At 66.7% G+C, this 53,307-nt stretch carries 64 protein-coding genes and 1 riboswitch (1 of these 65 running past the window's edge); of the genes, 25 read left to right on the top strand and 39 right to left on the bottom strand.

Annotated elements, in window-relative coordinates; genetic code table 11:
* From EGD98_RS12605 to EGD98_RS12585, 5 genes are all read right to left on the bottom strand, one after another.
* Positions 1-289, bottom strand: partial view of an SHOCT domain-containing protein gene (locus EGD98_RS12605; protein ID WP_220588728.1) — the 5' portion only. 86 nt of this gene lie to the left of the window's left edge; the window shows 289 of its 375 coding nt (coding positions 1-289); its start codon is at positions 287-289; its stop codon lies beyond the left edge, outside the window.
* Positions 290-386: 97 nt separating this feature from the next.
* Entirely contained in the window at positions 387-1,397 is a 1,011-nt protein-coding gene (locus EGD98_RS12600; protein WP_220588727.1) for a lysylphosphatidylglycerol synthase transmembrane domain-containing protein, read from the bottom strand.
* Position 1,398: 1 nt separating this feature from the next.
* Positions 1,399-2,277 (bottom strand): polysaccharide deacetylase family protein, encoded by an 879-nt coding sequence (locus EGD98_RS12595; protein WP_220588726.1) that lies wholly within the window; start codon positions 2,275-2,277, stop codon positions 1,399-1,401.
* Positions 2,270-2,626: a DUF2304 domain-containing protein gene (locus EGD98_RS12590; protein WP_220588725.1), complete on the bottom strand. Its 357-nt coding sequence runs from the start codon at positions 2,624-2,626 to the stop codon at positions 2,270-2,272. The genes EGD98_RS12595 and EGD98_RS12590 overlap by 8 nt, the downstream gene beginning before the upstream one ends.
* Before the next feature lie 2 nt (positions 2,627-2,628).
* Positions 2,629-3,306, bottom strand: coding sequence for a glycosyltransferase family 2 protein (locus tag EGD98_RS12585; RefSeq protein ID WP_220588724.1), 678 nt, complete (start codon positions 3,304-3,306; stop codon positions 2,629-2,631).
* A 96-nt stretch (positions 3,307-3,402) separates the two neighbouring features.
* Here EGD98_RS12585 and EGD98_RS12580 point away from each other — a divergent pair, with 96 nt between their 5' ends.
* The 3 genes from EGD98_RS12580 (at position 3,403) to EGD98_RS12570 (ending at position 5,760) form a co-directional block, all read left to right on the top strand.
* Positions 3,403-4,941, top strand: coding sequence for an alkaline phosphatase family protein (locus EGD98_RS12580; protein ID WP_220588723.1), 1,539 nt, complete (start codon positions 3,403-3,405; stop codon positions 4,939-4,941).
* A 267-nt stretch (positions 4,942-5,208) separates the two neighbouring features.
* Positions 5,209-5,394 carry a hypothetical protein gene (locus EGD98_RS12575; RefSeq protein ID WP_220588722.1) on the top strand — a complete coding sequence of 62 codons (186 nt, stop codon included), beginning with the start codon at positions 5,209-5,211 and terminating at the stop codon, positions 5,392-5,394.
* 66 nt (positions 5,395-5,460) lie between these two features.
* Positions 5,461-5,760, top strand: a complete 300-nt coding sequence (locus tag EGD98_RS12570; RefSeq protein WP_220588721.1) for a hypothetical protein — start codon at positions 5,461-5,463, stop codon at positions 5,758-5,760.
* On the opposite strand, the gene EGD98_RS12565 is transcribed toward EGD98_RS12570, so the two are convergent.
* Both EGD98_RS12565 and EGD98_RS12560 read right to left on the bottom strand, forming a co-directional pair.
* Positions 5,688-6,083: a PIN domain-containing protein gene (locus EGD98_RS12565; protein WP_220588720.1), complete on the bottom strand. Its 396-nt coding sequence runs from the start codon at positions 6,081-6,083 to the stop codon at positions 5,688-5,690. The genes EGD98_RS12570 and EGD98_RS12565 overlap by 73 nt on opposite strands.
* Positions 6,080-6,313 (bottom strand): antitoxin VapB family protein, encoded by a 234-nt coding sequence (locus EGD98_RS12560; protein ID WP_220588719.1) that lies wholly within the window; start codon positions 6,311-6,313, stop codon positions 6,080-6,082. Before EGD98_RS12560 ends, EGD98_RS12565 begins: the two co-directional genes overlap by 4 nt.
* Positions 6,314-6,405: 92 nt before the next feature.
* Here EGD98_RS12560 and EGD98_RS12555 point away from each other — a divergent pair, with 92 nt between their 5' ends.
* Positions 6,406-7,017 carry a DUF309 domain-containing protein gene (locus tag EGD98_RS12555; protein ID WP_220588718.1) on the top strand — a complete coding sequence of 204 codons (612 nt, stop codon included), beginning with the start codon at positions 6,406-6,408 and terminating at the stop codon, positions 7,015-7,017.
* A 73-nt stretch (positions 7,018-7,090) separates the two neighbouring features.
* On the opposite strand, the gene EGD98_RS12550 is transcribed toward EGD98_RS12555, so the two are convergent.
* Positions 7,091-8,161, bottom strand: a complete 1,071-nt coding sequence (locus EGD98_RS12550) for a type II glyceraldehyde-3-phosphate dehydrogenase (RefSeq protein WP_220588717.1) — start codon at positions 8,159-8,161, stop codon at positions 7,091-7,093.
* A gap of 156 nt (positions 8,162-8,317) precedes the next feature.
* On the opposite strand from EGD98_RS12550, the gene EGD98_RS12545 reads away from it, so the two are divergent.
* Positions 8,318-9,271, top strand: coding sequence for an aminopeptidase (locus EGD98_RS12545; protein WP_220588716.1), 954 nt, complete (start codon positions 8,318-8,320; stop codon positions 9,269-9,271).
* 107 nt (positions 9,272-9,378) lie between these two features.
* Here EGD98_RS12545 and EGD98_RS12540 read toward each other — a convergent pair whose 3' ends face one another.
* Complete coding sequence (locus EGD98_RS12540; RefSeq protein WP_220588715.1) at positions 9,379-9,798, bottom strand: DUF1648 domain-containing protein; 420 nt, start codon at positions 9,796-9,798, stop codon at positions 9,379-9,381.
* Positions 9,799-9,912: 114 nt separating this feature from the next.
* On the opposite strand from EGD98_RS12540, the gene EGD98_RS12535 reads away from it, so the two are divergent.
* Both EGD98_RS12535 and EGD98_RS12530 read left to right on the top strand, forming a co-directional pair.
* Entirely contained in the window at positions 9,913-10,566 is a 654-nt protein-coding gene (locus EGD98_RS12535) for an HVO_0476 family zinc finger protein (protein WP_220588714.1), read from the top strand.
* A gap of 76 nt (positions 10,567-10,642) precedes the next feature.
* Positions 10,643-11,371 carry a protein-L-isoaspartate O-methyltransferase family protein gene (locus EGD98_RS12530; protein WP_220588713.1) on the top strand — a complete coding sequence of 243 codons (729 nt, stop codon included), beginning with the start codon at positions 10,643-10,645 and terminating at the stop codon, positions 11,369-11,371.
* On the opposite strand, the gene EGD98_RS12525 is transcribed toward EGD98_RS12530, so the two are convergent.
* The 6 genes from EGD98_RS12525 to EGD98_RS12500 form a co-directional block, all read right to left on the bottom strand.
* Entirely contained in the window at positions 11,368-11,814 is a 447-nt protein-coding gene (locus EGD98_RS12525; protein ID WP_220588712.1) for a DUF7382 domain-containing protein, read from the bottom strand. The genes EGD98_RS12530 and EGD98_RS12525 overlap by 4 nt on opposite strands.
* A 91-nt stretch (positions 11,815-11,905) precedes the next feature.
* Complete coding sequence (crcB, locus tag EGD98_RS12520; RefSeq protein WP_220588711.1) at positions 11,906-12,271, bottom strand: fluoride efflux transporter CrcB; 366 nt, start codon at positions 12,269-12,271, stop codon at positions 11,906-11,908.
* On the bottom strand, positions 12,265-12,654 hold the full coding sequence (locus EGD98_RS12515; protein WP_220588710.1) for a CrcB family protein: 390 nt from the start codon (positions 12,652-12,654) through the stop codon (positions 12,265-12,267). Before EGD98_RS12515 ends, crcB begins: the two co-directional genes overlap by 7 nt.
* A gap of 5 nt (positions 12,655-12,659) precedes the next feature.
* A riboswitch (Fluoride riboswitch) is annotated at positions 12,660-12,732 on the bottom strand.
* Between the two features lie 49 nt (positions 12,733-12,781).
* Complete coding sequence (locus EGD98_RS12510; protein WP_220588709.1) at positions 12,782-13,813, bottom strand: metal ABC transporter permease; 1,032 nt, start codon at positions 13,811-13,813, stop codon at positions 12,782-12,784.
* Positions 13,810-14,562, bottom strand: coding sequence for a metal ABC transporter ATP-binding protein (locus tag EGD98_RS12505; protein ID WP_220588708.1), 753 nt, complete (start codon positions 14,560-14,562; stop codon positions 13,810-13,812). The genes EGD98_RS12510 and EGD98_RS12505 overlap by 4 nt, the downstream gene beginning before the upstream one ends.
* Positions 14,559-15,608 (bottom strand): metal ABC transporter substrate-binding protein, encoded by a 1,050-nt coding sequence (locus EGD98_RS12500; RefSeq protein WP_220588707.1) that lies wholly within the window; start codon positions 15,606-15,608, stop codon positions 14,559-14,561. The genes EGD98_RS12505 and EGD98_RS12500 overlap by 4 nt, the downstream gene beginning before the upstream one ends.
* 128 nt (positions 15,609-15,736) lie before the next feature.
* Between EGD98_RS12500 and EGD98_RS12495 the strand changes: the two genes are divergently transcribed.
* Together EGD98_RS12495 and EGD98_RS12490 are read left to right on the top strand one after the other, a co-directional pair.
* On the top strand, positions 15,737-16,843 hold the full coding sequence (locus EGD98_RS12495; protein WP_220588706.1) for an aminotransferase class V-fold PLP-dependent enzyme: 1,107 nt from the start codon (positions 15,737-15,739) through the stop codon (positions 16,841-16,843).
* Positions 16,844-16,868: 25 nt separating this feature from the next.
* A complete protein-coding gene (locus EGD98_RS12490; RefSeq protein WP_220588705.1) occupies positions 16,869-18,209 on the top strand; it encodes an eIF2B alpha/beta/delta subunit family protein in 1,341 nt (446 codons plus the stop codon).
* 43 nt (positions 18,210-18,252) lie between these two features.
* Here EGD98_RS12490 and EGD98_RS21190 read toward each other — a convergent pair whose 3' ends face one another.
* The 3 genes from EGD98_RS21190 to EGD98_RS12475 form a co-directional block, all read right to left on the bottom strand.
* Positions 18,253-18,570 (bottom strand): PGF-CTERM sorting domain-containing protein, encoded by a 318-nt coding sequence (locus EGD98_RS21190; RefSeq protein WP_220588704.1) that lies wholly within the window; start codon positions 18,568-18,570, stop codon positions 18,253-18,255.
* 301 nt (positions 18,571-18,871) lie between these two features.
* A complete protein-coding gene (locus EGD98_RS12480; RefSeq protein ID WP_220588703.1) occupies positions 18,872-19,576 on the bottom strand; it encodes a cyclase family protein in 705 nt (234 codons plus the stop codon).
* 37 nt (positions 19,577-19,613) lie between these two features.
* The gene (locus tag EGD98_RS12475) at positions 19,614-20,360 is read right to left on the bottom strand and encodes an MBL fold metallo-hydrolase (RefSeq protein ID WP_220588702.1); all 747 of its coding nucleotides are present in this window, start codon (positions 20,358-20,360) and stop codon (positions 19,614-19,616) included.
* Positions 20,361-20,557: 197 nt separating this feature from the next.
* Here EGD98_RS12475 and EGD98_RS12470 point away from each other — a divergent pair, with 197 nt between their 5' ends.
* Both EGD98_RS12470 and otsB read left to right on the top strand, forming a co-directional pair.
* The gene (locus tag EGD98_RS12470) at positions 20,558-22,105 is read left to right on the top strand and encodes an alpha,alpha-trehalose-phosphate synthase (UDP-forming) (RefSeq protein ID WP_220588701.1); all 1,548 of its coding nucleotides are present in this window, start codon (positions 20,558-20,560) and stop codon (positions 22,103-22,105) included.
* Positions 22,102-22,917 (top strand): trehalose-phosphatase, encoded by an 816-nt coding sequence (gene otsB / locus EGD98_RS12465; RefSeq protein WP_220588700.1) that lies wholly within the window; start codon positions 22,102-22,104, stop codon positions 22,915-22,917. The genes EGD98_RS12470 and otsB overlap by 4 nt, the downstream gene beginning before the upstream one ends.
* Before the next feature lie 70 nt (positions 22,918-22,987).
* On the opposite strand, the gene EGD98_RS12460 is transcribed toward otsB, so the two are convergent.
* From EGD98_RS12460 to EGD98_RS21185, 10 genes are all read right to left on the bottom strand, one after another.
* Complete coding sequence (locus EGD98_RS12460; protein ID WP_220588699.1) at positions 22,988-24,013, bottom strand: AbrB/MazE/SpoVT family DNA-binding domain-containing protein; 1,026 nt, start codon at positions 24,011-24,013, stop codon at positions 22,988-22,990.
* 5 nt (positions 24,014-24,018) lie between these two features.
* A complete protein-coding gene (pstB, locus tag EGD98_RS12455; protein ID WP_220588698.1) occupies positions 24,019-24,921 on the bottom strand; it encodes a phosphate ABC transporter ATP-binding protein PstB in 903 nt (300 codons plus the stop codon).
* Positions 24,918-26,468 (bottom strand): phosphate ABC transporter permease PstA, encoded by a 1,551-nt coding sequence (gene pstA, locus EGD98_RS12450; RefSeq protein ID WP_220588697.1) that lies wholly within the window; start codon positions 26,466-26,468, stop codon positions 24,918-24,920. The genes pstB and pstA overlap by 4 nt, the downstream gene beginning before the upstream one ends.
* Entirely contained in the window at positions 26,465-27,577 is a 1,113-nt protein-coding gene (gene pstC, locus EGD98_RS12445; protein ID WP_220588696.1) for a phosphate ABC transporter permease subunit PstC, read from the bottom strand. Before pstC ends, pstA begins: the two co-directional genes overlap by 4 nt.
* A 53-nt stretch (positions 27,578-27,630) precedes the next feature.
* Positions 27,631-28,698 (bottom strand): PstS family phosphate ABC transporter substrate-binding protein, encoded by a 1,068-nt coding sequence (locus EGD98_RS12440; protein ID WP_220588695.1) that lies wholly within the window; start codon positions 28,696-28,698, stop codon positions 27,631-27,633.
* A gap of 169 nt (positions 28,699-28,867) precedes the next feature.
* A complete protein-coding gene (locus EGD98_RS12435; RefSeq protein ID WP_220588694.1) occupies positions 28,868-29,788 on the bottom strand; it encodes a metal ABC transporter permease in 921 nt (306 codons plus the stop codon).
* Positions 29,789-29,790: 2 nt separating this feature from the next.
* Positions 29,791-30,528, bottom strand: a complete 738-nt coding sequence (locus tag EGD98_RS12430) for a metal ABC transporter ATP-binding protein (RefSeq protein ID WP_220588693.1) — start codon at positions 30,526-30,528, stop codon at positions 29,791-29,793.
* Positions 30,525-31,553 (bottom strand): metal ABC transporter substrate-binding protein, encoded by a 1,029-nt coding sequence (locus EGD98_RS12425; protein WP_236039469.1) that lies wholly within the window; start codon positions 31,551-31,553, stop codon positions 30,525-30,527. The genes EGD98_RS12430 and EGD98_RS12425 overlap by 4 nt, the downstream gene beginning before the upstream one ends.
* A 264-nt stretch (positions 31,554-31,817) precedes the next feature.
* On the bottom strand, positions 31,818-32,306 hold the full coding sequence (locus tag EGD98_RS12420; RefSeq protein WP_220588692.1) for a DUF8154 family protein: 489 nt from the start codon (positions 32,304-32,306) through the stop codon (positions 31,818-31,820).
* Positions 32,299-32,982 (bottom strand): nucleotidyltransferase domain-containing protein, encoded by a 684-nt coding sequence (locus EGD98_RS21185; protein WP_413229586.1) that lies wholly within the window; start codon positions 32,980-32,982, stop codon positions 32,299-32,301. Before EGD98_RS21185 ends, EGD98_RS12420 begins: the two co-directional genes overlap by 8 nt.
* A 455-nt stretch (positions 32,983-33,437) precedes the next feature.
* Here EGD98_RS21185 and EGD98_RS12410 point away from each other — a divergent pair, with 455 nt between their 5' ends.
* The 6 genes from EGD98_RS12410 to pyk all read left to right on the top strand — a co-directional run bounded on the left by EGD98_RS12410 (position 33,438) and on the right by pyk (position 38,953).
* Positions 33,438-33,734 (top strand): toxin-antitoxin system TumE family protein, encoded by a 297-nt coding sequence (locus tag EGD98_RS12410; protein ID WP_220588690.1) that lies wholly within the window; start codon positions 33,438-33,440, stop codon positions 33,732-33,734.
* 23 nt (positions 33,735-33,757) lie between these two features.
* Complete coding sequence (locus EGD98_RS12405) at positions 33,758-34,165, top strand: HVO_A0114 family putative DNA-binding protein (RefSeq protein ID WP_220589411.1); 408 nt, start codon at positions 33,758-33,760, stop codon at positions 34,163-34,165.
* Between the two features lie 272 nt (positions 34,166-34,437).
* On the top strand, positions 34,438-35,673 hold the full coding sequence (locus EGD98_RS12400; protein ID WP_220588689.1) for an FAD-dependent oxidoreductase: 1,236 nt from the start codon (positions 34,438-34,440) through the stop codon (positions 35,671-35,673).
* A gap of 53 nt (positions 35,674-35,726) precedes the next feature.
* Positions 35,727-35,873 carry a hypothetical protein gene (locus tag EGD98_RS12395; RefSeq protein ID WP_220588688.1) on the top strand — a complete coding sequence of 49 codons (147 nt, stop codon included), beginning with the start codon at positions 35,727-35,729 and terminating at the stop codon, positions 35,871-35,873.
* A gap of 124 nt (positions 35,874-35,997) precedes the next feature.
* Positions 35,998-37,194: a phosphopyruvate hydratase gene (gene eno, locus EGD98_RS12390; RefSeq protein WP_220588687.1), complete on the top strand. Its 1,197-nt coding sequence runs from the start codon at positions 35,998-36,000 to the stop codon at positions 37,192-37,194.
* Between the two features lies 1 nt (position 37,195).
* Positions 37,196-38,953 (top strand): pyruvate kinase, encoded by a 1,758-nt coding sequence (pyk, locus tag EGD98_RS12385; RefSeq protein WP_220588686.1) that lies wholly within the window; start codon positions 37,196-37,198, stop codon positions 38,951-38,953.
* A 66-nt stretch (positions 38,954-39,019) separates the two neighbouring features.
* Here the strand turns inward: pyk and gap are convergent, their stop codons facing one another.
* The gene (gap, locus tag EGD98_RS12380) at positions 39,020-40,039 is read right to left on the bottom strand and encodes a type I glyceraldehyde-3-phosphate dehydrogenase (protein WP_220588685.1); all 1,020 of its coding nucleotides are present in this window, start codon (positions 40,037-40,039) and stop codon (positions 39,020-39,022) included.
* 114 nt (positions 40,040-40,153) lie between these two features.
* On the bottom strand, positions 40,154-41,569 hold the full coding sequence (gene lpdA, locus EGD98_RS12375; protein WP_220588684.1) for a dihydrolipoyl dehydrogenase: 1,416 nt from the start codon (positions 41,567-41,569) through the stop codon (positions 40,154-40,156).
* Between the two features lie 252 nt (positions 41,570-41,821).
* Here lpdA and EGD98_RS12370 point away from each other — a divergent pair, with 252 nt between their 5' ends.
* Positions 41,822-42,604, top strand: a complete 783-nt coding sequence (locus EGD98_RS12370; protein ID WP_220588683.1) for an HpcH/HpaI aldolase family protein — start codon at positions 41,822-41,824, stop codon at positions 42,602-42,604.
* Positions 42,605-42,739: 135 nt separating this feature from the next.
* Here the strand turns inward: EGD98_RS12370 and EGD98_RS12365 are convergent, their stop codons facing one another.
* The 7 genes from EGD98_RS12365 to EGD98_RS12335 form a co-directional block, all read right to left on the bottom strand.
* Positions 42,740-43,132 (bottom strand): rhodanese-like domain-containing protein, encoded by a 393-nt coding sequence (locus EGD98_RS12365; RefSeq protein WP_220588682.1) that lies wholly within the window; start codon positions 43,130-43,132, stop codon positions 42,740-42,742.
* A 112-nt stretch (positions 43,133-43,244) separates the two neighbouring features.
* On the bottom strand, positions 43,245-43,787 hold the full coding sequence (locus EGD98_RS12360) for an NUDIX hydrolase (RefSeq protein ID WP_220588681.1): 543 nt from the start codon (positions 43,785-43,787) through the stop codon (positions 43,245-43,247).
* Positions 43,784-44,254, bottom strand: a complete 471-nt coding sequence (locus EGD98_RS12355; protein ID WP_220588680.1) for a hypothetical protein — start codon at positions 44,252-44,254, stop codon at positions 43,784-43,786. Before EGD98_RS12355 ends, EGD98_RS12360 begins: the two co-directional genes overlap by 4 nt.
* On the bottom strand, positions 44,254-44,667 hold the full coding sequence (locus EGD98_RS12350) for a DUF5809 family protein (protein WP_220588679.1): 414 nt from the start codon (positions 44,665-44,667) through the stop codon (positions 44,254-44,256). The genes EGD98_RS12355 and EGD98_RS12350 overlap by 1 nt, the downstream gene beginning before the upstream one ends.
* Before the next feature lie 24 nt (positions 44,668-44,691).
* Entirely contained in the window at positions 44,692-45,075 is a 384-nt protein-coding gene (locus EGD98_RS12345; RefSeq protein WP_220588678.1) for a DUF5810 domain-containing protein, read from the bottom strand.
* A gap of 88 nt (positions 45,076-45,163) precedes the next feature.
* Positions 45,164-45,652: a ribosomal protein S18-alanine N-acetyltransferase gene (gene rimI, locus EGD98_RS12340; protein ID WP_328762844.1), complete on the bottom strand. Its 489-nt coding sequence runs from the start codon at positions 45,650-45,652 to the stop codon at positions 45,164-45,166.
* Positions 45,653-45,943: 291 nt separating this feature from the next.
* A complete protein-coding gene (locus EGD98_RS12335) occupies positions 45,944-47,026 on the bottom strand; it encodes an aminopeptidase (RefSeq protein ID WP_220588676.1) in 1,083 nt (360 codons plus the stop codon).
* A gap of 157 nt (positions 47,027-47,183) precedes the next feature.
* Between EGD98_RS12335 and EGD98_RS12330 the strand changes: the two genes are divergently transcribed.
* Together EGD98_RS12330 and gnd are read left to right on the top strand one after the other, a co-directional pair.
* Positions 47,184-47,594: a DsrE family protein gene (locus EGD98_RS12330; RefSeq protein ID WP_220588675.1), complete on the top strand. Its 411-nt coding sequence runs from the start codon at positions 47,184-47,186 to the stop codon at positions 47,592-47,594.
* Positions 47,595-47,653: 59 nt separating this feature from the next.
* Positions 47,654-48,553, top strand: a complete 900-nt coding sequence (gene gnd / locus EGD98_RS12325) for a phosphogluconate dehydrogenase (NAD(+)-dependent, decarboxylating) (RefSeq protein WP_220588674.1) — start codon at positions 47,654-47,656, stop codon at positions 48,551-48,553.
* 227 nt (positions 48,554-48,780) lie between these two features.
* On the opposite strand, the gene EGD98_RS12320 is transcribed toward gnd, so the two are convergent.
* Positions 48,781-49,209: a type IV pilin N-terminal domain-containing protein gene (locus EGD98_RS12320; RefSeq protein ID WP_220588673.1), complete on the bottom strand. Its 429-nt coding sequence runs from the start codon at positions 49,207-49,209 to the stop codon at positions 48,781-48,783.
* A 117-nt stretch (positions 49,210-49,326) separates the two neighbouring features.
* On the opposite strand from EGD98_RS12320, the gene EGD98_RS12315 reads away from it, so the two are divergent.
* The 3 genes from EGD98_RS12315 (at position 49,327) to EGD98_RS12305 (ending at position 51,268) form a co-directional block, all read left to right on the top strand.
* A complete protein-coding gene (locus EGD98_RS12315) occupies positions 49,327-49,908 on the top strand; it encodes a 2Fe-2S iron-sulfur cluster-binding protein (protein ID WP_220588672.1) in 582 nt (193 codons plus the stop codon).
* Between the two features lie 257 nt (positions 49,909-50,165).
* Complete coding sequence (locus EGD98_RS12310) at positions 50,166-50,564, top strand: ArsR/SmtB family transcription factor (RefSeq protein WP_220588671.1); 399 nt, start codon at positions 50,166-50,168, stop codon at positions 50,562-50,564.
* The gene (locus EGD98_RS12305; protein ID WP_220588670.1) at positions 50,564-51,268 is read left to right on the top strand and encodes a DICT sensory domain-containing protein; all 705 of its coding nucleotides are present in this window, start codon (positions 50,564-50,566) and stop codon (positions 51,266-51,268) included. Before EGD98_RS12310 ends, EGD98_RS12305 begins: the two co-directional genes overlap by 1 nt.
* Positions 51,269-51,278: 10 nt before the next feature.
* Here the strand turns inward: EGD98_RS12305 and EGD98_RS12300 are convergent, their stop codons facing one another.
* Positions 51,279-51,971 carry a hypothetical protein gene (locus tag EGD98_RS12300; RefSeq protein WP_220588669.1) on the bottom strand — a complete coding sequence of 231 codons (693 nt, stop codon included), beginning with the start codon at positions 51,969-51,971 and terminating at the stop codon, positions 51,279-51,281.
* Between the two features lie 98 nt (positions 51,972-52,069).
* Here EGD98_RS12300 and EGD98_RS12295 point away from each other — a divergent pair, with 98 nt between their 5' ends.
* Positions 52,070-52,519, top strand: a complete 450-nt coding sequence (locus EGD98_RS12295; RefSeq protein ID WP_220588668.1) for a 6-pyruvoyl trahydropterin synthase family protein — start codon at positions 52,070-52,072, stop codon at positions 52,517-52,519.
* The gene (locus EGD98_RS12290; protein ID WP_220588667.1) at positions 52,519-53,292 is read left to right on the top strand and encodes a 7-carboxy-7-deazaguanine synthase QueE; all 774 of its coding nucleotides are present in this window, start codon (positions 52,519-52,521) and stop codon (positions 53,290-53,292) included. Before EGD98_RS12295 ends, EGD98_RS12290 begins: the two co-directional genes overlap by 1 nt.
* The last annotated feature ends 15 nt before the right edge of the window (positions 53,293-53,307 follow it).

Raw genomic sequence — 53,307 nt, 5'->3', positions numbered from 1 at the left:
CCTGTCGCTCGAACTCCGCCTCGGTGAGCTCGCCACGGGCGTAGCGCTCCCGAAGCGTCGCCAGCGCGTCGTCCTCGTCGGTCGTTGGCCGGCTGTCGGCGGGGTGTCGGCGCTGGTAGAGCCGCGTCGCGCCCAGCGCCGTCGGGAGCACCCCGCCGAAGCCGACGGGGAAGGCCACCCAGAACCAGGGGACGCCCGCGAACATGAGCACGAAGGCGACGGCGAGGGTGAGCGTCGTGACCCTGGCGGCGACGACAATTTCGAGGTCTTCGTCTTCGTCCTCGACCATATCGGGTTGTGAAAGCCCTGGTCGTTAGGTCTTTGCCCAACATCTCTGGTGGCTGTCGGCGTGCACACCGATGCCAACAGCCCCCAGACGTGTCAGACTACAGCACGGACAGGTCCATGTCGAGCGTGGGGTACCAGCCGACGACGGCGGGGATGTAGACGCCGAGGAACCGGTCGAGGAAGATGACGGGGATGACCACGGCCTCGGGGACGCCGAGACCGACGAATACGGCGGTGGCGGTCGCCTCCGTGACCCCGATGCCGCCTGGCGTGAGCGGGAGCAGCGTGATGCTGTAAGCTGTCACCAGATAGAGCGGGAGCAACAGTGGGTCGACCGCCGCGCCGAAGGAGAGAAAGAGTAGCCAGACCCGGATACCAGGGGCGACGACCAGCGCGAGGGCCCACCCGGCACCGTAGCGCAGCCAGATACGCGGGTCCGTGGATATCTCCCCGAAGGCGTCGGCGGAGCTCTCGGTGATATCGGGGATAGCGAGGATGCGGTCGGCGAGCGCGCTCCCGATTCGGGGCACACGTTCGGCCAGCGAAGCCAGCAATCCGACCAGCCGGTCCAGCACGGTGAGGTTCATGCCGGCCAGCAGGACGACGACGCCGGCGACGAGATACAGCGCCGTCGACAGTGCCAGCAGGAGCAGGATGCCGGTAGAGACGCGGCCGACGATAGCGACCAGACCGACAGCCGAGACGAGACCGTAGAAGACGGCGTAGATGCCGGTGTGGGCGCCCGCGGCGGCGGTCGCGTCGCCGTAGTCGATACCGGTCTCGGCTCTCAGGATGAAGGGGGCGGCGAGCCGACCGGAGAGCCGCGAGGGGAGAAGCTGGTTGACGAAGTTCACCGCCAGGTCGACGCGACCGGCGGTCAGCAACGGCACACTGGCGAAGGGCGCCAGAACCGCTCGCCACGTGTCGAAGCGGGCGACGACGCCGCCGACGGTGACGAGCACGAGCGCGACGAGGACGCTGGGCTCGGTCGCCCGGAGTCGCGTGCTGACGGCGGCGATATCGACCTGCGAGAGGAGGTACGCGAGCGCGGCGATACCGACGCCGTACTGCAGGACGGAAATCGCGATATCGCGGCGGCTCGCCGTCACGTCACTCCTCCTGTGGCCCGTCCGCGGGCCGGTTCTGGTCGGTCCAGCCGGGAACGGCGTCCTCCAGCACGGACCGGGCAGTGACGAAGTCGAACGGCTGGTCGAGGATGTAGGTCAGCGCCTCGCGCATCCACTCGCCGGTGTGGTAGTAGACCCGCGCGGGGACCCCCTCGACCTGTGGCAGCCCGACCAGTTCCCACGGGTGGACGTAGAGCACCGGCGTAATTCCCCGCCGGGCGAGCAGGCGCATACCCAGCGCGGTGTAGCGCGGGCCGAAAAAGCGCAGCCACGTCCCGGTCAGGGGGAGGCGCAGTCCGGGCATCACGCTGGCGGGCAGTTCGGCGAGACCGGCGGGTGCGTCGGGGTCGACGGCCGTCGCCAGTGCGGGGGTTTCGAGGTCGTACTCGCCGCCGTACCAGCCCGGGATGGCGCGGCTCGCGACGACACTGGAGTCGTACTCATAGCCCGTCTCGGCGAGCAGGTCGAAGTGGTCGTCGGTGATGTCGAAGGCGGGGGCCCGAAAGCCGGTGACGGATTGCCCCGTGAGCGATTCGAGCCGTTCTTTCGACGTCGCCAGTTCCTCGCGGCGCTCGTCGGCGGAGCGGTCCGAAAGCAGTTCGTGGGAGTGGGTATGGGAGGCAATCTCGAAGCCCGCGTCGGCCAGCGCCTCGATGGCCTCGGGGTAGCGGTCGACCAGCGAGGAGACGACGAAACACGTGGTACTCGCGCCGCGGTCGCCCAGCGTCTCCCTGAACCACGCCAGTCCATTCAGGCCGATACCCTGCTGGTCCGTGATGCCCGAGGCCGACCGGTAGGCGGGCGTCTGGTCGAACAGCTCGACGTCGATGGAAAGTACTGCGCGGCCGACGGTGTCACTCATCGCGGAGTTCCTCGACCTCGCTGCGCAGCAGGCTGACCTCCTCGTTGAGCCGCGAGAGGCGGTCGTACAGCTTCCCGATGCGGTTGAACAGGTAGGTCGCGACGACGAAAAGCGTCAGATTGGAGATGACCAGGATGGCGCGGGCCTTCAGCTCCAGGCCCAGCACCGTCGCGAAGACCTGGAAGACGTTGGGGAAGACGGCGACGAAGATGAGCCCGCCGCCGATGGCCAGCGAGACGACAAAGAGGGCGATGGCCTCCCGACCCTGCTTGACCAGCATGTAGCCGTTGACGAGGAAGGCGATACCGACGACCAGCGAGATGAGGTTGACGAGGGTGTACTCGACCATAGTTATCGAAAGAGCAGGACACGGAGGATAGTATCGGTCATCCGAATCGGGTACAGCGCGAAGGTGTCGATGGTGAACTGTGACTCGCCCTCCTCCCGGGTGGGCATCTTCGTGGACACCTCTGTAATGGAGTAGCCGCCCTTGGCGGCCTCCAGGGTCTGTTCGATGGCCCAGTGTTTGTCCCCGCGGTGGAGTATCGATTCGAGCATCGACACCCGGTAAACACGGAACCCGCTGGTCACGTCCGTAATCTCGATGTCACCGAGCGCGTTGACCAGCCGGGTGAAAAACTGGATACCGACGTTGCGCGTCGCCGAGTAGTCCTGGTAGCTCTCGTTGAGATAGCGACTGGCGATGACCATGTCGTGGCCGTCGGTCGCGACGTCCAGGAGTTCGGGAATCTTCGCCGGGTCGTGCTGGCCGTCCGCGTCGACCTGGACGACCCAGTCGTAGTCGTGTTTGATCGCGTACTGGTAGCCGGTCCTGACTGCGCCGCCGACGCCCGTGTTGAAGACGTGCTCTACGACCACGGCGCCGTGGTCGCGGGCGATTGCGGCAGTGTCGTCGCTGGAACCGTCGTCGACGACGACGACCTGATCGACGTACTCTCCGGTCTCCTCGATGACCGGCCCGATGGTCTCGGATTCGTTGTACGCGGGAATGACGGCGACGGTACGCACTGTTTGCCCGGTATTCAGCAACCGTATATATGCGTTGTGTCATACCGCCGCGACGAGACGGAAAGACCTATTGGCGCGCTCGCGGGGAGTTGGGGTATGACGCGGACGTTCGTCGTCGGGCTCGACGGCGCGAGCTGGCGGCTGCTCGACCCGTGGCTCGAGGCCGGCGACCTGCCGAACCTGGCCGCGCTCCGGGACGACCACACCTGGGCAGAGACCGAGAGCTGTCTCCCGCCCGTGACCTTCCCGAACTGGAAGTGTTACTCCGCGGGGAAGGACCCCGGCGGCCTGGGCGTGTTCTGGTTCGAGCACATCGACCTCGCCGAGGAGCGCATCGACGTCGCCAAGGGCGGCGATTTCAAGACGGCCGAACTGTGGGACTATCTGGCCGAAGACGGCCAGACCCCCGGCGTCGTCAACATGCCGACGATGTACCCGCCCCGTGACATCGGCGGGCCCGTCGTCGCCGGCGGCCCCGACGCCGTCCAGGGCGAATACCGAAGCATCGACAGCGGCTACGCCGCGCCCGAGGGGCTGGAAGCGGAACTGGAGGAGCTGTTCGACTATCGCGTCCATCCCGACCCGCTGCTCTCGAGCAACGAGGAACGAGGCGCTGAAGTCGACGCCATCCTCGACGTGATGGAACGGCGCTTCGAGGTGGCGCTGCATCTGCTCGAGGAGAAAGAGCTCGACTTCGTCCACGTGACGCTGTTCTATCTGAACGTCCTCCAGCACTTCTTCTGGAACGACGAGCCGACCAAGCGCGCCTGGGAGATGGTCGACGAACAGCTGGGCGAACTGGCCGCGATGGACGACCTCAACCTCGTCCTGATGTCCGACCACGGCTGTGGTCCCACCACGACGGAGTTCTACATCAACGAGTGGCTCGAACAGAACGGCTATCAGGCCCACGAGCGGACCGTCGAGGACTTCTTCCGACCGCTCGGGCTGACCCGCGAGAACGTGCTGGGCGTCGCGAAGAAGGCCGGCGTCGTCGACCTGCTCGCGAAGACCGTGCCGGAGTCCATCCAGCAGCTGGTCCCCCAGAGCGCGGGCGCCAAACGCGCCCGCAAGCTCGAAGCTATCGACCTCTCCGGGACCCAGGCCGTCGCCAGCGGCCAGGGGCCCATCTACCTGATGCCCGGCACGCCCGAGTCCGTGCGTGACCAGCTCGTCGAAGACCTCCGGGCCGTCGAGGACAGCGAGGGGAAGATGTTCGACGGCGTCTACCGCGGCGAAGAGGTCTACAGCGGCGAGTACGTCGACGAGGGTCCCGAAGTCGTCGTGGATATGCGCGACGGCGTCCACGTCAACGACGGCATCGGCGGCGGCGAGGTGACGACCGCGCCGGACCGCTGGGCCGCCGAGAACACCCGCAACGGCATCTTCCTCGCAAGCGGGCCCGACTTCGCCAGCGAGGGCGAAATCGACCAGATTTCGATTACGGATATGGCGCCGACCATCCTGGCCGCCCACGGCGTCGACATCCCCACCGACATGGTCGGCGAGGTGTTGCCGATTCACAGCGAGGAGCGGTCCGTCGGCGAGCGCGACCCCATCGACATCGGCGCGCGAGGCGAGGGGACCAGCGAGGAGGTCGCGGACCGATTGCAGCAGCTCGGATATATGGAGTAGGAACGGAATTTCTTGTCTTGAGTCTCATATGCAAAAAAGATATGTGGGCGTCGCCTGTGAGCCACTACCAGGGTACACTGTCCGGAGTGTGAGCGGACCCTCGCGAACCCCCCAAAATCTCGCCTTCGCAGAGATGGGTTCGGAGGATCAGGAGTTGTTCAGTATGTCGATGATGGCGAAGCGATTCTACGTGATTAGCTGCCGGAACTGCGACCACGTCATCGGAAGCGGCGTCGCTGGCGCGTCCGGCGGTAGGAGGATTCAGGGATGTCAACTACACAGCGCTTTTCGGAGTGTGACGCGAGAATCGCATCGACGGCCGACGTCGAGTTCGTCGAGTGGGAGACGGCCGACATCGACGCTTTGAGCTTCAAAGCACCGAAGATAATGTATCTCGCCGCCTGCACGAACTGCGAGGCGGCAATCGGGGGCGGAGTCGCCGCCGGAAAGTGACCCAGACTGGAAGCTCGTTACACTCGGGGTGTGGGCCGGGACGGTTTTTGTACGACGGACCGGTAGATGGACGCATGGACGCCCACCTCCGGGCCGGTCTCGCCGTCTCCAACGCCGGCCGGTATCACGCCGCCACGGCGTCGCCATCCCCACCGACCTGGCGATATGCTGCCGATTCACCCCACGGGGCCGAACGTCGGCGAGCACGAGCCGATAGATATCGGCGCGCGAGGCGAGGGGACCAGCGAGGAAGTGGCCGACCGGCTCCAGCAGCTGGGCTACATGGAGATCAGTCAGTACAGTTCGACGTCGAGCCCGTCGACGGTCTGGAAGTCGTTATCGCTGGTGACGACCGGCTCGTTGTAGACGAGTCCGGTCGCCGCGACCACCGCGTCGTTGGGACCGAGTGTCGGCTTCGAGTCGCTCGCGAGATGTTCCCCTTCGAGGACGCCAGCCCGTCGCGAGACGTTCTCGTCGAGTTCGACGACCGGCTTGTTCGCGACGAGTGCCTCGTAGGCACGCGCATTGTCGTTCGCGTCATCTCCGGCTCCGACGCCGACGTACAGCTCCTCGATGACGACCGTCGGAATACGGGTCGGGACACCGCTTGCTTCGAGTTCCGCAGCGAGTTCGAGCGCGGCGGACTCCTCGGCCCGCAGTGAAATGAGAAACTCCGTGTCTAGAATCATTCCGAGCGCTCCAGTCGCTCACGCCGCTCCGCAATGGCCTGCGCTTCCGACTCGTCGAGCAGTTCGCGGTGGCGCTGGGCATCGTCCTCGTCGTATCCACCGGCGAAATCCAGCAGCGAGTAGTCACTCGTGAGACGGTCGATAGCCTCGGAAAACGTCTCGTCCGCCCGCTTGTGGGCCTTGATACGCTCGTAGACGTCGTCCTCGAGCCGTATCGATTTCGTCCCCATATGTATACAGTCGTATACAGACCGTTTGAATGTTGGGGCAGGCGACGAACAGGTCAAGACAGTTTTTCCCCGCCGAGTGAGTAGACAGACGCATGGACGCCCACCTCCGGGCCGGTCTCGCCGTCTACAACGCCGGCCGGTTCCACGCCGCCCACGACGCCTGGGAGGACTACTGGCTCGACCTCGACGACGGCGACGACGAGCGGTTCTTGCACGGGCTCATCCAGTTCACGGCCGTCGTCCACCATGGCACCGACGGGAACTGGTCGGGGGCGCAGGGACTGGCCGAGAGCGCCGGGGAGTATCTTGGGGACCTGCCAGCCGACTACCGCGGCGTGAACCTCGACGACCTGGGACCCTTCCTCGCGCGAGTTGCCGACGACCCCGAGAGTGTCGACTGGGACACTCCTCCGAGGCTCACCCACGAGGGGGAGCCAGTGGGCTACGCGGACCTCGACTTCGAGTCGGCGGCGGTCGCTGCCGAGGTACTGGCCGAGGCCGACGGCTACGACGAGGCAGTGGTCGAAGACGCCGTCGACTACGCGCGGAAAGAACTGGCCGAGAAGGGCGAAGGCCGCTTCGTCGGCCAGCTGTTCGCGTTCGTCCAGGAGCCGGACAACCGCGGATTCGTCTACGCCCACCTCTCGAACCACGTCGAGCGCGAACGCCAGAAGGACGACGACGTCGCCGGGCTGTTCGACTAGTAATCGTACCTATTTCTGACAGAGACGATGTTGGAAGCGGTGCTGAAAGTGCCAGACAGTCCTGTCGAAATGCCTAGTCGTCGGCAGTCCCCTCGGCGCGGGCCGGTTCGGACTCGTGCTGGACGAGTCCCTGCCCGACACCCATCGCCTCGTCCGTGCGCTGGATGCTCTGCTCGGCGCTGGCGGTCCGCTCGGAGAGCGCCCGAACGGCGTCGATGTTCTCGGGTACCACGTCGGCCTCCTGGTGGATGGCCTGGAACAGATAGAGGTCCCGGCCCTCCACCGTCACTGATTCGGCCCAGATACAGTTCTCCCAGACGTCACCGCGCGGGCGGCCCGCATCGCGGGTGTACTCCTTGAGCTTGCCAGCGCCGTCGATGCCCAGCGTCTCGGGGATGAGGAACAGTCTGGATTCGGCGCCCAGCAGGTCCCTGACTTCCGCAGCCGTGGGTTCCGATTCCAGCGTGACGTTGACCGAGTGGGTGTGCATCTGGGTCGTCGGCACCTTCATCCCCATCGTGTCGATGGCGAGGTCCGGGAACACCGTCTTGACGTCCGGGCCGTGGTGGGAGGGAATCTCGACCGGGTCGGGCAAGGTGTCGTTGATGGGGCCACGGCCCGTCTGGCCGGGGTCGCCGCCGCGACGGACCAGCGTCACACGGGCTTTCTCGATGCCGTAGGACTCCTGGAGCGGCGCGAACAGCCGTGAGAGGCCGGTCGTGTTACAGGAGACCACGCGGGCGGTGTCGGCACCGACGGCGGTGTCGTAGTTGGCCCGCGCGTTGAAGCTGACCTCGGCGACGTCGGCCGACTCGCCGCCCTGGAAGATGGCCGGCGTGTCCCGGTCGGCGTAGAGGTCGGCGTTGGTCTCGCCGACCCCGCCCGGCGTGGTGTCGACGACTACGTCGCTGGCCTCGACCATATCACCGACCGTCCCGGCGGTGGTGATGCCCGCCGCGTGGAACGGTTCGTCCCCGTCCTGACCGGCGGCGAAGAGGTCGTAGCCGCGGTCTACGGCGATGGTTGCCTCGAAGTTCGGCGAGCGTTTGGCGACGCCAGCGACCGTCATATCCGGCTGGACACGCACCGCGTCGGCGACCCGCTTGCCGATCGTGCCGAAGCCGTTGATGCCCACATGGAGCATGGAAGTGGATTCCCTGCCATCGGTTATATTCTTTGTGATTAATAATTAAAGATTTGTACTCGGATCGTAGTACCCGTCACGTGCTAGCAGGGGACAGATTGGGGGACGGCGCGGCGACCCACCAAGAGTTAATTTGTCAGGGACCCTGGCCCGGGTATGGACAACTCTTCGCTCCGCGTCCCCGCCGAAACAGCCATCAAGCAGTGTATGGACCTCCAGCCAGGCGAGTCGTGTGCGGTCGTCACCGACGACAAGCGCAAGGCCATCGGCGAAGCCCTCTATCGGGTCGCCAGCGAAATCACCGACGACACCGTCTTCGTGCGCTACCCGCCGGGGAACCAGCACGGTGAGGAACCGCCCCGTCCCGTGGCCGGCGCGATGCGGACCGCCGACGTGGTGCTGGCCCCCACCACCAAGAGCCTGACCCACACGGAGGCCCGTAGCGACGCCAACGCCGCCGGTGCCCGCGTCGCCACGCTGCCGGGCATCACCGAGGGCGTCTTCCTGATGGGCCTAGACGCCGACTACGAGGCCATCGAACAGCACTGCGAGGACGTACTCGCACAGGTCGGCGACGCCGAGGAGATTCGCGTCACCACGCCACAGGGTACCGACATCACCTTCACGGTCGGGTCCCGCGAGTGGTATCTCGACACCGGCATCGTCCACGACGCCGGCGAGATGTCGAACCTCCCCGCCGGCGAGGTGTTCATCGCGCCCGAGACGGCCGACGGGACCTTCGTCGTCGACGGGACGATGCGCCCCCACGGGAAACTCGACGGGGAGTTGCTGAGCTTCGAGGTCGAGGACGGCACCGTCACCGATATCTCCGACCCGGACATCCGCGAGCAGGTCGAGACCGCCGCCGAAGAGGTCGGCCAGGACGCCTACAACCTCGCCGAACTCGGTATCGGCACCAACGTCGCCGTCACGGAGCTCGTCGGCTCCGTGCTGCTCGACGAGAAAGCGGGAGGGACCGTCCACATCGCTATCGGCGACGACCACGCCATCGGTGGCGACACCCACGCGCCGATTCACCTCGACGGTATCCTGACTGAACCGACCGTGTACGCCGATGGGGAGGAAATAGAACTTCCGCGTGGGGAGTGAGCCGCCACATCACTGCGACCGACACAGCCGCCGCTGCTGGCGGATGAAAGGCGAGGGCCGCGAGCGGCCTGAGGGCTTCGAGTTCTGTGAGACATTGCGACAGAGCTTTACCTCGGAGAGAGCCTCTCGCGCCAGATAGCGTACCCACAAAGCAACGCACCGAAGACGATCGAGCCGACCAGTAAACCGTCGAGAGGGACCGGGTAGCCGGCGTTCCAGACGAGCACGAGGAGGTGAACGGCGGCCAGGAATCCCATAGTCGCGAGGACAGCGACGGGGCCGGTACGCGGATTCGAGGGCGGGTCGACGTACAGTGCGACGCGGAGGACCAGGAGCGTCGCGATCATGATGGCCGGTACCAGAAGCACACCGACGGCTTTCGGGACGTAGGTGTCCGGCGTGCCCGACGCCGAGACGTGGATGGCGACCTCAGCAGGTAGCTGTGGCCAGAGCGCGATACCGGCCAGTGCGGCAAGGGCCACGATACCGGCGGCGAGGCCATCGCTGCGGGCCCAGGAGGGCGGCATATGAGGCGACTTCGAACCCCTCAATTAAGTGTCTTGTCACGGCAGCTTGGGACAGCGAACCACGCGCAGCGCCGGTGCGACGACCATTTACGGCCCCACGGTGAAGAGAGCCGTATGAGCGACGCGACACCCGGGGAGCGCATCGGGCTCCCCTGTCCGGCCTGTTCGCCGGACATCGAGACGGTTCACGAGGTACTGAAGCCCGGCGGCCACGTCACGGTCCGCTGTACGGAGTGTGACCACGTCCACAAGGAGACCCTGCCCGAAGACACCACCCTCCAGCGCGACGTCGTCGTCTCGCAGGACGGCGAATCGTTCAAAGCACAGGTCGACGTGCCCGAGGACGAACAGCTGGCCGTCGGCGAGGAGTTCCTGCTGGAGACCGACGAGGCGGTCGTCTCCGCCCGCATCACCAGCCTGGAGACCGACGACGGACGGGTCGAAGAGGCCCCGGTAGAGGACGTCGGGACCATCTGGTCGCGCGCGGTCGGGAACGTCGCGGTCAACGTCACGATGCACCCGAAGGACGGCCGCCACGATATGACCGAGAGCTTCAAGCTGCAGGTCCCCGGTGACTACGAGTTCACCGTCGGCGAGACCGAGCAGTTCGGCGACGAGGAGTTCACTGTCGAGGGCATCCACGTCCGTGACGACGCCGAAGGCTACCAGCACGAGAAGCTGGATTTCGACGGCGATATGGTGTTTGCGAAGGACATCAACCGCCTCTACGTCCGCGACGAGTCCTCGACGGCCTGGTCGGCCTGGTAGCCGGACTGACCGCCCGACAGCGACGGGCCGGGACCGGCGTCGGGCCATTCTTATAGTTCCGGTGGGAATCTCGATTATGGACCCAGCGGTGCTGCGGGGCGATATGGTCGACAGCCTCCAACACGAGAGCAAGGGCGTCGTCCAGAGCGAGTGGCTCTCGGCAGCGATGCGGTCGGTCCCGCGCGAGGCCTTCGTCGGCGAGCAGCAGGCCTACTCGGACCGGCCCTTCGAGCGACTGGGGACCCGCGTCCTCTCGCCGAGCACGGCCGCTCGGCTGCTGGAGGCGCTCGCTCCCGAGGCGGACGACGAGGTGCTCGTCGTCGGCGCCGGCGTCGGCTACACGGCCGCCGTGCTGGCCGAGCGGGTCGGCCCCGCCCGCGTGCAGGCCATCGACATCACCCGGCGGCTCGTCTACGAGGCGCGCTCGAATCTCGCCGAGGCGGGCCACGAGGCCGTCCTCGTGGACCGCCGCGACGGCGCCGAGGGGCTGCCCGAGTACGCCCCCTACGACCGGATTCTGCTGGAGGCGGCGGCCGTCGAGCCGCCCCGGGCCCTGCTCGACCAGCTGGCCGACGACGGGCGACTGGTGATGCCACTGGGCGCGAACGAGCAGACGTTGGCTATCGTCGACGCCGACGGCCGGGCCGAGCGCCTGGGCAGCGTCGCCTTCCAGCCGATGCTCGTCGAGGGCGAGCAGGCCGACACGGTCGAGCGCAACCGGACCCGCCGCGAGGACCGCGAACACGCCCAGCGGTCGGCCCAGTCCCGGGCCGGCTGGGAGCAAGACTGGATCGACTGGGACTAGTCGTTTCTCACCACCAGAAGCTCCGTGTTCGACTGTTCGTCCTGGTAGTTCCCACTCGACGGCGGTTTCACCGTGAACGTAACCGTCCCCTCCTGCTGGTTCGGCCCCAGCGACGGGTCCAGTGACAGCTCCGCTTCGCCGTCGTCGCCGACTTCCGCCGTCGTGACGCTGTCAAGCGTTGCCGTGCCGCTCTTGGCGACCACCGTCGCGCCGGCGACCGGCGACCCTTTCGGGTCGACGACGGTGACGGTCACGTCCGTGTCGCCCGGCCCAGTCACCTCGGGGTCGGGTTCGACGTCGACCTCGGTCACCTGGAGCGTTCCCAACCCCGATATAGTGCTCATCATCACCCCGAGACAGGCCACGCCGACGACCAGCGCGACGACCAGCCTGATGGGGAGTCCCTCTATCGCCCGTTCGTCACGCCACAGTGAGTGCGACATAGGCCGGGCTGGTCGTGTGCTGGTATTTGAACCGTCGGGCGAAAAGCAAAGGCCGAGGACAGGACCAGCGAACGGGGCAGCGCCCCACAGCCTACAGGCCAGCCACGGCGACGACGCCCCACGCCAGCCCGATGGCCGCCAGCGCACCGGCCAGATTTCCGGTCGCGTTGAGCCCCGCCTTCAGCCGGTCACCCGACTCCCACAGGTGGACGGTGTCAAAGGAGAACGAGGAGAACGTCGTAAAGGAACCACAGGCCCCGGTGCCGACGAACAGCAGGAGGTCGCTCCCGAGACCCGCGAACGTGACCAGCCCGAGGACGAAGCTCCCGACGATGTTGACCGTGAGCGTCCCCAGCGGGAACCCCTCGACGTCGACCGCCGAGCCGAGGTAGTGCCGGCAGAGGGCGCCGATGGCGCCGCCGGTTCCCACGAGGTGGGCGGGTTCGATAGTCACCACGTCGGGTCACCGCCTTCGAAGACGGCGACGACCTGGCGGGCCAAGAGCACACCGCTAAAGCCCAGCGCGTAGCTGGCGAGGACGTTCGCCACGGCCCATTCGGGCGTCAGGGCGGTCTCGACGGCGAACGTGCTGTAGGTGGTAAACGAGGAGAGGAAGCCGGTGGCCGCGGCGACCTTGGTCTCCCCGGAGAGCACCCCCAGATGCATCGCCTCGTACAGCAGGAAGCCAAGCGCGAAGCTGCCCAGGGCGTTGACCAGGAGTGTCCCCTCCAGCCCCGGAAGCAGCGATCCGACGAAGTACCGCAGGTTCGAGCCGGCGAAGCCGCCGATACCTATCAACACGACCGTTTCGACCGTCAGCAGTGGATGTGACTCTGTCATGGCGAACGTGGACAGGAGTCATCAGCCCGACGGGGGGCCGGGCGGTTGGGTCAGGCGGACTCCATCGCCCGTCTTGTCACGGGATTCCGTGAGTCCGTGTATATCGGTTGCGAAAGCTGTCGGTTCGTCAGTCCGACTCCGTCTCCTCGGCACCGGCCGGGCCCGCCACCGGCGCCGCAGTTGCGCCGAGGCGGCCCTGGAGTTTGCCGAGACCGACGGCGGTGACGTAGATGGCGACGGCCACGAGGACGATGACACCGCCGGCAGTCGCCTCCGCGTAGTAGGCGACACCGATACCCAAAAGCACCGCCAGCTCGGCCAGCACGACCGAGACGAGGATGGACTCGCTGAAGCTCCGGGAGACCTGCGTCGCGCCGGCGACGGGGACGACGAGCATCGCGGCGACCAGAATGACGCCCATAATCTGCATCGCGCCGACGACGACCATCGCCGTCAGCATCACCGTCACACGGTTGTACCAGCGGACCGGGAGCCCGGAGACGGCGGCGGCCGTCTCGTCGAAGGTGACATAGAGCAGCTGGTTGCGCGTCAGGGCGACCACGCCGACGATGACGGTAAACAGCGCGAGCAGGATGGCCGCGTTCTCGGCCGAGACCGTCGAGAGGTTCCCGAAGAGGAACTGGTTGACCCCGACGGAGAGCCCCCCAGCGTTGAGGCTGATGAGCGTCGTCCCCAGGGCAAAGCCCGTCGAGAGGACGATGGCCATCGAGACGTCGTTGTCGGCGTCGGTCGCCTCCGTGATGAGTTCGATACACAGCGCGGCGAGCATCGCGACGACGACCGCCGTCAGATACGGCGAGACGCCCAGATCGAGGACCGCGTTGAGAAAGAGGCCGATGGCGACCCCGGCGAAGGCGGTGTGGGCGAGCGCGTCGCCGATGAGCGCGAGCTGACGATGGACCAGGAACGTGCCGATGAGGGGGGCCATCACACCGATGCAGATACCCACCAGTATCGCCCGGTGCATGAACCCGTACTGGAGCAGTCCCAGCCCGGTCGCGGCGGCGAGCCAGTCCATCAGTCCGGACCAGAGCGCGAGCACCCAGTAGAAGGGCGCAAAGAGGAGGTCGAGCGGGCCGGTCTGGAGCGGCCCCGGCTGGAGCAGGCCGGCCCCGAACGCGAGCACAGTAGCGCTCATCCGTCGTCTCCCATGAGGCTCGCCGCGGTTCCGAACGCACGGCCCAGGGCATCGCCTGCGACGAACTCGTCGGTCGGGCCGTCGAAGTAGACCTCGCGGTTGAGACAGACGACCCGTTCGGCGTGTTCGGTGACGGCGCCGAGATCGTGCTCTATGAGCAGGACGGTGATTCCCTCGGCGTGCAACGACGAGAGCAGCTCGTAGAAGTCCGCAACGGACTCGACGTCGACGCCGACGGTCGGTTCGTCCAGCACCAGCAGGTCGGCCTCGCCGGCCAGCGCCCGGGCGATGAAGGCCCGCTGGCGCTGCCCGCCCGAGAGCTGTGTCACCCGCCGGTCGCGCAAGGCCGTCATCCCGACTGTCTCGATAGCATCGTCGACGATGGCCCAGTCCGACTCGGAGAGCCGGCCGAAACCGACGTGGGGGAATCGGCCCATCTTGACGACCTCACGGACCGTGATGGGCATCGACTTCGCGGCGCTTGCGTGCTGGGCGACGTAGCCCAGTCGGTCGCCGTCGTCGAACGTGCTGGCGGATTCGCCGAACAGTCGGGCGGTCCCGGTGTCGGGCTGGAGCAGGCCGAGCGCGAGTCGCATGAGCGTGGACTTGCCCGAACCGTTCGGGCCGACGACGGCGACGTACTCGCCCGCGTCGATTTCCAGTGTGATATCTTCGACGACTGGCGTGGCCGTGTAGCCGAAAGTAACCGAATCGAGGGCGACCACGGGCTCCGTGTCGGACCCAGTCATTCGAAGTTCCGCCACTCCTCGGCCCACCCGTCGGGACCGGCGTCTTCGGGCGCCTTGTTGCCGAGGACGACCTCGAAAGTGGGCATGTTGATGTTGTCCGCTATCTCCTCGTACCCCCACTCTTTGGCGACCCAGTCCTCGCGGACACCGGCGTAGGGCGTCACGGGGAAGTACGCCTCGACGCGAGTCTCGGCCAGCAGTTGCCTGGCCGGCCGACGGGACTCGAAGACGCCGTTGGCGATGTAGCGGATGTCGTTTTCCCTGATGAACGCCTGGGCGTCCCGCATATCGGCTGGCGTCACGTCGTCACTGGCGGCCAGGTTCGTCACGATGGGGCGCATCTCGACGCCGTAGGCGACGCCGATGTACTGGAAGGCGTTGTGGGCGGCCAGTTGCACCACGTCCCGCTCGGCTGCGTCGAAGATAGCGCGGTAGTCGTCGTCGATGCGCCCGAGCACGTCCGTCTTGTACGTCTCGGCGTTCTCGCGGAAGGTGTCCTCGTGGTCGGGCAGCAGGTCGACAAAGCCCTCGGTGATGTTGTCGACCGACTGCGCGGCCCGTTGTGGGTCGAGCCAGAAGTGCGGGTCCTTCCCCTTCCCCTCGCCGACGCCCTCCTCGTCGGGGTCCAGCGACGCCGCCAGGTCGACGAGCTCGACGCCCTCCCGGACGTTGATAAGCGCCGTGTCGACGTCGTCGTCTTGCAGCGTCTGGATGGCGCGGTCGGCCCACGGCTGGAACCCCGGGCCGACGTGGACGAAGGCGTCGGCCTCGATGATGTCCCGCGTGACGCTGGCGTTCGGTTCCCACCCGTGGCCGTGCAGTCCCGTCGGGACGAGGTTCTCTACGGTCAGGGGCGTCTCGCGCGCTATCTCGCGGCCGAAGTCGTAGAAACTGAAGAAGGAGGCCACCGCGGTCGGCCCGCTCGAGGCCGCGCTCCCCCCGAGACAGCCCGCGAGTCCGCTCGCGAGGAGCCCGCCGCTGGCGGCGAGCACCTGGCGACGGGACCGGCCCCGTCTGTCCGTCGTCTGTCGCGTAACGTTTGTCATTGTGTGTAGTAGAGTTACCCAACTTATTAATCGTTGCTATCGAATTATTTGTTTAGACTAGTCTAATCAACTGTCCGTCCCGCCCCCGCGGGCACAGGGCTGAAAAGTCCGGTCCGCGACGACTACGTATGGACCCTGCGGAGCTTCGCGCGGCGATACCCGCACTCGACCGCTGTACGTACTGCAACACGGGCGCGAGCGGGCCCAGCCCGCGCAACGTCGTCAGAGCGGCGACCGATTTTCTAGAGCACCACGCCTTCGAGGCCCCCGCCGACGAGGGGCCCTACACCGTCGCGTTCGACGCCCTCGAAGCGGCCCGCGAGGTCGCCGCCGGCCATCTCGGCGCTCGGCCCGAAGACGTCGCGCTCACGCGGAGCACGGCCGACGGCATCAACCTCGTCGCGAACGCTATCGACTGGCAGCCCGGCGACGTGGTCGTCCGGACCGACCTCGAACACCCCGCCGGGACCCTTCCCTGGGACCGGCTGGAAGACACCCACGACATCGAGGTCAGGGTGGTGGAAACCGAGGCCGGGCGGGTGGACATGGACGACCTGAAAGACGCCGTAGACGGCTCCAGGCTGCTTCTCACCAGCTCGCTGACCTGGAGCCACGGGACCCAGTTGCCGGTCGGCGAGATGGTCGACATCGCCCACGACGCCGGGGCACAGGTGCTCGTCGACGCCGTCCAGTCCGTCGGGCAACACCCCGTCGACGTCCGGGAGTGGGGCGCCGACTTCGTCGCGACGGCGGGCCACAAGTGGCTGCTCGGGGTGTGGGGCAGCGGGATGCTGTACGTCGACCCCGACGCGCTCGCTCGCCTCCAGCAGACCCGCATCGGCTACCGCAGCGTCCAGGACATGGGCGCCGACGAGTACGCCTACCACGAGGGTGCCCGCCGCTTCGAGGTCGGCACCACCTCGCCGGCGCCCTACGTCGCCCTCGCGGAGGCCATCGAGACGATGGAGTCGGTGGGGCTCGATACCGTCCAGTCCCGCGTCGCGGGCCTGACCGACCGGCTCAAAGCGGGGCTCGACGACCGACTGTTGAGCCCCGAGCACTACGAATCTGGGCTCGTGACCTTCGAGGCCGACGACCCCGAGGCGACCGTCGAGCGACTCGGCGAGCAGGGCATCGTCGTGCGGTCGCTTCCCCACCCTGAGGCCGTGCGGGCGTCGATTCACGTGTTCAACACACCCGGGGAAATCGACCAGTTGCTCGACGCCCTAGCTTGATTGCCGCGCCACCCCTCGCACCCGTATGGACGAACGGCCGGTCGTCACCTGCTTTATCCGCAACGACGGCGAGCTGCTGCTCCTGCGCCGGAGCGGCGCCGTCGGGAGCTATCAGGGGCAGTGGGGCGGTGTCGCCGGGCACGTCGGGGAGCCCGAGCAACGTGAGGGCTCCGGAAGGAGCGAACGGCACCGCCGTGAGCAAGCAGGAGACGACACCGAGCGCGACCCCGAGACGGCCGCGCGGGCCGAAATCGCCGAGGAGACCGGGCTGGCCGACGCCGTGGCGCTCGTCCGGTCGGGCGACCCCATCACCGTCGAGGACGGCGAGCGCCGCTGGCTGGTCCACCCCTACCTCTTCGACTGTGACTCCCGAGCGGTCGAGACGAACGAGGAGACCACCGACCACGAGTGGGTCCACGCACCCGAAATCCTGCGCCGGGAGACGGTCCCGCGACTGTGGACCAGCTACGACCGGGTCCGGCCCCGCGTCGCGACGCTTTCCGACCGAACCCATGGGTCGGCCTGGCTCTCCCTGTGCGCACTCGAAACGCTGCGGGACGAGACAGCCCTCGCAGTCGAGAGGCGCGACGACGCTGGCGAGACGAGCGAGCGGGCGGGCGACGACTGGGCAGCGCTGGCGGCTCTCGCTCGGCGCTTGCGGGACGCCCGGCCCTCGATGGCAGTGCTGGAAAACCGCATCAACCGCGTGATGACGGCAGCGAGCGACGAGCGGACGCCAGCGGCTATCGAGCGGGCCGCTCGCGGCGCCATCGAGCAGTCCGTCGGCGCGGACCGCGAGGCCGCGCGGCTGGCCGCGTCGGAACTACCAGCGCGGGTGGCGACGCTCTCGCGGTCGGGAACCGTCGCGGCGGCGCTCCGGCAGGGCGACCCCGAGGCGGTGCTGGTCGCGGAGTCCCGACCCGGCGGCGAGGGGGTCGGCGTGGCCGAGTCGCTCGCCGAGTCGACGGGCGTGACGCTGACGACGGACGCGGCGCTGCCGTTCGAACTCGACGACTGGGACGCCAAAGCGGTGCTCGTCGGTGCAGACCGGGTGTTGCCCGACGGCAGCGTCGTCAACAAGGTGGGCACCCGCGGGGCCGCCCTGGCGGCGGCCGCGGCGGGCATCGACTGCCTCGTCGTCGCGGCCAGCGACAAGGTCGCCGCCGACGGGCGCTACGACCTCGAAGCCCGCGACCCCGGCGAGCTGTACGACGGCGACGCCGACGTTCGCGTGGCGAACCCGACCTTCGACGTGACGCCGGCCGACGCCGTCACGGCGGTCCTGACCGAGCAAGGCCGGCTCTCGACGGCGGAAGTCGGCGCCGTGGCAGCCGCTCACCGGGAGTGGGCAGATTGGGAGACCTAGCGGGGCGACGGAACGGCGTCGTGTCACCCCGCCACCGACGCGGTTACGTCCGCCGGCGGGCGACGTACGCCGAACCGACGACGAACGCGACGAGCGCCCCGAGTACTCCGAAGCCGGGGCCGTCACCCGACGTCGGCGTCGACGAGTTATAGCTCACCGGCGAGCCACTGGGCGACGTGACCGGCAGGTCGGACGGCCCCTGGTCGGCCGTCTCGTCGGGTGTCGGGGTGTCGGTCTCGTCGGGTGTCGGGGTGTCGGTCTCGTCGGGTGTCGGGGTGTCGGTCGTCTGCTGTGCCGCCACCGGCGACGCCAGCACGCCGACGCAGACGACGGCCGCGACGAGGCACACGAGACGGTTCACGCGGCCCCACCCCCGGCGGGCCCGCCGTTGCTCCGCGCGTCACTTGCGGCTTCGGTACTTGTGTCCGCAGTGTTGTCGTGGTTCATCATCGGTAGTCTGTAGACGACCCCGCACCGGTAGCCACTCCCCGATGTGCGTGTACAGCCGTCAATCCGTACCCAGCAGAGGATTTATCTTAAATCTTTAGCTTAAATTAACCAATGAGCGGCTGGGTATTGCCCCTATTACGGCTAGAAAAATGCGCGAGGTGAGAGATATCGGCGCGGTCGACGCCCACTCGGTGCCCCACGCAAGGGGACGGTCAGTCCCAGCGCGCGACGGCTCGCACCGGGGCGCCATCGCCGTCGGCGAGTGCGAGCGGGACGGCGGCGAGTTCGAACCGCTCCGGAACGCCGCCGAGGTTCGTCAGGTTCTCCACGACGAGCCGGTCGTTCCCGAGCAGTTCGTGATGGGCAGGCACCCCCTCGACGGCGTCGTCGTCGGTCGCGTGCGGGTCACCACTCCCGCCCGCCCCATCGGTCGCGTGCGGCTCGTTACTGCCGCCCGCACCTGTAGCCGGCGTCGGGTCGACGTTGAGCGCGTCGACGGCCACGTCGTACCCCTGCTCGGCGCAGTGCCGGGCCGCGGCTGGCGTCAGATAGGGGTGGTCGAGGTAGTCGGCGTCGCCCCAGTGGCGGTCCCAGCCGGTCCACAGGACGACGGCCTCGGCGTCGACCGACGGCAGGTCGGCGGGCCGAATGGGCTCCCGGGGCGAGTGGTCCCGGAGGTCCACGCGGACCGCGTCGCGGACGAACCGCGAGACGGGAAACTCGTCGATAGCACGGCCGTCGGGTTCGGTGTGACTCGGTGCGTCGATATGCGTCCCGGTGTGGCTCCCACACGAGAGCGCCGAGACGCGGTAGCCGTCGGCCACCATCGTCGCGTGGGGGTCGACAGTGACGGCGGGGTCGCCGGGGTACACCGGCATCCCCGACTCGACGGGGTGGGAGAGGTCGGCAGCGGGCATATCGGGAAGAAACGGGGTGGACAGGTAGCTGTGGCGGTCAGTGCTCGTCGAGCACGACGGGAATCCCCGCCTCGGCGACGTCGGCGGCGAACTCGCGGGAGTCGGCTTCCAGATTCGAGAAGGTGTTGTAGTGGACCGGCATGACCAGACGGGGCTCGATAGTGGTCGCGAGCGCGGCAGCCTCGTGGCGGTCCATCGTCGCCCGTGGACCGATGGGCGGACAGAAGACCGAGGTCTCCAGCGTGCGGTGACCCGGCAACACGTCGCTGTCACCGGGGTAGTACACCCGCGTGCCGTCGACCGCGACCATGAACCCACAGCCAAAGCCCTCCGGGTGGTACGGCGTCCCGTCCGGCAGCGTGTGCTTGCCGTCGGGTTCGTTGTGGGCCGGCGAGGTCCAGATGGGGACGCCGTCGACCTCGATGTGTTCCTTGTTCCCGACCTCACGGACCTCGTAGGGGAGGTCGACGATAGAGGGGAGGTCCCGCTCGACGTCGCGGCCGTCGATACCTTCGAAGGCGACGATAGTGGTGTCCTCGTTCGCGACCCGCTCGATGCCGTCGGGGTCGTAGTGGTGAACGTGGGTGACACAGACGATGTCGGCGTCCTCGGCGCGGTAGTCGGACGTGGGCGGGTGGCCGATGCCGTCGCTGTGTGGCTCCCACTCCCCCGTGAGAACGCCGTAGCGGCCGGGGTCGGTGTACACCACGCAGTCCTCACTGGCGATGCGTATCGTGGCGTAGCCCAGCCAGTCGATGGTCAGGCCCTCGTGGCGGACGGTCATTGGCGGGGATTCGTGGGGCCACTGGCATAAACCGGTGGTTTTCACGCGGGGTCGCAGGTATTGCGAGGGGCGACGAAACGACGACAGATTCCACCCCGCTGTGTGGCCGTTTCGTGACTTCTCTGTCCGGTTTGTCCCCTGTGGTTGCAGCTGCAAGCCGTTCGTATATGTCAGTTCGGTTCGACATCTTACGTCAGATGAGTAACAATACGACCGGTACGGACGACGCCGACCCGGACGGGGCCCAGTCGACCGACTGGGCGGACGCCATCGGGTCGGGCGGGCTCGTGGTGGTGTCGAACCGGCAGCCCTACAGCCACACCTACGACGGCGACGACATCGCCGTCGAGGTCCAGGCCGGCGGCCTGACGGCCGGGCTGGACCCGGTGATGCAGTCGGTCGGCGGGACGTGGGTGGCGTGGGGCGACGGCGACGCCGACCGGGAGGTCGTCGACGAGGACGACTGCGTCCCGGCCCCGCCCGAGGACCCCGGCTACACGCTGCGTCGCGTCTGGCTCGACGACGAGGAGGTCGACGACTACTACTACGGGTTCAGCAACCAGGTCCTCTGGCCCATCTGTCACTCGGCGCTGACCAACGTCACGGAGTGGGAGCGCTACTGGGAACAGTACCAGTCGGTCAACGAGCGGTTCGTCGACGCCGTCGAGGCCCACACAGACCCCGGCGACATCGTCTGGTTCCAGGACTACCACTTCGCGCTCTCGCCCGCCATCGCCCGCGAGCGGGTCGCCGACGACACCGTGTTGATGCAGTTCTGGCACATCCCCTGGCCGGCCTGGGACACCTTCCGGGGCTGTCCCCACGGCGAGGCGATACTGGAGGGGCTGCTCGGCAACGACCTGCTCGTCTTTCACGTCCCCAGATACCGCGAGAACTTCTTACACTGCGTCGAGACGGCGCTGGACGAGGCCGAAGTGGACCACGAGGCGGGGACGGTGACCTACGACGGCTACGAGACACAGGTCACGGAGTTCCCGATGGGGGTTCAGGTCGACGAAATCGCCCAGCGGGCGGCCACCGACGAGGCCGAGGAGTTCTGGGCCGACTTTACCGAGAAATACAACGTCGCCGACACCGTCGCCGTCGGCGTCGACCGGCTCGACTACAGCAAGGGCATCCCCGAGCGACTCCGGGCCTTAGAGCAGTTCTGGGAGCGAAACCCAGAGTGGCGGGGGCAGCTCACGTACGTCGAGAAGGGCAGCGAAACCCGCTCCCAGATACCCGCCTACCAGGCCATCCAGCAACGCATCGAAGACGCCGTCGAGCGCGTCAACGACCGCTTCGGTACCGACGACTGGACACCGGTCCTCTCCTTCGAGGAGTACATCTCGAAGGAGGCGCTGGCGAGCCTGTATCGCCACAGCGACCTGGCGCTCATCAGCCCGATTCGGGACGGGATGAACCTCGTCGCCCAGGAGTACGTCGCGGCCCAGATAGACGAGGACGGCGTGCTCATCCTCAGCGACCAGGCGGGCGCGGGCCGGATGCTCGACGCCGCTCTCATGGTGAAACCCCAGAACACCGGCGCCTTCACCGACGCCATCGAGGAGGCGCTGTCGATGCGCGACGCCGAGAAGCGCGCCCGGATGCAACGCCTGCGCGAGCAGGTGGCCGAGAACGATCTCGCGACGTGGACGGGGCTGAACCTGCGGGCGGCCATGGCGCTGCGCGACGGGGAAGGCTCGGTGAGGGAGCCGGAGCTCCCGACGGGGGGCCAGCCATGACGGCCCAGCAACAGACGCCGGTCGCGAACGTCTACAGCATCGACCGGCAGCTCGGGGAGGCCGAGGGACTGTTGGTCGCGCTGGACTTCGACGGGACGCTCGCACCTATCGAGGACGACCCGGACGCCCCCGAGATAACGCCGGCCAACCGGCGGGCGGTCGAACAGCTCCAGGACCATCCCGATACGATGGTGGCCGTCGTCTCCGGCCGCCAGCTGGCCGACCTCCGCCCGCGGGTCGGCATCGAGGGCATCCGCTACGTCGGTAACCACGGACTGGAGTACACCGTCGACGGCGAGCGGGAGGTCCACCCGGAGGCCGAGGCGCGGATGGCGGACCTCCAGCGCGTCCGCGAGGAGATCGAAACGCGCCTCGCGGACATGGCGGGCGTCCACGTCGAGGACAAGGCGGTCACCCTCACCGTCCACTACCGGCGGGCGAAAGACGCCTCCGCCGAGGCGGTCACGGCCATCGTGAACGAGGTAGTCGACCCCGTCGAGGGACTCAAAACCGGCAGCGGCAAGATGATAGTCGAGGTCAAACCGACGGTCGACTGGCACAAGGGCGCCATCGTCGAGTGGCTGGCCGACGAGGTACCCGACACCTGGCGGACGGTGTACGTCGGCGACGACACGACCGACGAGGACGCGTTCAAGGTGCTCGGGGAGGGCGATTTCGGCGTGCTCGTCGGCGAGCGCTCGACCGCCGCCGACTACCGCGTCCCGGCCCAGTGTGAGGTGTCGCGGCTCCTGAACTGGCTGCTGGGCGTCCTCGAGGGCGAGATGCCCGAGGAGGACCGCGAGAAACAGTAGGGTAGAGCCAGGAGAACGGCTTTCTGGCTGTTACTACCGCTGGTAGCGAGAAGAACCACGACGACGGTAGTCAGGGTGCCTGCCCGACGTCTGCCGACCCCGACGAACACCGCTCGCGCAGGAGCGCCTGCAGACCGACCTCGGCTATCTCCCCGGCCGCCTCGGTCGTTCGCCGGAGCGCGTCGACAGCGTGGATGAGTCGGTAGTCGGCGCCGTCGGTCTCGAACAGGCGGCGGTCGAAGGCACGGATGTCCGCGGCCAGTTCGTCGCAGTCGTCCAGACAGCGACGAGCGGCGGCCGTGTCCCCGGCCTCGTCGAGGACGACGCCGACCGACTCGCGAACGAGGTCACGGCTGCGGTCGGCCAGGTCGTCGATCTGGGCGGCGACTGCGGCGTCGACGGGGTCGTCGAGCCGGTCGGCAGTCGTCGCTATCCGGTCGGCGTGGTCGGCGACGCGGGCGAGTTCGCGGGCGGTGACCCAGCGGTCGAACAGGGCCGGGCGGGTCAGTCCCAGCGCGTCCATCACCGACAGCGAGTCCAGCCCGCGCCGGACGTAGTGGTCGACCATCGCGGCGATGCGGTCGGTGCCGTCGCCCTGTCCGCTCGGGGGTTCGGGGGTCGTGGCCGTCAGGGCGGCCGTGGCCTCGCGGTGGGTCGACAGCGCCGCGAACTGGAGCTGTCGGACCGACTGCGGTATCGACACCTCCTCGACGTCAAGCAGCGACCGGACCTGGATGGCGTCGTCGCTGGAGTCGGTGACGGTGACGCCGGTCAGGGTCCGGGTGACTCGCTCGACCCGGCGGTGGGTTTCCTCGGTGACGCCGTCGGGGGCATCGAGTTCGATACGGTCGATACCGGCGGCGTAGGCCGACCGGAGCACCCGTGTGAGCGAGCGCGTATCGGCGTCAGCGACTGACAGCCCCAACAGCGGGTCGTCGTCGTCCTCGACGTCGGTCTGGACGACCAGCGTGCCGTCGATGTGGCTGTGCAGGGCGACGACCGCACCCGGTTCGATGTCGGCCGCCGTGGCCCACTCCTTGGGCAGGGAGACGGTGTAGGTGCCGCCGCCGACCTGCTGTATCTTGCGTGTCTCCATCGCGCTCATCCGAACTTCCCGGTGATGTAGTCCTCGACGCGCTGGCTCTCAGGGTTCTCGAAGATTTTGTCGGTGTCGTCGAACTCCACGAGTTCACCGCCCGTGAGGAAGACGGCGGTCTGGTCGGAGATGCGGGCGGCCTGTTGCATGTTGTGGGTGACGATGACGACCGTGTACTCCTCCGCGAGGGTCTCGACGAGGTCCTCTATCTTCGAGGTGGCGATGGGGTCCAGCGCGGATGCGGGCTCGTCCATCAGGATGACCTCGGGGTCGACGGCCAGACAGCGGGCGATACACAGTCGCTGTTGCTGGCCGCCCGAGAGCCCGAGCGCGTTGTCGTCCAGGCGGTCCTTGACCTCGTCCCACAGCGCCGCCTGCTTGAGCGAGCGCTCGACGAGGGCGGCCTCCTCGTCGGTATCTGCCCGACCAGTCAGTTTCGCGAGCAGGTCCGTCCGCACGGTGCCGTGCTTTCGGGGGCCATACGAGACGTTGTCACGTATCGACTTCGGGAAGGGATTGGGCGACTGGAACACCATCCCGACGCGTTTCCGGAGTTCGACGAGGTTGATACCGTCGTCGTAGATGTCGTCGCCCTCGAAGGTCACCGAGCCGTCGACGCGAGCGGCCCGAATCCGGTCGTTCATCCGGTTGAGACAGCGCAGGAACGTGGACTTCCCACAGCCTGACGGCCCGATGAGCGCAGTGACGCTCTGTTCGGGGATATCCATCGAGATGCCATCGAGCGCCGTTTCGTCCCCGTAGGAGACGCTGAGGTCCCGCACCGAGAGCTTCGCGTCGCTCTGGAAGTCGTAGTCGGTCCACTCGGGGCGGGTTTCCTCCTGGCTCTCTCCGGTCGTCGTCTGGCGTTGCTCCGTCGCGTCTTTGGTGACTGGCTGTTGGTTAGTCATGCGTTCAGTTTCCGTCTGAAGTAGATTCGCGAGGCGATACCGATAGCGTAGAACGACAGCACCACGGCAAGCAGGACGAACGCCGTTCCCCAGCCGTACTCGGCGGCGTTCTCCGCGGAGACGCCCGCGGTGATGGTCGCGTAGAGCTGGTAGGGCAGCGCCGGGGCGCTCTGCAACAGCGCCTCGTTGGCCACGAACGGCGGCGTGGTCGTGAACTCGAAGGCACCGAGGACGTTCGGTGCGGGGTCCCGGAGCCCGCCGGACATCACGAGGAGGATGGGCGCCGTCTCACCGGCGATGCGGCCGACACCGAGGATGACGCCCGTGAGGATTCCCGGCACCGCCGCCGGGATGACCACACTGCGAATCGTCTGCCACTTGCTCACCCCGAGGGCGGCGCTCGCGTCCCGGTACTCGTCGGGAACTGACTTGAGCGCCTCCCGGGACGTGATGAGACAGAGCGGCAACAGCATGAACCCCAGCACGAGCATCCCCGAGAGCAGCGACGTCGTCCCGCCGAGACGGGGCACGAGGAACGCGTAGCCAAAGAGTCCGTAGACCACGCTCGGCGTGCTCCAGAGACCGTTCGTCGCGATCTCGACCGCGCCGACGAACCGGCCCTGCTCGGCGTACTCCGTGAGGAACACCGCCGCGGCGACGGCCAGGGGAACGCCGGTGACGACGGCGCCGATGACGAGCCAGATAGTGCCCATGATAGCCGGGAACACGCCGTTTATCACGTCCGGCCGGAACGAGTAGCCGTTCTGGACGAACGGCCACTCGAAGGGGACGAGCGAGAAGCCACGGAACGCCGGCCCGGCCCCTTTCATCGCGATAAACAGCAGCAGCGTCCCGAGCACGGCGATGATACCGACGGCGTTGACGCCGACGAGCAGGTACGCCGCCGTCTGGCGGCCCTGGCTGCCGTAGCCCTCGTAGGCTTTCGCCGCCGCCCAGGCGGCGACGAGGGCGATCACGGCGAGAAGGACCGGCACGGACATCGCGCCCGTGAACGTCGCGGAGAACCCATCCGGCTGCCAGGCGAACGACGGCCCGACGACGTCACCGACGACGAGGGCGGCCACACCGACGGCGGCCACCCCAGCCGGGAGTGTCGACCCGACGTCTTCGGGGGCGAGAGCGACGGCGAAGAGGGTGAAACCGCCGGAAAGCAGCGCCAGCAGGAGCCAGCCGACCGTCCCGAATCCGAGCGTCTGGGACGCGGTCAGCCCGGCGACGACGAACGCGCCGCCGCCGAACAGCGCCGCAGTGACGAGCCCCGGTGTCTCGTCGGGCGTCGACTCGAAGACACCGGCGCGCGAGCCGGCCCCGAGCGCGACGACGCCGACGCCCATCAGTGCGACGCCGACGGCGAGAAAGTCGTACAGTCCGATGCCGAGCACCGACGTCTCCTCGGTGAGGATTCGGGTGACACTCAGAACCGAGAACAGGATCGTCGCGAGGCCGACGCCCACGACACCGGCCGCCAGACGTTCGACGGCGCTCGTTCGCTCCGCGACCAGTGCGGACGCCTCGGAGTGACTCATTTGCCACCTCCGAGCTTTCGCTGCATTCGAAGCTCGATTCGTCTGGCGACGAGACTGAGAAACATGACGGTCACGAACAGCACGACACCCGCGGTGAACAGCGCGTTCATGTGCAGTCCGTCGGCGTTCCCGTACTGGCTCGCGATGAGGCTCGTGAGCGTCTCGGTGTTGTCGAAGACGTCCTGGAGCGGGTCCGGAAGCTGCTGACTGTGGCCGAGGATGACCGTCGCTGCCATCGTCTCGCCGACAGCTCGACCGAGACCGAGCAGCACGGCCGCGGAGACGCCCGAGAGCGCCGCGGGGAGCGTGATGCTCTTTACCGTCTGCCACTCGGTCGAGCCCATGGCGATGGCCCCGTCGCGCATACTCGCCGGGACGCTCGTCAGCGCGTCGTCTGCCACCGAAACCACGGTCGGGAGCGCCATCACGCCGATGACGAGGCCGACGAGGAACAGGCTCCCGAGGTTTGCCATCTCCAGGTTCTCGAACAGGAACGAATTGAGCGTCACGAATCCGAGATAGCCGTAGACGATGGAGGGGACCCCGGCGAGAATTTCCACGCCGGGCTTGACCGTCTCCCGAACGGTCGGGGGCGCAATCTCCGCGAGGAACACCGCCGCGGCGATACCGAGTGGCGCGGCGATGAGTGTCGCGATAGCCGTCGTGACGAACGTGCCCCATATCATCGGGACGAGCGAGTAGACGTGCTGGCTCGTACTCCAGTACGACTCGACGGCGGGCAACACCGTGATACCGAAGACACGAATGGGGTCGGTGTACCCGAACAGACGGACGCCCATGAGCTGGAACACGGGAACCGCTTCGAGGAACACGAACACCGTGATGAGTCCCAGGATGATGATGGTCGAGGCCGTCGAGAGGAAGGTCAGCGCCCGCGCAGTCTCGGCCTGGTGGGCGTACCAGCCGTAGCCGGACACCGCCACGAAGCCGGCGACCGGAAACACCGCCGCCGTCGAGTTCAGCAGGAACAGCGCGAACGCGGCGACGAGACAGAGACCCCCGACGGCAAACAGGGCGGTCACCCGCCCCTCCGACTGGATAGCCCGGCGAATCCGGTGTCCGCTGTCGAAAACAGATGAGTCGCTCATGAATTACGTGGTTTCATTTTGACACAGATAGTGGTGGTTCGGTCGGACTCCGCTCAGTTGGTCGGTTCCGGCAGTTTGCCGAGCTCCTCCTTGCGTCGCTCCTCGGTGAGCGGGAGGTAGTCGTTCGACTCGACGAACATGGTCTGGCCGTACTCATGGAGTATCATGCGGATGAACGCCGCTTCCTTCTTCGAGGTGCCGTCCCACGTGTACGTGTGGAGCGCGCGGGAGAGCGGGTAGTCGAGTGAGCCGAAGTCGTCGGGGTACTCGAACAGCTCGCCCTCGATTTCGAGGTCGATCGCGGGCGTCGAGTCGTCGACGAACGCGAGTGCGATGTACGCGACCGCGTTGTCGGTCTCCTGGACGACGGTCTTGACCTGCTGGTTCTGTCCGTTACGGCTGTCGACACCGCCCATCGAGGCGTCGGGGTCACCCAGGACGTTGGCGCGGAAGGAGGTGTCTGTCCCGGAGCCTTCCGCGCGGCCGATAGCCTGGATTTCCTTGTCCGGCCCGCCGAGTTCTGACCAGTTTTCCACGTTACCCCGATAGATGTCCTGGATATCGGAGAGCGTGAGCTGGGTCACGCCCGCGTCGTATATCTCCTGGCTGACGATGATGGGCTGGGCATCGACGGCGACGACGTGGTCGGTGAACTCGGAGAGTTCCGCCTCGCTGCGGTCCGGGAACTCGGCGCTGACCGGCGCGCTCGCGTCGCCGATGTCGACCTGACCCTTCTCCAGCTTCTCCAGGCCGACACCCGTGTGGTTCAGCCCGATGCTGGTGTAGAACGGCGGCGTCCCCTCCTCACCGCTGGGTTCGAAGCCGTAGAGGCCGGCCCAGTAATCGGCCATGTTCTTGTCGGTGTCGATGCCGTACTGGCCCGGACCCCAGTACTCCTCGTCCGAGGCGGGCGCGTTCCCGTTCCAGAGCGACCCCGCCTGGCTCGTGATTGGGTACACCGTCGAGGAGCCGTCTGCGGTCAGCGGTTTCCCCTCCGTGGTTGCAGACTGGCCCTCGCTGCTGGAACACCCGGCGACCGCACCCGCGCCAGCGACGCCGGCCGCCGCGATGAACTTTCGTCGTGAAATGCTGTCAGAGAGCCGCTGTGGGTCCTGCGTCATCACCAGAAACAGGCACAAGGAGTATTAAACTCGTTTATAATAGGGGTATAGCCGGGTATGAGCAATCAGGCTAGATAGTGAGTAGAAATACCGATACAGTTCCGTATATAGAGCTATTGGGCGGTCCCGACGTGGACGGCATCTGCGACCAGTCGAGTCGTTCCCGAACTCACCCCGTTCGAAGCGCCATCCCGACCCGGACGACCGCGAAGATACCGATAGCGACGAGAACGATGGCGCCCCCGGCGGCGACGTCGTAGGTGTACGACAGCGTCGTCCCGGTGAGCGTCGCGGCCTGGCCGACCACGACGGCCGCCACGACAGAGCGCTTGAACCCGCCCACGGCGGTCGCCGCGGCCACCGGAATCACGAGCATCGCGGCGACGAGGATGACCCCCATTATCTGCATCGAACCGACCACGACGACGGCGGTCAGGACGACGAGCAGTCGGTTGTACCGCCCGACGTCGAGGCCGGCGGCGCGGGCGCCGACCTCGTCGAAGGTGACGTACGCCAGGGGACGGTAGGCGACCGTCACCACTGCGACGACGAGCAGGCTCATCGCCAGCAAGAGGCCGGTGCTCGCCCGCGAGACCGTCGCCAGCGAGCCAAAGAGGTAGGCGTTGATGCCGACGGCGATACCCCCGTCGGTCGCGGTGACCAGCACGCTCCCGACGGCGAAGGCGCCGGTCAGGACGATGGCCAGCGACGTGTCGGTGTAGGCGCCGGCGTAGTCGACCAGCGCCTGGACGAGCAGCGCCGCGAGGACGGCGACGACAAGCGCCGTCGCCAGCGGCGGTACCGACAGCGACAGCGTCGCGTTGACGAACAGACCGATGGCGACGCCGGCAAACGCCGAGTGGGCCAGCGTGTCGCCTATCATCGCCATCTCCCGGTGGACGAGAAAGCTCCCGACCAGCGGGCCGATGATAGCGATACAGACGGCGGCGAGGTAGGCCCGCTGCATGAACGGAAAGTCGAGCAACCGGAGGCCGGTCGCACCGGCGACGACGTCGAGCAGGGTCCCCCACACGTCGTCGAGGAACCACTCGAGCGGAGCGACGAGCCACAGCAGCGTGAGTGCCTGCATCGTCAGTGCCCGTGGTGGAGGACACCCTGGTTCGCGCCGTAGGCGTCGGCAAGCGCGTCGGTCTCGACGAACGTCTCGGGGTCCCCGTGGAAGAACAGTGTTCGGTTGAGACAGGCGATTTCGGTGGCGTGAGTCGTGACGACGCCGATGTCGTGCTCGATGAGCACGATAGTCATCCCCTCGTCGTTGAGCTCGTGGAGCAGGTCGTAGAAGGCCTCGCGGGAGTCGGCGTCGACGCCGACTGTCGGCTCGTCGAGCGCGAGCAGGTCCGCCTCGGCCGCCAGCGCGCGGGCGATGAACACCCGCTGGCGCTGGCCACCGGAGAGCCGCCCGACCCGGCGGTCGGCGAGGTCTCGGATGCCGACCCGGTCGAGCGCCGAATCTATCGCCGCCCGGTCCGCGTCTCGGAAACGGCGAAAGAGCCGACGGGGATACCGACCCATCCGGACCGCTTCGCGCACCGTCACCGGCATCTCGCCGGCGCCGGCAGCGGCGTTCTGGGCGACGTAGCCGAGCCGCTCGCCGTCCGCGACGCGGTGGGCCGGCTCGTCGAACAGAGTCACCGAGCCGCTGTCGGGCCGGCGGAGGCCGACCAGCAGCTCCAGGAGCGTCGTCTTCCCCGAGCCGTTGGGTCCGACGAGTCCGAGAAAGGCCCCCTCGGGCACGTCCATGGAGACGTCCTCGACGACCGGCCGGTCGCCGTAGGCGAAGGTTACGTCGGTGAGTTCGGCGACGCTCATCTGGCCCCGAGCGCTTTGGCCAGCGTCGGGAGGTTCACCTGCTCCATCACGTCGACGTACCCCCAGTCCGATTCCCGCCAGGACTCGTTCAGCCCGGGCATCGCCGTCAGGGGCAGAACCTCCTCGGCGTCGGTCTCCGCGACGAGTTCCTCGGCCATCGTCTGTGATTCGAGCGGGTCGGCACAGATGTAGGTCAGCCCGTGCTCCTGGATGACCGCCCGGGCCCGCTCCCGGTCGGAAAGCGTCGGCTCGTCGTCCGGCGATGCGTCGGTCAGTGCCTCGACGGTGATGCCGTAGCGCTCGCTCAGGTAGCCAAAGGCGTTGTGGCCGGCGACCAGAAGCGTCCCCTTCGAGGCGTCGGCGAGCCGTGACTCCATGCGCTCGTCGAGGTCGGCCAGCCTGGCCTGGTAGGCCTCGGCGTTGTCGGCGTAGCTGTCGGCGTTGTCCGCGTCGAAATCGGCTACCGCCGCCCGGACGGTGTCGGCGGCGGTCGCGACGCGGGTGGGGTCCATCCAGAAGTGCGGGTCCATCGACCCGTGGTCGTGGTTGTCGTCCTCGCGCTCGTGGGTGTCAGTCTCGTGTTCGTCGTGGTGTTCGCCCTCGTGACTCTCGGTTCCGTGTTCGTCGTCGTGCTCGTCGTGTGACACCCCGAATTCGAGCAGCGAGACGTCGGCGCTCACGTCGACCGGCGTCACCCCGGCCCCGTCGGCCTCGAGGTCCTCGAGGATGTCGTCGGCCCACGGCTGGAACCCCTCCATGCCGTGGACGAACACCGACGCGTCGTAGATGTCCTCGCGGACGCGGGGGCCGGGCTCCCAGCCGTGACCGTGCTGCCCGATGGGGACGAGGAGGTCGGTGGTCGTGCTGTCCCCGGCGACGTTCTCGGCGATGTCGTCGAAGACGAAAAACGATGACTGGACTGCGGCGGCGTTCGACTGTCCGGACCCGCCAGAACAGCCGGCGATGGCGCCGAGACCGGCGATACCCGCGGTGGCGGCCAGCATACGGCGTCGGGTGTACCCCATGTTATTAACACTGGGCTCAGTTCTATTAAATGCTCTTATTCTGAGTTTACTATTATTAATACTGGCTGGCGGTCTCCCCCCTGGATGCGATGTCCCACCGACGTTCGACTGAATCAACGGGACAGAAACGGAGCGCTATCACCGGCCCGGGAACGGACCGTTTTCAGCCCCGGTCGACTATGTATCGATGGTGGCGATGACGAGCAGTTACCCCCGCTGAGACCCAGTTTCTATTAATAGATGACTCAATAGACAGCGGCTGGTCTACTCATAGAGACACTCGTGGCCCTGCGAAGACCGCCCCACTACGAAGGCGTGAACTTCCTTCGCAAGCGCATACATCGTATCAGCGCGCTCCGCCGCCGCGAGTCCGTCCTGATAGTACGTCTTCGCTCGGTGGTCCCGCCACAGGTCGGCGAGGTCGTTCGCCATCGATGCGTCGAAGATACCGGCCGATGCCGCCTCCCGATACACACCTGGATGCGTCCCGGGCAAATCTGTCGGCTCCATCGTCCCCCGTTCGAGAAGCCGAAACTCAACCGTTCGTTCTATCGCGACGAACGACGCCTCAATGACGAGCGTGTAGTAGCCCTGTTCTTGCAGTGCTTCCGCACCGGCGAGCAGTCGGCACGCTTTCCGAAGCTGAAGCAAAGCGGCGTCGGACACATCGAGCCCCGTTTCGATGTCGCTGGGCCGTCGGTCGAAAGCGGCCTGTGCGTCGTCGAGAAGCTGCCCGATACGCGTGCTACTCATCGGCGAACACCGCCTTACGAATCGACTGGAGCCGCTCGCTCCCGACTACGGTGGTACCCTCTTCGAATATCTCACGGAGCTTCGGCCCCGCTCGGCGGGTGCTGTCGACGGACTCGACGTACGGTTCGAACGCGAACCGGTCGCCGTCAAACCGTTCTTCCGAGAGGTCACTCACCACGTCGGTTGTGCGGCGGCGGGCACTCGTCCGGTCGCCGTCGACGACGACGAACAGGTCGATGTCGCTCCGTCTGTCGGCCTCGCCACGGGCGACGCTGCCGAAGACGACAACGCCGACGAGTTCCTTGATGTCGTCGCTCTCGTCGAATTCGTTCCAAACGCGCTCGACGAACGCTCGAATCGGGTCGTGGAACTCGGCCTGTTCGATAGCCAGTATCGGGTCGTCCTTCTGCAGACGCTCAGGGTTGATTGAGACGTAGTTACGCTGTGGCGTCTCACGCACACGAACGACGCCGAGGCTGTTGAGCAGGTCGACGGCCCGCCAGACCGTCGAGCGGGCGGCACCTGTCGCGTCGACGAGTTCGGGAATCGAAAACTCCGTCTCGTGAGCGTCCACCAGAAGGCCGAGTATCTCGTCGGCCGCACTGAGGCGAAACACATCCTCTCCGGTGCTGACATCGATACAGACTGTCGCTTTTTGTTTCGTTAGCTCGGACACTGTCCGATTATATGCAACGAGTTATAAAGTAAGTTGGGCCGTGGTTAGTCGTCTCCCCTCTGAAAACTCTCCCATGGCGATCCAAATCCTCGAACGGCCGTCAACAAACGAGTTTTTCCCGGGGGGGACTCTACACTGGCGTGGTGGCGATGACGAAATGTTACCCCTGCTGAGACACAGTTTCTATTAATAGATCGGTGAAGGGTTTGGGAGTAGTCGCCCCCATTGACGATGGAGCGGAGTTTGTGGAACCCGTAATTAGTCATATGGCTGTTCAACCTCGTCTGATTATACGGGGTACGCAGAATCGAGGACGCTCTATTTCGGACTACTTGACTCGGTCAAACACAGGCACTGTAGTGACCAAATCGCGATTTGACCGCGAGCCGTCGTTTCTACACTGTTAGTATATACCCTAACACTCATGTTGTTAGGATACAGACTAACAACCATCGATGGGAGACGACGTCGAGGTGTTGGAAGATGAAATTCAAGCCTATGACGACGGAACTGTCGTCCGGATACGTATCCTCGATGTGCCCGACTCCGACCAGTATCCGGAGGGCATCAAGTACGCCTTTCACTACGGCGAAGCCGGCGCTGAAGAGCCCATCATCCGCTTCGACAACCATCACGGTCCGCACGAACTGCATATCGGGGGACAGGTATTCGAAATCGAATACGAGGGCCTCCAACCACTCTATCGGGCTTGGCGTGCTGCGCTCCCACCCGAGAAACGCATCGAATGGTAGCCAACCACATCACGACACCATCCATGACCCAGACGCTCCACATCACGATTGGCACGCGCCCCAACCGCACCGGCCTCGAGGAGACGCTCGCATCCATCGACGACGGCGAAGAGGTGGACCCGAACCCGTCCCGACTCAGCATCGAGAGCCTCGCAACGTTCGGCCGTATCTTCCGACCCACGAATCTCGAACTGCTCGAAGCCATCGTCGAATACGAGCCCGCAAGCATCCGCGAGCTCGCACGTATCGTCGATCGACATCCCCCGGAAGTAACTGAAAACGTTCACGAACTTGCCGACTACGGGCTCATCGAACTGGAAGACGAGGGACGAGCAAAACGACCGACGGTCTGGTACGACGAATTCGAGTTCTCCGGTGATGTCCCGTTGCACGGACTCGACACCGACAGTGACGCACCCGTTGCACCGTAGGTCGTCTCACACTGGAGACGGTACCGCTGTAGGGTCTTGAATTTCGGTACCAGTCCCTCGGTAATAGACGAACTTTTCAGCGACGAACGTGAACGAGACAGTGGTGGCGATGACGAGCAGTTACCCCCGCTGAGCCCCTTGTGACGATAGCGTATACTGAGCCACCATTCCGTGACCGGTGAGCGGCGGCGCCGGACCCGTTTACTCGCCCGATAGCTACCAGTTGCAACACCGTCGATAGAGTGATATGTCAATTGTCCTAATGACAAGACATGTCACAGGAGACAGACGTACTCGTCGTCGGTGGCGGTGCCACCGGCGCTGGAATCGCTCGCGACCTCGCGCTCCGCGGGGTCGACGTAACGCTCGTCGACCGCGGTGGCATCGGCAGCGGAACGTCCGGGCGGTCCCACGGACTGCTCCACAGCGGTGCCCGCTACGCCGAAGCTGACCGCGTGGGGGCCGAGGAGTGTCTCGAAGAGAACGAGATACTCCGGGACATCGCGGGCGCGTGCATCCGCGATACTGGCGGGCTGTTCGTCCAGCTCGAGGCGGACGACCCCGACTACTTCGACGAGAAACGGGCGGCCTGCGAGGACATCGGCATCCCGGTCGAGGAGCTAGACGGCGACGAGGCCCGCGAGCGGGTCCCGAATCTCGCCGAGGAGACAGTCCGGGCGATGACGGTGCCCGACGCGGTCATCTACCCGTCGCGGCTCTGTGCGGCCAACGCCGCCGACGCCCGAAACCACGGCGCGACAGTCCACACTCACGCGCCCGTCGAGGGCATCGACGTCGACGACGACACGGTCACCGGCGTCGAGGTCGGCGGTGACGTCTCCGACACCATCGAGGCCGACTACGTCGTCAGCGCGACCGGGGCCTGGGCTGGCAAGCTGGCCGAGATGGCCGGCATAGACGTCGAGATGCAGCCCAACCGCGGCGTGATGATATCCGTCGAGTACGACGACCTGGAGCCGGTGCTGAACCGCTGTCGTGACCCGGACGACGGCGACATCGTCGTCCCCCACGAGGGCGAGGTCGTGCTTGGGACGACGAGCGTCGACGTCGACGATCCGGACGAGTACGAGACCGACCAGGCCGAAAAGGAGCGGACCCGAGCGGAGTGTGGGGATATGCTCCCACCGGTCGAAGACGCCCCCGAGATACGGACCTGGTGGGGTATCCGACCGCTGTTCGCGCCCGACGAGCAGGCCCGCGGCGGCCGCGGTATCTCCCGGGGGTTCTTCCTGCTGGACCACGCCGACGACGGCGTCGAGAACATGGCCAGCATCGTCGGCGGGAAGCTGACCACCTACCGGCAGATGGCCGAAGCGGCGGCCGACCTGGCCTGTGACAAGCTGGGCGTCGACGCCGAGTCGACGACCGCCGACGAACGGCTCCCCCACGTCGAGGACCCGGCAGAGCTGGACGCGGTCGTCGCCGAGTTCGACGGGCAGGGGCCGACCGACGAGGACGTGGTCGGCGAGGCTACCGGAACGGAGTGACGGTCGCCTCGTAGCGACACGGCGAACGCAGTGAGCCGTGGAGCAGGGCGGAGATGGCTGAGCGAAGCGAGGCGCTACGCGCCTCGATGCCAAGCGGCGTAGCCGCGCGGCGAAGCGACGGCGTCCTCGAAGCAACGCGGGGCGGCGCGATTCCGGGCCGTCTCGTCGGTAGTCGGCGGCATCCGAATACTGGCATGTGAGCGCCTGAAAGTCGCCAGAACCACCGGAAAGACTTTCATCGCGTTGTTTGAATAGTTTGACAACGGGAGAGAACTTACGGCTTGGCCACATGTCACGCAGTCGCGCATCTCCCGTGGACCACCCATGACACGCATCACCGACATCACACTGCGACGCGTACTGGATTCGAGAGGAAACACGACGGTCGAGGCGGACGTCTCGACGACGAGCGGTGGCTTCGGCCGCGCGGCGGCGCCCAGCGGGGCGTCGACGGGCGAACACGAGGCCATCGAACTGGACGCGGCCGAGGCCATCGAGCGAGCCGAGGAGAAAGCGATTCCCGACCTCGAGAGCGAGGTCGACGCGGAGAACCAGCGGGCGGTCGACGCCGCGCTACGGGAGGCAGACGGGACCACGAACTTCTCGGAGATCGGTGCCAACTCGGCCGTCGCCATCAGTATGGCCGCCGCCAAGGCCGGCGCCGACAGCATCGGTATCCCACTGTACCACCACCTCGGGGGGACCTTCCGCGGGAACACGACCCCCACGCCGCTGGGGAACGTCATCGGCGGCGGCGCCCACGCCGCCGAGGCGACCAACATCCAGGAGTTCCTCTCGGTGCCGGTGGGCGCACCGAGCGTCGAAGAGGCGGTCCTCGCGAACGCGCGGGTCCACGCCCACATCAAGGAGCTGCTCCAGGCCGAGGGCATCCCGACGAACAAGGGCGACGAGGGGGCGTGGGCGCCACCTATCGACGACGCGAAAGCGTTCGACATCGTCGACGACGCGACGACGACCGTCGCCGACGAGCTCGGCTTCGAAATCGGCTTCGGGCTGGATATGGCCGCCTCCGAGCTCCACGAGAACGGCGAGTACGTCTACGACGACGACGTGAAATCCACCGCGGAACAGATAGACTACGTCGAGGAGATGGTCCACGAGTACGGCCTGAAGTACGTCGAAGACCCACTCGACGAGAACGCCTTCGGCGAGTGGGCCGAACTGACAGACCGGGTCCGCGAGGAGACGCTCATCTGCGGGGACGACCTGTTCGTGACCAACACCTCGCGCCTGCAGGAGGGCATCGAGAAGGGGTCGGCCAACAGCATCCTCATCAAGCCCAACCAGATAGGGACGCTCACCGACGCCATCGACGCCATCGAGCGCGGCGCCGAGAACGACATCGAGTCGGTCATCTCACATCGTAGCGGCGAGACCGAGGACACCACCATCGCCCACGTCGCGGTCGGCACCGACGCGCCCTTCATCAAGACCGGGACGGTCGGCGGCGAGCGAACCGCGAAGCTGAACGAACTGCTGCGCATCGAGGGGCAGGCCTGAGATGCGGTCCGCGAAGATCGTCTGCACCATCGGCCCGGCCTCGGACTCGGTGGAGACACTGACCGGGCTGGCCGAGGCCGGGATGGCCGTCGCCCGGATGAACGCGAGCCACGGTACGCCCGAGGACCGCCGGACAGTCATCGAACGGGTCCGCGAGGTCGACGAGGACACGGAGGCCCCGGTCGCAGTGATGCACGACCTCCCCGGCCCCGAGGTCCGGACGGCGCCGCTGGACGAGCCCATCCAGCTTGCGGCCGGGTCGACGGTGCGATTCGTCGTAGGCAGCGAGGCCACGCCGGAGGAGATCGGCCTCTCACACGACATCTCCGCGGTCGAGCCGGGCGACCGCATCCTGCTGGACGACGCCCGTATCGCGGCCACCGTCGACGAGGTCGACGGCGAGACTATCACGGCGACCGTCGGGAACGGTGGGAAGTTAGGCGGGCGCAAGGGCGTCATCGTCCCAGGCGTCGAACTGGGACTGCCGACCGTCACCGAGAAAGACCAGACCGAGCTGGAGGTCGCCGCGGAGAAAGAGGTCGACTTCGTCGCGGCCTCGTTCGTCCGTGACGGGGATTTCGTCCGCGAGATAGAGGAGACACTTTCGGAGCTCGGGGCGGACATCCCCATCATCTCCAAGATCGAACGGGACATCGCCGTCGACAATATCGACTCAATCATCGAGGCGTCCTATGGCATCATGGTCGCCCGCGGCGACCTCGGGGTGGAGCTCCCGCTCGAAGACGTCCCGATGATACAGAAGCGCATCATCCGCAAGTGCAACGAGGCGGGGGTCCCGGTCATCACCGCCACGGAGATGCTCGACTCGATGACGACGGCCCGACGACCGACCCGTGCGGAGGCCTCCGACGTGGCCAACGCAGTGCTTGACGGCACCGACGCCGTGATGCTCTCGGGCGAGACGGCCATGGGCGAGCATCCGGTGCGCGTCGTCGAGACGATGGCCAACATCGTTCAGGACGTCGAGGACGCCCCGGAGTACGACGAGAACCGCGAACAGCACGTGCCCGACGCCGACGCGTCGCGGGCCGACGCGCTGGCTCGCTCGGCCCGGTTCCTGGCGCGTGACATCGGCGCGGACGCCATCGTCGCCGCCTCCGAATCGGGTTACACCGCGCTCAAGGCCGCGAAGTTCCGGCCGTCGATTCCCATCGTCGCCTCGACACCCAACGTGGAGGTCCAGCGCCGGCTGACCCTCTCGTGGGGTATCACGCCCGCGACGACGCCCTACACCGCCGAGGGCGCGGGTGCCATCATCAACAGCGCCGTCCAGTCGGGCCTGGAGACGGAGGCAGTCGAAAGCGGCGACACGGTCGTCGTCCTCTCGGGGATGATGACGGAACTGGAAGGGGTCAACACCTCGAACATGCTGAAGATTCACGTCGCCTCCGAGACCGTCGGCCGGGGGGAGTCGGTGGTTCCGGGGCTCGTCTCCGGGCCCTTCCACCGGGTCGGCGACGGGAACATAGACGACGTGCCCGACGGCGCGATACTCAGCGTCCCGAACCACTTCGACGGGGAGTTCACCGGCGACACCGGGCGGATAGCCGGCATCGTCGACGCCCACGAGGGCACGACCGGCTACGCGGCGGTGGTCGCCCGGGAGCTGTCGATTCCGATGGTCTCCGGCGCGAGCATCTCCGACAAGGCCACAGAGGGCGACGTGGTGACACTGGACGCCGAACGCGGCGTCATCTACGACGACGCGATACACCAGAACGGGCAGGACGACCGGTAATTCGGCGCGGAAAACGGGTCTCGGTCCGGACGGGCACGAGTCACCCACCCCGACCGCAGCTTCGGTTCAGTTCTCGGTGATGTGATCGGCGACGTCGAGCATCCGGCTGGAGAAGCCGTACTCGTTGTCGTACCAGGTGAATATCTTGGTCATCCCGCCGACCACGTTCGTCAGGTCGAGGTCGACGTAGGTCGAGTACGGGAGCCCGACGATGTCCGAGGAGACGACCGATTCGTCGGTGACGCCCATGACCCCTTCGAGGTGGCCATCGGCCGCCTCGCGGAACGCCGCGTTGACATCGCCCGCGGTCACGTCTTCCTCGAGGTTCACGAGGAGTTCGGTTATCGAGCCCGCCGGGACCGGGACGCGGATGGCCATCCCGTCGAGCTTGCCCTCCAGTTGCGGGAGGACCTCGGTGACCGCCTTCGCGGCGCCGGTGGTCGTCGGGATGATGTTCTCGGCGGCCGCGCGGCGCCGACGGGGCTTCCCGCTCGGCCCGTCGACGAGGTTCTGGGAGCCGGTGTAGGCGTGGACGGTGGTCAGCTGGCCGTACTCGATGCCGAACTGCTCGTCGAGGACGTCCACCACCGGGGTGACGGAGTTCGTGGTACAGGAGGCGTTCGAGACGATCTCCTCGCCGTCGTACTCGTCCTGGTTGACGCCGTAGACGATCTGTTTGACCGGGTCCTCGCCCTTCGGCGGCGCGGAGATGACCACCTTGTCGGCGCCCGCCTCGAGATACTGGCTTGCGTCCTCGCGGGTGCGGAAGATACCCGTACACTCGAAGGCGACGTCGACGTCGTGGTCGTCCCACGGGAGGTCTGCCGGCGAGCGTTCGCCGAACAGCGGCGCCGAAAAGTCGGCGTCCTCGACGACCAGTTCGCCGTCGCGGAGGTCGACGCCGTCGAGGGTCCCCATCACGGTGTCGTGCTTCGCGAGGTAGGCCATCTCCTCGTTCTCCATGAGGTCGTTGATGCCGACGATGTCGACGCGGTCGTCGTGGAGCGCCGCCCGGAAGACGGTGCGTCCGATGCGCCCGAAGCCGTTCAGCCCGATGCGTACTGCCTCGTTGCCTGTAGACTGCATGATATGACTATAATGCTAAATGTCCATAGCTGTTTGGATGTGCTAGCAAGTGCCAGGTAGCGAGCAGCCGAATGGCAGGCAGTGACAAGCGTGAGATACCAGGGTCGAACGGCGCTAGTGGGAGTGGATTGACTCCCCGACGGCGTCGGCAGCGGCGTCCGCCAGCGCCTCGGGGAAGGTCGGATGGGCGTGGGCCGTCCCCCTGAGGTCGTCGACAGTGGCGTCCAGTTCCAGCGCCAGCGTCGCCTCGGCGATAGTGTCGGAGGCGCGGGCGCCGACGACCTGTGCACCCAGCAGTTCGCCGTCGGGGGCCGCGACCACCTTCACGTAGCCCGCCGGTTTGTTCGCCGAGAGCGCGCGACCCGAGGAGGACATCGGCACCCGGCCGACCAGCACGTCGGCGTACGCCTCACGGGCCTCGGACTCGCTGTGGCCGACCACCGCGACCTCCGGGTCGGTGTACATCACAGAGGGGAGGTAATCGGTGCCCAGCGCGGCGTCGTCGCCGGCCGCAGCGGCGGCGGCGACCTTTCCCTCCTCGTAGGCGACGTGGGCCAGGAACGGCTCGCCCGCGGCGTCGCCGACGGCGAAGATGTTCTCGTCCGTCGTCCGCAGTTGGTCGTCCGTCTCGATGTACCCCCTCTCGGTCAGTTCGACGTCCGTGTTCTCCAGGGCGATACGGTCCCGAGCCGCCGTCGTGTCCCGCCCCGCCGCGACGATGACGTAGTCGGCCGAGAGCCGCCGTTCCGTGCCGTCGTGGTCGACGAGTAACACCGGCCGGCCCTCGTCGTCGTACTCCAGCCCCGTGGCCATGGCGTTCGTGTAGATACCGTCGGTGTACATCTCGCTGGTCTCCTGGATGGTGTCGACGATTTCCTCCTCGAACATCCCCAGAACGCGGTCGCGTGCCTCGACGACTCTGACCGACGAGCCGAACTTGGCGAACTTCGTGACGGCCTCCATCCCGATGTAGCCGCCGCCAACCACGACGAGCTCCTCGGGCACCGCGTCGAGCTGGAGGACCTCCCGCGAGGAGATGACGCGGTCGTTGTCGAACCCCAGCCCGGGGAGTTCGAGCGGCTCGGAGCCGGTCGCGACGATAGCGTTGTCGAACTCGATAGTTCGGTCGCCCCGCTCGCCCTCGACGACGACGGTCGAGGAGTCCCGAAAGCTCGCCGTCCCGCCCAGGAGCCGGACGTCGTGGTCGTCCAGCCCCGCGCGGATGTTGTCGGTCAGCCGCTCGATGACGTCGTTCTTCCAGTCCTGGATAGCGTCGAAGTCCACCGACACCTCGCCCGTCTCGATGCCGATATCCGACCAGTGCTGGATGTCTTTCTGGAACCCGGCGGCGTGGATGAGCGATTTGGCCGGGATACAGCCGTGGTTGATACAGACGCCGCCGACCGTCTCCCGCTCGACCAGGACGACGTCCAGTCCCCGCTGTGCGCCCCGAATCGCCGCCGTGTAGCCGCCCGGCCCGGCCCCGATGACGAGGAGGTCCGTCGCGAGCGCGCTGTCTGCGTGACTCATAAATTGTATAACAATTTCTGTCACATTATGGTTTGGGACAGCGCCACACAGCAGGCCTGCCCCGACCTGGTGGCCCCCAGACAGGTTGTTCGGGCTACATTTTAAGTCGCCGCCAGTAATATGTTAGTGTATGCCACACATGGCAGGCACGTGTCGACAGCGCTTCGACCGGCGATGGCCGCTCCGGGCCGCCGCGTCCGGCCCGGCTGTGCGACCCGGTGGGTCGACAGGCGCCACCGCGGAGCGAACACCATGAGAAGCGAGAACGGGCTTCGGCGGGCGCTCGAATCGGGCGAGACGGTCTTTGGCGCCGCCGCGGCGACCTACTCGCCGACGGTCATCGAGATTATGGGCGACGTCGGGCTGGACTACGTCTGGCTGGACCTCGAACACGGCGGCCCAAGCCCGTACGACAGCACCGCGCTGGCGGAGCTGACGCGGGCCGCCGAAGCGGGCGGTATCGAGCTGCTGGTCCGGCTGCCCAAGCCCGAACCCGCCCTCGTCCGGAAGGTGCTGGATGCCGGTGTGCGGACTATCCTGCTGCCCCGTATCGAGACCGCCGACCAGCTGCGCCCGGCGGTCGAGGCCGCCTACTTCGCTCACGACGGGGACGTGGGCGACCGTGGGGTCGGCGTGGGACGGTCGGGCAAGTGGGCGGGCTACGTCGACAGCTTCGTCGGCGGCGAGGACAGCGAGGTGCTGGTCGGGACGATGATAGAGAACCAGCGCGCCGTCGACAACGTCGAGGAGATACTCGATATCCCCCAGCTTGGCTTTGCCTTCGTCGGGCCGGCGGACCTCTCGATGTCGCTGTCGGGCGGCGAGCCACTGGCAGACACCGACGACGCCGTCGAGGCGGCTGTCGACCGCACACTGGAAGCCTGTCTCGCTGCCGACGTCCCCATCGGCCGCATCCAGAACGACCCGATGGCGGCCCAGGCGGCTATCGACGCCGGCTATCAGATACTCCGTATCGGTGGGGACAGCGGCGCGATTCGGGAGGTGCTGGGCAGCCGGCTGACCGAACTTCGGTGAGCTGGCCGACCCCCACAGTTCGCGTGGAGAACCGACAGATAACGCCGGTTCTGTTCGGCCTCGCGTTGCTGACGAAACACCCCCCAATAGAGTATAGAGTGGCCCATCTGCGACCGGCGCGCTCGGAACGGGCCTTCAGAACGGAGCGTCCGGACCTTCGTCGGCTGGCGTCGAGTCGGCGCCAGCCCCTTCGCTACCGCCGTCGCTGGCCGCCCCGTCGCCCTCGGCGAATCCGCCGTCCCAGCCCGTCAGCCCCGGTTCGAAGCTCTCAACCCGGCCGTCGAACCCCTCGTAAGAGGCGATGAGACGAGCGGCCTGGACGCTGGATTTCCCCTTCGGACAGACCGTCACGACCCGCTCGGCGTCGTCGAACTGCTCGACGCTGTCGACCAGCGAGGGCAGCGGGACGTTCTCGCTACCGGGGATGTGGCCCCGCCGGAACGCCGCCGGGGAGCGGATGTCGATTATCTCCGTGCCGTCCGCGTCCAGAAGCTCTCGCATCTCTTCGTTCCCGATTTCGCCGTCCATGAACGAACGATAGGACAGTGAACACATTAGCCGCTTGCGGTTTGTGAGGTCACGGCGCCGGTGGACTCGCTGGAACCGGACACGACGGACGACAAGTCAGGACAGCCCGAAATCAGATGAGCCCCTCGGCCTGTGCCAGCAACACACCCTCGATAGTGGCGTCGTTGGCCGGTTCGCGCCGGGCGACGTCGAGCGCGTCGTCGATGGGGACCGTGGTCACCGAGAGGAACTCGTTGTCGTCGAGTTCCTGGTCGGTCGGGGTGAGCCCCTCGGCGAAGACGATACCCCGGCGATGGCGCAGGACGCCGGTCGCACAGTCGAACGACTCCAACAGCGAGACGCCCGACGGTTCGAAGCCGGTCTCCTCGCGCAGTTCCCGAGCGCCGGCGGTGGTGTAGGACTCGCCGTCTTCGACGATGCCGGCGGGGAGTTCGAGACACTGCTGGCGGATGGTGGGGCGGTACTGGTCGACCAGGACCAGTTCGTCGCCGGTGCGGGCGACGACGACGACGGCGTCGGGCAAGTCGGCCCAGTAGTACTGTTTCTCGGAGCCGTCGGGCTGGCGCACGCGGTCGTAGCCGCCGGTGTACCAGCCGGTCTCGTACTCGGCCGTGCTTTCGAGGACGGGCCACTCGTGGGTCGGGTCGCGGCTCATGGGGTCTGTGTCACCGCCAGCCGGTAAACGGTTCCGTCGTGGCTCACGCGGACGGCGTCACCGTCGACGGCCGCGGGGTACTGCTGGGCGAGTGAGTCGTACTCGTCGAACGGCGAGTGGGTAAAGGCGCCCTTGATGCCGACCGGCCCCCGGTAGTAGGCCGTCGACTGGCCCGCGCTATCGTCTGTCGCGTTTTCCAGCGCTTCCGTGGTGTAGGGGTAGCGCCGCTCGGAGAGAGTCCCCGCGTCGACGACGCTCGTGTTCTCTGTGCTGGCTGTCGCGGCGGTTGGCGTGGCGGTGGTCCCGCCCGTCGCGTTCGCGGTACCGTTATCGACCTCGCCGACGGGCGTCGCGGTCATGTAGTAGGGGTCACCGCTCCGGAGGTAGCTCGGCAGGGCTCCCATCGCCAGCAACAGGACGCCGACGACAGCCATCGCCAGCAGGAAGTTCCGGGTGACCCGGCGCATCAGACGACCTCGCTGTAGATGCGGCCGAAGGCCTGCCGGCGGAGCGTGCCGACGGCGGCGTCGCGTTCGGACTGGTAGGTCGCGGCGACGGCCGTCTCGGCGAAGTCGGGGGCGTGCCAGACGACGTTGTCGACGTTGTCCGCGCCGATGACCTCGACCTCGTGGTCCGTCTCGTCGCGCCACGCGTCGAACTCCTCGCGGCTGCCGACCGTCACCGCGAGCGACTCCGCAAAGAGTACGTCCCGGGCCGTCTCGACGACCTCGCCAGTGACCCGCTCGCGGTACTCCGCTTTGTCGAGGCCCATCGCCTTGGCGACCTCCTTGACGACGACCTGTGCGGTCGAGCCCAGCGACTCGTAGCGGTCACGCGCCACAGCGGCTGTCGACGGCGAGAACTGCCCCTCGGTCTCCATGCCCGCTCGTAGACACTCGCGGGATTACTGGGTTTCGTCTTCGCCCGCGTCTTCGTCCTCCGCTTCGAGCATCTCCTTTGTCAGCTCGCGGGCCTCCGCGAGCACTTCGGCGTCCTCGTCACTCACCGACGCCGCGCCGCGGTGGCTGTCTGCGCCCGATGGCAGGTCGTCGGGAGCGTGCTCACCCGTACCACTCTCCTCGAACACCTGCGGGAACTCCCGCTCCTCGGCGTGGTCGACCACGTGCTCGGCCAGTTCCGTCTCGCCGAACTGCCCCCACTCGGGGACGTGGTCGTCCAGCCACGCCTCGTGGTCGTCGCCGCCGGTCAGCGCGGTGAAGGCGAGGTGGTTCGCCAGATGCGTGGCGTCGGCCTGCGGGTCCGAACAGACTGGACAGGCGTATCCCATGGTAGCTGTGTGGAGGGGCTGCCGTCATAAATCGGGTCTGATTCGACGTGCGCTGGACCGCGGGTATCGTCGGTTCAGACAGCAACGACTACAGCAACCGGACCATCACAAGCGCGTCCTCGCCGTTGCTGTAGTAGTTCGGGATGGTCTTGCGGTGTTCGAAGCCGAACTGGCGGTAGAGTCGGAGTGCCTCCTCGTTTTCGGCCCGGACCTCCAGCTTGGCCGAGTCCGCGCCGACCGACTCCAGCTTGGAGAGCGCCCGACGCAAGAGCGCCGTCGCGACGCCTTCACGCCGGTGTTCCTCACAGACTGCGAGGTCCTTGACGTGGCCCAGCGGCGTCCCGTGATTGGGGACGGTGTCGGCGATGACGTAGCCGGCGACGCGAGCCTCGTCGGTGTCGGTCTCGGCGACGAGAAAGCCCGACTCCCCCAGATAGCTCTCCAGCGCCGAGAACGGCCAGGGCTGGGGGAACACCGCCTGCTCGATGCGGTGTATCGCCAGCAGGTCCGCCCGTTCGGCCGTGCGAATACGGATGTCGGCGACGCCGTTCGCGCCGTCCGACGACACCGTCGTCACGGGCAGTGGTATGCGGTGGCGGCACATATGTGTTATCGCCGCGGGGAGGATTCGTCATTCGAGTAACGAAAACCGCAACACCTCGGCCGGAACCTTCTTTACCACCACTGTCGAAGCACCGACTGCACCCACTTTGGGTGCCACCACCCCCCACCCCCCACCCCTTTCGCGGATTTAACTGACGACATCGGAGCGACAGCGCTTCCCTCCGGCGGTTCTCGCGGAGCCTGCGGCTCCGCTCACTTCCGACGAACTACGTTCATCGGCGTTCGCGAAATCCTCGGGGTTCGCTCACTCCCACACAAACTGCCCGTCGACCTGCACCGTCTCGCCGTCGACCTCCAGACGCGACCCCTCGCCCATCGTGGTGATGAGGTCCTCGTGGACCGCGCTGTCGTTGCCGGCCTCGCCCTCGGGCAGGCAGGCGTCGTAGGCCCGCCCCAGCGCCAGATGGACGGTACCGCCCATCTTCTCGTCGAAGAGGATGTTGTCGGTGACCCGGTCGACGCCGCGGTTCATCCCGATGCCCAGCTCGCCCAGCCGTCGCGAACCGCCGTCGGTCTCTAACACCTCCTCGATGACGTCGGCGCCCTGTTCGGCCGCGTAGTCGACCACGACGCCGTCCTTGAACGTCAGTTTCACGTCGCGCACGCGACGGCCCTGGATGGTCATCGGCACGTCGAAGGTGACGACGCCGGCGGTGTCGGCCGGGGCGGTAAAGACCTCGCCCGACGGGAGGTTGTGGGAGTCGTAGGCGACGCTAGCCGCGGAGTTGACCGCGATACGGTCCCCGATGTCCAGGGTGAGGTCCGTTCCCTCGTTTCGGATGCGGACCGTCTCGCCGTCGTCGAGGATGTCCTTGAGTCTCGCTTGCTCCTCGGCCAGCGCCTCCCAGTCCCGCAGCGTCGCGTCGTAGACGAACTCCTGATACTCGGCGTAGGCCATCCCGGCCTGCTGGGCCATCGCCCGCGTCGGGTGCTGGGTCGAGACCCAGTCGGTGTCGAGGCGGGCTTCCCGGATGGCCTGGCGGGCCTTCGAGTGGGCCTGCCGAACGTCACCGGGCACGTCCGCGCTGCCGGCAGTGTTGTTCGACCCCTTCAGGATGAGAACGCTGTCGGCGGCCTCGTACAGCGCCAGTTCGTGGCCGGGGTCGGCCTCGAAGTCGCCGTCGTGGGCCCGGAGGTAGGCCCGCTGGAGCTCCGGCGAACGATACGTCGCAAGCAGGTTCGCGCCTTTCTCGCCCAGCTGCTCGGCGACGGTGACGCCCAGGTCGTGGGCGCCCTCGCCGACCTCGAGGACGACGTCGTCCCCGTCTTCGATGCGTGCGCTCCACTCGACCAGTGTGCGTGCGTGTTCGCGTACGCGTTCGTCCATGGACGAGGAGAGGGTAGCCGGGGTCGAAAGGGTACCGCCCAGTGGATGAGTGTGGTTGGCCAACAGAGAGACGGCCAGCAGCCCCAAGACGGGACAAAATTGGGTGTGAATCTGGAAACCACTTATCCGACACCGCGGCAGTTTTCCATGAGTATACATGGGACTGCTCGACGCATTCGCCGGCGGCTCGGACGACACAGCGACGGAGAACAGGTACGCGATACTACTTTCCGCCGGGCCAGACAACGCCCCTGTCGCCAACAACGCATTCAATTACGCGCTGGAGTTCGACGACGCCGGCTACGAGGTTCAGGTGTTCCTCGACGGGCAGGCGACCAAGTGGCCCTCCGCGTTCGAGGAGCGCCCGGACCTTCCGTTCAGCTACGACTGGGAACAGATAGAACAGCGGGGACTGCTCGCCGGTGCCTGTGGCTACTGTGCGAACGCGTTCGACGTCGTCGAGGCCTGCGAGCGGTCCGGAATCGAGCTCCTCAGCGACGAGACCGAACACGCGCCGTCGGTCGCCGACCTGGCCGACGAGGGGTACGAGATGCTGACTATCGGGTGACCTGCCGTCGCACCGGCCCGAATCGCAATCCCTACCTGCCCGCTCGCTGAGGCCAGAGTATGGAACTAGGCGTCATCGGACTCGGACGCATGGGACGCATCGTCGTCGACCGCGTGCTGGACGCGGGTCACGACGTGGTCGTCTTCGATATCGACGAGGAGGCGGTCGCCGACGCCGCCGACGCAGGGGCACAGCCTGCGGACTCTATCCCGGACCTCGCGCAGTCGCTGTCGGGCGACAAGCGCATCTGGCTGATGGTCCCCGCTGGCGACCCCGTCGACGCGGCACTGGACGAACTGGAACCACACGTCGACCGCAACGACGTCGTCGTCGACGGCGGCAACTCCCACTTCGAGGACTCCGTCCGCCGAGCGGCGAAGACGAAAGCGGCGTATCTCGATTGTGGCACCTCCGGCGGCCCCGCCGGCGCGGAGCTTGGCTTCTCGCTGATGGTCGGCGGGAAGCAGTGGGCCTACGACGAACTCGTGCCGGTCTTCGACGCCGTCGCGACCGGGCCCGAGGGCCACGACCGCATGGGCCCGGCCGGCTCGGGCCACTACGTCAAAATGATCCACAACGGCGTCGAGTACGCGCTGATGCAGACCTACGGCGAGGGGTTCGAGCTGCTGGCCAACGGCCGCTACGACCTCGACCTGGAAGCCGTCGCGCGCACCTGGAACAACGGCGCCGTCATCCGCTCGTGGCTGCTGGAACTGTGTGAGGAGGCGTTCCGCGAGGAGGGCAACGACCTCGGCGACGTGGCCGACCGCGTCGAGGGTGGGTCGACGGGGACCTGGACCGTCCAGGAGGCACTGGAACAGGAAGTGCCGGTGCCGCTCATCTACCAGGCACTCGGTGAACGCTTCGGCTCGCGGGCCGACGACGGCCGCTTCTCGCGGCGGCTCGCAAGCCGGCTCCGCTACGGGTTCGGTCGCCACGAGGTTCCCCGCAGGGAGTGAGTAGAACCGCAGGTTCTGCGAACAACGGGAGACGCGTGTCGTCTCCCGGAAGTGAGCGAACCCGGAAGGGTTCGCGAACGCCGATGAACTTCGTTCATCGGAAGTGAACGAACACGCAGCGTTCGTGAAGGTCGATGGACGGAGTCCATCGGAAGTGAGCGAAATCGCTGGTTTCGCTACCATCGCGTGTAGTGCCGCCTAACATCGTGAGAGCTAGTGCCCGTTACTCAGTAGCCCTGTCCGTCCCACTCTCCGATAATCGTCTCCTCTCCGCCACTTCTCCACACGACTCTGACAACCTCGTCAGGTCCGGCCTCGACTGTGGTGCTGTCACCGACACTGATCCGCTCTGAATCGGCGTCCCAGTCGACAGTGTCTGACCCGACTTCCACGGTGAGCTTCGACACCTCGATGGAGTCGCCCCCCTCGTGGATGATAGTGAGTTTACCCGACGATTCGTTCGTCTCGTTGTACTCGTATCCCCACGAAGCCTGTGGGGCCGCCGCAGCCTCGCCGCCGCTACCGAATCCGAGCACGAACGAGGCGACTATCGCCGCGAGGATAACCAGGAGCGGGATCAGGCCGACGAGAAGCACGAGCCCGATGATAACCTTCACACCTGTACCGAGTTCGGCCCACTGTTCTCTGAACCCCATAAATATGGATTTCAAAACCCGAAATAAAGCGTTTCGGATAGCGGCTGGTCTGCCATCGGCCGACGCTGTGGCCGAAAAAACAACAGCTAATTAAATCAGTACTCCAAAGCCACCGATATGGTATCATTCGTAGGCGTCCTCTCCGGGCTCACGCTTACCCTCATCGTCGTAGCCCTACACTACGCGAAGGGGACTGGCTGGGAGGCACCGGAGGACATCTCGCAGGAGGTCCTCGAACAGCGGGCCGCGACGGTTCCGGAGACTGACTTCCCGGAGCCGTACAACCGCGGTATCGGTGGCGGCAGCGCGGCGGCGATTCCGGCCGGCGAGGCCGAGGGCGAACTCGGCGAGTCCGAGGAGGAAGAAGAGGAAGCCGGCTTCGACCCCGACGCCATCGCCGACGACGAGGTCGAGTACTACGAAATCGAGTTCGCGAAGGAGGGCGAGACCATCGAGGTCGCCAACAACGAGAACCTGCTCGAGGCCGGCGAAGAGGAAGGGTGGGACCTCCCCTACGCCTGCCGCGAGGGGCAGTGTATCTCCTGTGCCGGCCAGATCACCGACGGGCCCGCTGAGGAGTACATCCGCCACAGCCAGAACGATTCGCTGATGGACGACGACATGGAGGAGGGCTACTGTCTGACCTGTGTGGCCTACCCCACCGAAGAGTTCACGCTCGAGACGAGCGAATCCCCGTAAGCTGGCGTCGGTTTCGTTTCACCACTCTATCGGGCGCGCACTGCACATTTTTCCGGTCCTTTCCGCTAGACTATTTTGTTCCACACTCGATGTCGACATTCTACCCAAGACGTACAGAAACTTTCGTTCACGCCGACTGCCCTCTACAGTACTGGTGAGATGTCCGTAACTATCTGCCACCAGTAGGTCGGCAAGTCAATGATTCTTTTTGAATAACATATATTAGCGGTGTCGGTCAAAACGGAGACAACGATACCATGACCGCCCCAGAAAACCAACTGACCGGGCTGGATTTTTCCGCCAGCAGTAGTGATGTCGACTACCCGCCGCTCGACGAACTCTTCAAGGCGCTGGCCAGCAGCAAACGCCGTCGTCTACTGGCGGCGTTGCCGGCCCAGTCGACGATGACGATAGACGAACTCACCGACGTTCTCGTCGGCTGGCAGAGCACCGCTGACGGGCCCGCGGGGCCCGACGAGTGGGCGAAGGTCAAGATAGAACTCGTCCACGCTCACCTCCCGCTGCTTGCCGATGCCGGGCTGGTCACCTGCGAGGACGAGGAGATAGCGCGAACCACCTATCCGGAGCCGGTCGAGGAGCTGGTGGCGTTCGCCGGGGAGTACGACTCGGCGGTTGCGGAGAACGAACCCGCCTGATGAGCTTCGGGCAGATTCTCTCGGACGTCGCCAGCCGGGAAAAGCGAGTCATCGTCTACGCGCCCGACGACAGCGGGAGCGAACTCGCGGACGCGCTGGCGACGCGCAATCTGACCATCGACCACCGGCAGCTCCCGGCTATCAGTAGCGAGGCCTTCGTCGTCGTCAGAGACGGCGGGGAGTTCCAGGGGGCGATTTCGCTCGCGGACCTGCTTTCGTTTCTCACCCCGCCGATTCGCCGCCCGGAGGACCTGGACTCGCTCGCCCGGAAACACCGTATCGTGTACGAACTGCTCGACGACACCGTCTTCGTCTCGCTTGACCGCCGGCAGCTGCTTGCGACTTCCCGTGAGCTGGAAGACCGGGCGTGGCGCACTGGCCGCGGCCGCCTCCACGCCGGCTTCCAGCGCGCCGACGCGTTCGAGGCACAGCGGACCGTTTACCAGGAGCTGTCGACGACCGATATCGACATCCATCTGTACGTCCCGGGCGGGGTCGATGGCGACCCGCTTTCCGACACGTCGGTCCGGCTCCACACGGAAAACGGGGAGCTCGACCGCTACTGGTTCATCCTGTTCGACGACGGCGACAGCGGCGCCCAGAACTGCGCGCTCATCGCCCGCGAGACCGACGACGGTCGCTATCAGGGCCTGTGGACGTACAACGAGGCGCTCGTCGCCGAGGCGTTCAACGCCGTCGAATGAGACGTATGCGTCACTCCTCGTATGCTTGCTCGATGTCCGTCTTCGCCTTCGGGATGACCCGCTTCTCGGCCTGGCGCATCGACCGCAGCGCCTCGTCAGTGAAATCGACTTCCAGGTTCGGGAGCGCCCGGGCGAGCCCGCCCAGGACGTCACCGGGGTCGATAGCCAGTTCGAAGGCGAAGGCCTCGCGTTCCTCCTGCAGCGGCGTCGTGAACACGAAGTGCTCTTCGACCATCGACAGCGCCGCCTCGCGGTCGTAGGCCGCGACCACAGCCCCGAAGAAGTCGTCGCTGTCGGTCGCCACCAGCGGCGCGAGGGCGTCGCCGAAGGCCCGCTGGCGGGCCAGCAGCCGCTCCCTGATTTCCTCGCGGCGCTCGCTCCGGATATCCCGCCTGAGCGTATCCCAGTAGAGGTCCCGGGCGAGCACCTCGTCGGCGTAGGCCCCAAAGTCCGACTCGGTGTCGGCGGCGTAGTCCAGTACCGGGTCGAACTGCCGGAGGATGGTCCGCTGGTACTCGCGGAGCTTCGGGCGAACGACGTGTCGTTCCAGCGGCCGGCTGTTCTTCAGGAGCTTGCTCACCGCGCGGGAACTGCCGCTTCGGGACCCCCGGAGCACGGCCGCCACGTCGAAGGCCTCGTACGTCTCGTCGACGAGGTCCGAGAGGTAGCGCTCGAACCCCGCCTCCACGGCGTCTCGGGTCATAGACGCCTCTGTGGACTCCATCGTCCTATCGTTTGTGCCAAATTCTCACGGTCCGGGCCTGCCGAACGACTTATGCCGCCGTCCGATAATCACTGGATATGCCCCAGAGAATATCCCAGTCGGCGGACCCAGTCGCCGCGGCGGGTGAGCGAGAGCTCGTCGTCGGCGGCGACCGGCCCATCCGCATCTCGGCGGGTCACCGGCTCATGCACCACGACGGGAAGTGCTCGCGCCCCCACGGCCACAACTACGAGGTCACCGTCCGCCTCTCGGGCGAACTCACCGAGGAAGGGTGGGTCGTCGACAAGGGCGAGGTGACGAACGTCATCGACGAGTGGGACCACCGCTTCCTGGTCGAGGACGGCGACCCGCTGGTCGAGGCCTTCGAGGCGAGCGGCGACGGCAACGCGCTGGTGGTGCTTGACCACCCGCCGACGGCGGAGGTGATGGCCACCGTGCTGGAATCGCGACTGACCGACCGGCTCCCCGACACCGTCTCGGACGTCCGCGTGACGGTGCGGGAGACCAGCGAACTCTGTACCCGCTGATGCCGGTCGCAAGCGACACCGACGGGCTGGACGAGGCTGTCGAGCGAAGCGCCGACGCCCTCCCCATCAACGAGCTGTTCTGCTCGCTGCAGGGCGAGGGGCAGCTAGCGGGCGTCCCCTCGGTTTTCGTCCGCACGAGCGGCTGTAACCTCCGGTGCTGGTTCTGTGATTCCTACCACACCTCCTGGGAGCCCACGGGCGACTGGTACGGCGTCGACGATATCGTCACCGCCGTGGCCGAGTACGACGCCGACCACGTGGTGTTGACCGGCGGCGAACCGCTGGTCCACGAGAAAAGCGTGGACCTGCTGGAGGCACTCGCCGACCGGGGCTACCACACCACCGTCGAGACCAACGGCACCATTCCCGTCGACGCCCCCATCGACCTGGCGAGCGTGAGCCCGAAGCTCGAATCCAGCACGCCCACCCCCGAGCGGGACCCGAAGGGCGACGGCGAGTGGGCCAAGCGCCACGAGGACCGCCGGCTCGACGTGGACGTGCTGGCCGGGTTCGTCGAGCGATACGACACCCAGCTGAAGTTCGTCGTCACCGGACCCGAGGATATGGCCGAAATCGAGGCGCTGGTCGACGACGTTCGCGGGGCGGCCGACGTGCCCGTCCCCGACGAGGCGGTCCTGCTGATGCCGGAAGGACAGACCCGCGACCAGCTGGACGAGAGCCGCCGCGTCGTCGCGGACCTGGCCCTGGAGTATGGCTACCGGTACACGCCGCGGCTCCACGTGGACCTCTGGAACGACGCGCCGGGCACCTGACTGACTTTTGCTACC

The sequence above is a fragment of the Haloarcula salinisoli genome (assembly GCF_019599405.1).
Taxonomy (GTDB): Archaea; Halobacteriota; Halobacteria; order Halobacteriales; family Haloarculaceae; genus Haloarcula; species Haloarcula salinisoli.
The sequence above is the reverse complement of the archived record's forward strand: the minus strand, read 5'-3'. Positions and strand labels throughout refer to the sequence as shown.

Coding starts and splice junctions, on each gene's coding strand:
- EGD98_RS12355 (WP_220588680.1), bottom strand. CDS start 44,254: ATGCGCCGGGTCACCCGGAACTTCCTGCTGGCGATGGCTGTCGTCGGC.
- EGD98_RS12525 (WP_220588712.1), bottom strand. CDS start 11,814: ATGTCGCACTCACTGTGGCGTGACGAACGGGCGATAGAGGGACTCCCC.
- EGD98_RS12330 (WP_220588675.1), top strand. CDS start 47,184: ATGGGACTGCTCGACGCATTCGCCGGCGGCTCGGACGACACAGCGACG.
- pyk (WP_220588686.1), top strand. CDS start 37,196: ATGCGGTCCGCGAAGATCGTCTGCACCATCGGCCCGGCCTCGGACTCG.
- EGD98_RS12575 (WP_220588722.1), top strand. CDS start 5,209: ATGTCAACTACACAGCGCTTTTCGGAGTGTGACGCGAGAATCGCATCG.
- EGD98_RS12360 (WP_220588681.1), bottom strand. CDS start 43,787: ATGAGCCGCGACCCGACCCACGAGTGGCCCGTCCTCGAAAGCACGGCC.
- lpdA (WP_220588684.1), bottom strand. CDS start 41,569: ATGAGTCACGCAGACAGCGCGCTCGCGACGGACCTCCTCGTCATCGGG.
- EGD98_RS12480 (WP_220588703.1), bottom strand. CDS start 19,576: ATGCCCGCTGCCGACCTCTCCCACCCCGTCGAGTCGGGGATGCCGGTG.
- eno (WP_220588687.1), top strand. CDS start 35,998: ATGACACGCATCACCGACATCACACTGCGACGCGTACTGGATTCGAGA.
- EGD98_RS12300 (WP_220588669.1), bottom strand. CDS start 51,971: ATGACCCGAGACGCCGTGGAGGCGGGGTTCGAGCGCTACCTCTCGGAC.
- pstB (WP_220588698.1), bottom strand. CDS start 24,921: ATGACTAACCAACAGCCAGTCACCAAAGACGCGACGGAGCAACGCCAG.
- EGD98_RS12475 (WP_220588702.1), bottom strand. CDS start 20,360: ATGACCGTCCGCCACGAGGGCCTGACCATCGACTGGCTGGGCTACGCC.
- EGD98_RS12560 (WP_220588719.1), bottom strand. CDS start 6,313: ATGGGGACGAAATCGATACGGCTCGAGGACGACGTCTACGAGCGTATC.
- EGD98_RS12545 (WP_220588716.1), top strand. CDS start 8,318: ATGGACAACTCTTCGCTCCGCGTCCCCGCCGAAACAGCCATCAAGCAG.
- otsB (WP_220588700.1), top strand. CDS start 22,102: ATGACGGCCCAGCAACAGACGCCGGTCGCGAACGTCTACAGCATCGAC.
- EGD98_RS12590 (WP_220588725.1), bottom strand. CDS start 2,626: ATGGTCGAGTACACCCTCGTCAACCTCATCTCGCTGGTCGTCGGTATC.
- EGD98_RS12310 (WP_220588671.1), top strand. CDS start 50,166: ATGACCGCCCCAGAAAACCAACTGACCGGGCTGGATTTTTCCGCCAGC.
- EGD98_RS12565 (WP_220588720.1), bottom strand. CDS start 6,083: ATGATTCTAGACACGGAGTTTCTCATTTCACTGCGGGCCGAGGAGTCC.
- EGD98_RS12555 (WP_220588718.1), top strand. CDS start 6,406: ATGGACGCCCACCTCCGGGCCGGTCTCGCCGTCTACAACGCCGGCCGG.
- EGD98_RS12305 (WP_220588670.1), top strand. CDS start 50,564: ATGAGCTTCGGGCAGATTCTCTCGGACGTCGCCAGCCGGGAAAAGCGA.
- EGD98_RS12405 (WP_220589411.1), top strand. CDS start 33,758: ATGACCCAGACGCTCCACATCACGATTGGCACGCGCCCCAACCGCACC.
- EGD98_RS12315 (WP_220588672.1), top strand. CDS start 49,327: ATGGTATCATTCGTAGGCGTCCTCTCCGGGCTCACGCTTACCCTCATC.
- EGD98_RS12410 (WP_220588690.1), top strand. CDS start 33,438: ATGGGAGACGACGTCGAGGTGTTGGAAGATGAAATTCAAGCCTATGAC.
- gap (WP_220588685.1), bottom strand. CDS start 40,039: ATGCAGTCTACAGGCAACGAGGCAGTACGCATCGGGCTGAACGGCTTC.
- EGD98_RS12535 (WP_220588714.1), top strand. CDS start 9,913: ATGAGCGACGCGACACCCGGGGAGCGCATCGGGCTCCCCTGTCCGGCC.
- EGD98_RS12440 (WP_220588695.1), bottom strand. CDS start 28,698: ATGACGCAGGACCCACAGCGGCTCTCTGACAGCATTTCACGACGAAAG.
- EGD98_RS12495 (WP_220588706.1), top strand. CDS start 15,737: ATGGACCCTGCGGAGCTTCGCGCGGCGATACCCGCACTCGACCGCTGT.
- pstC (WP_220588696.1), bottom strand. CDS start 27,577: ATGAGCGACTCATCTGTTTTCGACAGCGGACACCGGATTCGCCGGGCT.
- EGD98_RS12320 (WP_220588673.1), bottom strand. CDS start 49,209: ATGGGGTTCAGAGAACAGTGGGCCGAACTCGGTACAGGTGTGAAGGTT.
- EGD98_RS12530 (WP_220588713.1), top strand. CDS start 10,643: ATGGACCCAGCGGTGCTGCGGGGCGATATGGTCGACAGCCTCCAACAC.
- EGD98_RS12580 (WP_220588723.1), top strand. CDS start 3,403: ATGACGCGGACGTTCGTCGTCGGGCTCGACGGCGCGAGCTGGCGGCTG.
- EGD98_RS12435 (WP_220588694.1), bottom strand. CDS start 29,788: ATGCAGGCACTCACGCTGCTGTGGCTCGTCGCTCCGCTCGAGTGGTTC.
- EGD98_RS12290 (WP_220588667.1), top strand. CDS start 52,519: ATGCCGGTCGCAAGCGACACCGACGGGCTGGACGAGGCTGTCGAGCGA.
- EGD98_RS12515 (WP_220588710.1), bottom strand. CDS start 12,654: ATGACAGAGTCACATCCACTGCTGACGGTCGAAACGGTCGTGTTGATA.
- EGD98_RS12570 (WP_220588721.1), top strand. CDS start 5,461: ATGGACGCATGGACGCCCACCTCCGGGCCGGTCTCGCCGTCTCCAACG.
- EGD98_RS12595 (WP_220588726.1), bottom strand. CDS start 2,277: ATGAGTGACACCGTCGGCCGCGCAGTACTTTCCATCGACGTCGAGCTG.
- EGD98_RS12500 (WP_220588707.1), bottom strand. CDS start 15,608: ATGACAAACGTTACGCGACAGACGACGGACAGACGGGGCCGGTCCCGT.
- EGD98_RS12400 (WP_220588689.1), top strand. CDS start 34,438: ATGTCACAGGAGACAGACGTACTCGTCGTCGGTGGCGGTGCCACCGGC.
- EGD98_RS12345 (WP_220588678.1), bottom strand. CDS start 45,075: ATGGGATACGCCTGTCCAGTCTGTTCGGACCCGCAGGCCGACGCCACG.
- EGD98_RS12490 (WP_220588705.1), top strand. CDS start 16,869: ATGGACGAACGGCCGGTCGTCACCTGCTTTATCCGCAACGACGGCGAG.
- EGD98_RS12295 (WP_220588668.1), top strand. CDS start 52,070: ATGCCCCAGAGAATATCCCAGTCGGCGGACCCAGTCGCCGCGGCGGGT.
- EGD98_RS12395 (WP_220588688.1), top strand. CDS start 35,727: ATGGCTGAGCGAAGCGAGGCGCTACGCGCCTCGATGCCAAGCGGCGTA.
- pstA (WP_220588697.1), bottom strand. CDS start 26,468: ATGAGTCACTCCGAGGCGTCCGCACTGGTCGCGGAGCGAACGAGCGCC.
- EGD98_RS12425 (WP_236039469.1), bottom strand. CDS start 31,553: ATGGGGTACACCCGACGCCGTATGCTGGCCGCCACCGCGGGTATCGCC.
- EGD98_RS12350 (WP_220588679.1), bottom strand. CDS start 44,667: ATGGAGACCGAGGGGCAGTTCTCGCCGTCGACAGCCGCTGTGGCGCGT.
- EGD98_RS12460 (WP_220588699.1), bottom strand. CDS start 24,013: ATGGAGACACGCAAGATACAGCAGGTCGGCGGCGGCACCTACACCGTC.
- EGD98_RS12505 (WP_220588708.1), bottom strand. CDS start 14,562: ATGACTGGGTCCGACACGGAGCCCGTGGTCGCCCTCGATTCGGTTACT.
- EGD98_RS12335 (WP_220588676.1), bottom strand. CDS start 47,026: ATGGACGAACGCGTACGCGAACACGCACGCACACTGGTCGAGTGGAGC.
- gnd (WP_220588674.1), top strand. CDS start 47,654: ATGGAACTAGGCGTCATCGGACTCGGACGCATGGGACGCATCGTCGTC.
- EGD98_RS12420 (WP_220588692.1), bottom strand. CDS start 32,306: ATGAGTAGCACGCGTATCGGGCAGCTTCTCGACGACGCACAGGCCGCT.
- EGD98_RS12510 (WP_220588709.1), bottom strand. CDS start 13,813: ATGAGCGCTACTGTGCTCGCGTTCGGGGCCGGCCTGCTCCAGCCGGGG.
- EGD98_RS12550 (WP_220588717.1), bottom strand. CDS start 8,161: ATGCTCCATGTGGGCATCAACGGCTTCGGCACGATCGGCAAGCGGGTC.
- EGD98_RS12370 (WP_220588683.1), top strand. CDS start 41,822: ATGAGAAGCGAGAACGGGCTTCGGCGGGCGCTCGAATCGGGCGAGACG.
- EGD98_RS12540 (WP_220588715.1), bottom strand. CDS start 9,798: ATGCCGCCCTCCTGGGCCCGCAGCGATGGCCTCGCCGCCGGTATCGTG.
- EGD98_RS12430 (WP_220588693.1), bottom strand. CDS start 30,528: ATGAGCGTCGCCGAACTCACCGACGTAACCTTCGCCTACGGCGACCGG.
- EGD98_RS12365 (WP_220588682.1), bottom strand. CDS start 43,132: ATGGACGGCGAAATCGGGAACGAAGAGATGCGAGAGCTTCTGGACGCG.
- EGD98_RS12470 (WP_220588701.1), top strand. CDS start 20,558: ATGAGTAACAATACGACCGGTACGGACGACGCCGACCCGGACGGGGCC.